The following is a 54,662-nucleotide window of genomic DNA, read 5'->3' on the forward strand; positions in this document are numbered from 1 at the left end:
AGGGAATTCCTGCACGAGCTGCCGCTTCACCCGACACCGGAGGAACATTGGATTGAAGTGGGGCGTCTACGGTATGAAGTCGCGAAGCAGGGATTTGAAATGTCGATCCCTGATGCGCATGTGGCCCAATGCACAAGAGACTTAGAAGGATATCTTTTGACGAGGGATCGGATCTTTCAGACGGTGGCAGGGATTTGTGGATTCAAGTTACTGCCCATTGATTTGGCTTAGAAGTATTGGGCCCTGCCTAAATGGTTCCGTATCAAGGCTGTTTTATTTTCCTTATGTTAACGATCTTAATTTTAAGAAATTGACGTACGAATCGCATCACTCTTTCTGCGAAATATGTATGTGTCTTTTTGTCCGAAACTAACTTAATCTGCCCAATACTTATCTTCGATTTCCCTGCTTTCACTTTCACTTGGCCCTCTTTTCTCATCTCACATTATGGGCATTTCCAGTTCTATTTCTTTATAGGCTTTCCTCTTATTGGATTCCAAGTGTAGCGAAAACGAAATCCAAGACCGATTTCTTGCGCTGCTCCAGGGCCATCTTAGAGATCGCATCCATGCCTAGCAAGAGAGAAACCATGGGCGACATGGCGAAATAAGATAACGTCAGCAACAGGGCTGAAACCAGAAACTGCGGCGCATCCACGCGACGGATCGCCTTCTTCTCCATGTGTTCTTCCAAGAACTCCACGCCCCTCTGAAACAACGGACGGAAGAGGTTCTTGATGCTCGTCTCCAGGTACTTCGCGTCCCCCATCGTCGAGCCGGCGGTCGTGAGCTTGGCGAAGTGCGGGTGGCGGGCGGCGAAGTCGAAGAAGTCGGAGACCAGGGCCTCCACCAGGGCCTTGCCGGTGAGCTTCCGCTTCGCCACGTCCTGGCTGATCCGGATGAGGTCGAACATCATCTCGTCCATCACCGCCTGATAGAGGGAGGACTTGTCCTTGTAGTAATAGTGGATGAGGGCCTTGTTGACCGCCGCCTTGCGGGCGATCTCCTGCGTGCGCGCGCCCGCGAAGCCCTGCTCGGCGAATTCGTCTTCGGCCGCCAGGAGGATTTTTTGTTTCGATGAATGCTCTTTTTTTGTCACAACGTCTCGATCATGCGGGAATGACTTGGAGATTCGGACTGACGCGGTTTTGCAGCATGTTCGAGATGTAATTGAGAGTCGCCCCCGTCGAGCTGGGGCAGCTCCCGCAGGCGCCTTGGTATTCGACGCGCAGGATATTCTCGTCCAGGCCGAGGATCCTGAGATTCCCTCCGTCGCGCGCGAGGCCGGGACGAATCGTCTCATCGATGATCCGGTCGATGTAGGTGAGCTTCTGATCGGAGGGCAGCTTGTCGAACTCGTCGGAGGCCAGTTCCTTGAATTCCGCCCCCTCCCCCACCCGGATCGCCACAATGTCCTTCGCCGCCATCAGGATCTCGTTCGCCTGGAAGAAGATGTAGTCCCAGATGCCGCCGACGGTCTTCGTCACGGTGATGAAGTCGTCCATCAGGAAGACGGATTCCACGCCGTGGACGTCGAAGAGCTTCGCCGCCACCGGCATGTCCCAGCACTCTTCCTTCTTGTTGTACTGCTTGCTGCCTCCGACCGTGACCTTCTGGTCAAGCCGGAGCTTGAAGGCTTGCGGGTTCGGGGTCGGTTCGATCATGATGATGCGGGCCATCGGATGAATCCTCCTGTCCCTTGAAGGGTTTGCCTCTTAGCAATCCATCGGAACGGGGGCAATCGCCATTTTTCGGCTCCACTTCCATCAAAATGGCGCAACTGTTTTTTTGGGAGGGCGATGGTGTTCAGGAACGGAACATCATGAGCTCACTTTACCTCTCCACGGGCCAATCCCAGCTCCTCGCTCACGTCATGGCCTGGGGCAACCTTCGCGTCGCCGAGATCGCGGATGGTCCCTTCGCTTCCCCCCGGCTCAATCCACGCCAGAGCACCCAGTCTTTGATGCTCCCGTCCGCCATGGTGCTTCGTTACTTGGATCGGGTCAAGGGGCATGAATCGCGCCTCCTCACCGACCTCGGAATCGACGTGAAGGACCTGGAGCAGGAGGTCGCAAAGCCGGACGGGCCGTCGTTCAATCACTACATTTGGGTCCGCAATCCCGCCTGGCTGGGCGGCGATTTGATAACCATGGCGCGCATCGCGATGGACGATCTTTGGCAGATCCGCCAGGCCCGGATCAACATCCACGAGAGAATCATGCGATGGAAACGCATTTTCGGCGCCCAGGAAACCATGGATGCCCGGCCGAACGTCACCGGTCTCCAAAACCATCTGACCTGGCTTCAGGAAACCTACTCCGTGCGGCATTCCTATGCGAGCGATCTCATCCGGCACTTCAACCACGGCTGGGATCTCGTCCAGGCCTTTTACGACCCCGCCGCGAGGGCCGCGCAAAACATCCTGGAAGGCGGCCTGGCCCTCCAGCATTATTTGAAGGTTAAGGTCCCCCCCGTTTAGGAAGTCCGATCAAAAACGTGCGCCCGCGTGACGTGCGTATAAACCCTCTTTCCCTCCTCAAACCCGCTCTGGTCGGCGACGCCCTTGGGAACGATCGCGTTCAGAACCGAGCCGTGCTCCAGCCGGATCGCCAGGGCCACGTTCGCGCCCAGGAACTGCACCGATTGAATCACGCCCGGCCAGCCCCCGTCCTCCCGGCGCGAGGCCACGTAGACGTCGCTCGGCCGGAAGAGGACGCTCGCGCGCGTGCCCTCTCTTAAATGAATCGCCTTGAATCGGAAGGGTCCCCACGCCACGGTGCCCTCCTCCACGACCCCTTCCACGTGATTGGTCTCACCCACGAAGGACGCCACGAACGCCGTCGCCGGCCGGTCGAAGATCGCCTGAGGATGGGCCTCCTGCTCGATCTTTCCCTGATTCACCACCAACACCCGGTCGGAAAGTTCGAAGGCTTCGTCTTGATCATGCGTCACCAGGAGAGAGGTCAGCCGGATACGGTCATGCAATTCGCGGAGCCATGCGCGGAGTTCCTTGCGCAAGCGCGCATCGAGGGCGCCGAAGGGTTCGTCGAGAAGCAAAAGCTGCGGTTCAGGCGCCAGCGCGCGGGCCAATGCCACACGCTGTCGCTGGCCGCCGGAGAGCTGCGACGGACGCCGATTCTCCATTCCTGAGAGGCCCACCAAATGAAGCAATTCCCGCGCCTTCTCGTGCCTCTCCTTTTTGCCGGCCCCGCGGACCCGGGGGCCGAAGGCCACGTTGTCCAGAATCGACATGTGCCGGAACAAGGCGTAATGCTGAAAGACGAACCCGATCTGCCGTTCCTGGACGGGCACATGCGTAACGTCTTGGCCGTTGATCTCGATCGATCCCGAGCCGGCTTCTTCGAGACCCGCGATGCAACGGAGGATCGTCGACTTTCCGGAACCCGACGGACCCAGCAGAGTGACGAACGCGCCGTCCGCCACCTGGAAGCTCACGTCGTCCACGGCCTGGAAACCGTTGAACCGCTTTTTCAGATTTTGAACCTTGATGCTCATCATCCCTCCCCGGATTTTCGGGTCCGCCATTGGACATAGGTCTTCACCACGAGGGTCACGACCGCCAGGACCGTCAGGATCGACGCCATCGCGAACGCGCCCACGAATTGATACTCGTTGTAGAGAATCTCCACATGCAGCGGGATCGTGTTCGTCAGCCCCCGGATGTGTCCCGACACCACGGAAACGGCCCCGAACTCGCCCATCGCGCGCGCGTTGAGCAGGATCACGCCGTACAGCAGTCCCCATTTGATGTTCGGCAGCGTCACGTGCCAGAAGGTCCGCCACCCGCCGGCTCCCAAGGTCAGCGCCGCTTCTTCCTGGTCGTTTCCCTGCACCTGCATGAGCGGGATCAGGGATCTTGCCACATAGGGAAACGTCACGAACGTCGTCGCGAGGACGATCCCGGGCACGGCAAACAGGATCTTGATATCGTACCTGGCCAGCAACGGGCCCAGCGCCCCTTGCGCCCCGAAGAGCAGGACAAAAATGAGACCCGAAATGACGGGCGAGACGGTGAAGGGAAGATCGATCAGCGTCGTCAGGAGCTTCTTGCCGGCGAAGTCGAACTTGGCGATGGCCCACGAGGCCGCGATGCCGAACACCAGGTTGAAGGGAACGGAAATCGCCGCCGCGATCGCCGTGAGCTTGACAGCCGCCCGGGCATCGGGCTCGCTGACGGCTGCCCAATAGGCCGCCCAACCCTTGGCGAGGCCGCTCGATACGATCGTCGCCAGGGGAACGACCAGAACGATGCCGAGAAACGCCAACGCGGCCGCGATCAGGAGCATGCGGACCGGCCAGGGTTCCGTGACTTTAGGATTGGCCTGGGTGATCATGAACGCTCCATGCGTTGAAAGAGGCTGATGAGGGACAGCAGGACAAACGAAGCCAGGAGCATCATCACGGCGATCGCCGCGGCCCCCGCGTAGTCGTACTGTTCGAGCTTGGTAATGATGAGCAGGGGCGTGATCTCGGTCTTCATCGGCATGTTGCCCGCGATGAAGACGACCGACCCATATTCTCCCACCGCGCGGGCGAAGGCCGAGGTCATGCCCGTCAGGAGGGCCGGAAGGAGGGCCGGGAGAATCACCTTCGAGAAGGTCTGCCAGCGCGTCGCCCCCAGGCAAACGGCCGCTTCCTCGACATCGGGGTCCAACGCCTGCAGGACCGGCTGAACGGTCCGCACGACGAAGGGCAGTCCGATAAAGATCAGGGCGATCGTCACGCCCAACGGCGTAAACGCGGCCTTGATGCCGAGCGGATCGAGATATTTTCCCAGGAACCCGTTCGGGGAATAGATCGTTGTCAGGGCGATGCCGGCCACGGCCGTGGGAAGGGCAAACGGCAAATCCACCAGCATGTCGATCAGGCCCTTGCCTGGAAACTTGTATCGCACCAGGACCCAGGACACCAAGAGCCCCAAAAGGCCGTTCACCAAGGCCGCGATCAACGACGCTCCGAAGGTGAGGCGGTAGGAGGCCGTCACGCGCGGGGACGCGGCAGCCTCCCAAAACGCCTGCCAGCTCAAGCCCGACGCCTTGAGGAAAAGCATCGTCAAGGGAATCAAGACGAGCAGGCTTAGATAGAAGATCGTGTAGCCCAGGGTCAGACCGAAACCCGGAATCACGCTTTTAGTGCGCATAGATTTGGTCAAAGAGACCTCCGTCGTTGAAAAACTTGGGTTGCGCCTGACTCCATCCGCCGAAGGCTTCGTCGATGGTGACCAAATTGAGTCTTGGAAATTTGGCGGCGTACTTCGCCGCCACCGTGGCTTCGCGCGGTCGATAGTAATGCCTGGCCGCGATCTCCTGTCCTTCCGGCGAATAGAGATAATCGAGGTAGGCCTTGGCGACGTCCTCGGTCTTATGCTTCGCGATGTTTTTTTCGACCACCGCCACCGGCGGCTCGGCCAGGATGGAAATCGACGGGACCACGATCTCGAACTTGTCCTTTCCCAATTCATTCACGGCCAGAAACGCCTCGTTTTCCCAGGCGAGCAGGACGTCTCCGATCCCGCGCTCCACAAAGGTCGTCGTCGAACCGCGGGCGCCGGAATCCAAGACCGGCACGTTCTTATAGAGCGCAGAGAGGAACTCCTTGGCCTTCGCCTCGTTTTCAGGGGCTCGCGTCGCCCCCTCCACCGGCAAAGCCGTTGGAGCCTCCCCCTCAACGCCCCTTCGGGGCTGGTTTGACGGATTTGTAGAGTTTCGTTGCAAGGCGGCGTAGGCCCAGGCGGCGAGGAAGTTCCACCTCGCTCCGCCGGAGGTTTTGGGATTCGGCGTGATCACGGCCATGCCGGGCTTGACCAGATCGTCCCAGTCCTTGATGGCCTTGGGATTTCCTTTGCGGACGAGGAAAACGATCGTGGACGTGTAGGGGGCACTGTTGTTCGGAAGCTTCGCCTGCCAGTCCCTGGGAAGGAGACCCGACTTCTCGGCGATGGCGTCGATATCGTAGGCCAGCGCCAGTGTGACGACGTCGGCCTCAAGCCCGTCGATGACGGCGCGGGCCTGTTTGCCCGAACCGCCGTGCGATTGCTTGACCTCGACCGCCCCTCCGCCCTTCGACTGCCAATACTTGGAAAAGGCGGCATTGTAGTCCTGATAGAGCTCGCGGGTCGGGTCGTACGACACGTTGTAGAGGGTCACCGGGTCCGCAGCCTGCGCCTGCGGCAGGACCGCAATCGCGAGTCCGAAGACCGAACCGAGGATCCAAAGGGCGTTGCGAATGATTGTTTTGATCCGTTTCATTTTCGTATCTCCTTAAAACGCGACTTCCAGCCGCGTTTGAACGACCTTCTCGCTCGGACGGTCGGCCCCCGCGGCCGCGCCGCCGGCGAAAAGGGTGTGCTCGTAGTCGAGCACGGCCTTCACGTTGTCGTTCAGGTACCAGTTGACCCCGCCCGCGAAGGCGCGCGCGCGCCGCGCGGAAGCGTTCGGGTCGGCGAAGTTCGGAAAGACGTCGTCGTCCACCCGAAGCTCGTTGTAACGGGCCGCGATCTCCACCGCGCCCCACCTGCCTTCGGAAGGCTTGATCGGATTCCTCGGCTTCACGCCCTTGTAGGACGCCTTTTCCCCGGTGAGCACGAACGAGACTGCCGTCTGCCAGGCCTGGTGGGTGAAGTCCTCCTGCCCGTTGTTGTTCGTCACTTCCTGCGTGGAACGGACGTATTCCCCCAGAAACCCGAACGGGCCCCAGTAATAGGTGGTCTGTGGCGCCAGTCGGAAGACCTTGCCGGAGGCGACGGTGACGTTGGGTGTCGCCGTGTCGTTGACGTAGCGGAAGAACGTCGACTGGCCCGCGGTCTTGAAATTGGGCAGGTTGGGCGAGGCCGCGCTGCCCTTCTGCTTGCCGAAGGTGCCGGCGAAACCTATGCCGAAACCTTTTATTTGGGCGAAGATCCGTCCCGCCACATCCTTGCCGTCGTTGTTGTCGCCGTCAGTGCTGCCGCCGTCAAAGACGCCGCTGAACGCGCCCAACGCGTACTTCACCACGCCGCCGGAGACATCTCCAAAGAGCTGGAAACCCAGGTCGCGGTTCGGGACCAGGTTGGTCGGAAGCGCGCGCTCCACGAAGAGCAGGTTGTTGGCCGATTGGAGGCGCTCGAGACCGACGGGCTCCTTGAACTTGCCGCCGCGCAGCTTGATCTCAGGGAGGAAGCGGATATCGACGTAGCCGTCCTGAAGGGTCGCCGACCCGCCGCCGAAATCGGGAACGATGCGGATCCCGAACCGGTCGAACACTTGAGCTTCAATGATGGGCCGCAAGCGCCGCGCGACGAACGTGTTGTTGCCCAGGTTCAGCGGCAGGTCGATGAAGAACCGGCCGTCGGCCTGGACGAGGCCGCGGACCTTCAGCCAGAACCTCCCCTCACCGGATTGGATCTTGAATCCGTCCTTGCCGGCGGTGACGAAGGCTGACTCCTCGGCGAAAGAAAAAGATCCGCCGCTAAAAGTGAGCGCGGCGATGAGAATTGCAAAGTAACCTCCGATAAGTTTTCACGGTCATCTCCTTAAGTTTTGATTGTGTGGAAAAAAGAGACTAGGTGTAGGCCGGCGGCCGCGGGACTTAAGGATTTGAGTCTGTTTTCAGGAACTTACGAAGAGACCTTCACCCTTTAGACCCGCGCCGCCGGCCGCATACACATGGGCCGACAACAGCCACAGGGGCTGTTTTCGCAGCGGACAAAGATGTGAAGCTCAAAGGAATGCATGACTAATTTCTTTATCGACGATAACGGCCGCTTAGTTGCGCGTCAAGATTTTTTCATAATTTTTCAGACGAAGGATCAAACGATGCCTTCGTACAGGGCGCTGGAGAGATAGCGCTCGCCGGAATCCGGCAGGATCGTGACGATGGTCTTGCCCGGATTTTCCTTGCCCAGCCGCAAGGCGGCGATGAGGGCGGCCCCGCAGGAAATCCCGCTGACGATCCCCTCTTCCTTCGCCAGCCGCCGCGCCATCTCCATGGATTCGGCGCTCGTGACCTGCTCCACGCGGTCGACGATCGACAGATCGAGATTCTTGGGAACGAAGCCCGCCCCGATGCCCTGAATCTTGTGCGGGCCGGGCTTGACCTCCTGCTTGTTCATCGTCTGCGTGATCACCGGGCTCTCGACCGGCTCGACCGCCACCGACAGGATCTTTTTCTTCATCTGATGCTTGATATACCGGCTCACGCCCGTGATGGTGCCGCCCGTGCCGACGCCCGAGATGAGGATGTCGATGCCCCCGCCCGTATCCTCCCAGATTTCAGGACCCGTCGTCTTTTCATGAATGTCCGGATTGGCGGGATTTTCGAACTGCTGCATCAGGACGTAATGCCCGGGATCGCTCTCGTAGATCTCCTTGGCCTTGGCGATCGCCCCGGGCATGCCCTTGGTGCCTTCGGTCAAAACCAGCTCGGCGCCGAAGATCTTCAGCAATTTACGCCGTTCCAGGCTCATGGTTTCCGGCATCGTCAGCGTCAACGGATAGCCCCGGGAGGCCGCCACGAAGGCCAGCGCGATGCCTGTGTTACCGCTGGTCGGCTCGACGATCCTCACGCCGGGCTTGAGCACGCCCCTCTTCTCCGCGTCCCAAATCATGGCCGCGCCGATGCGGCACTTGACCGAATAGGCGGGATTTCGCCCTTCGATCTTGGCCAGGATCGTCGCCTTCGTGTCGTTGAGCCTGTTGATCCGGACCAACGGCGTCCTCCCGATCGACAGCGAATTGTCTTCATAGATATTTTTCATGTTCGTCCCTTTCGTCAGATGTCCCAATTGGGAATATATTGGATGGGTTTTTGAGTCTTGGTCGTGATCGTTTGGGGTTTCGCCAGAATCACCCTCGAGTCCGGAGGCACGAAATAAGTGATCCAAGAAGAGCCGCCGATGACGGAGCGGGCCCCGATGACCGTCTCTCCGCCGAGGATCGTCGCGTTGGAATACAGCACGACGTCGTCCTCGATCGTCGGATGCCTCTGCTTCGCGTCACCCCTGTTCTTCACCGAAAGGGAACCCAGGGTGACGCCTTGATAGATGGTCACGCGGTCGCCGATGACCGCCGTCTGCCCGATGACGACACCCGTCGCATGATCGATGAAGAGGGCCTCGCCGATGCGGGCGTCCGGGTGGATGTCGCAACCCGTTAGCGAATGCGCATATTCGGTCATCATCCTGGGAATGAGAGGAACGCCGGATCGCGACAACTCATGCGCGAGCCGGTAGGTCATGAGGGCCAGATAGCCGGGATACGTGAGAATGATTTCGTCGACGCCGCTCGCCGCGGGATCGCGTTCGTAGGCCGCGCGGGCGTCTTGAAGCAGCTTTTGCTTGATGACGGGGAGCTTCGCCATGAACTCGCCGGCCAGCGAATCGGCCCGACCCGGCCCATCGTCAACGCCCGCCAGCGCGCGCTGAATCTGCAAAGTCAGCTCCCGGCGGCACGAAACCTCGATTTCCGGGAGGCGTTCGGCCGACGCCCCCTTCAGGAAATCCCGGTCCGAGGGCCGGTGATCCGGAAAAAGCAGGAACCACAATGCCTCCAGGCAGTCGGCGACCTTGTTTCGCTGCGGAAGCGTTGTCCGATGCGACGACTCCAGCATTCATCCCCCGATTGCCGGCCAGACTACGACATCTCCGACGCGCAACGCCAGACCTAAGGTTTCACCCACACCTCGTCGCCTCGGACCTCCACATCAAACTGGCGGATCTTGATGTCCGGGTCACCCTTCAGACACTCGCCGGTCCGCACGTTGAACTGCCAATTGTGGGACGAACAGGATACGACCTCGCCCCGCAAGGTTCCCTTCTCCAGCGGATACTCGGCGTGCGGGCAGGCGTCCTTGATGGCGTGGAACTTTCCGTCCACGTTGAACACGGCCACGCGGTATTTGTCGGTCATGACGGACTTGGCCTTGCCGGGGGGAATGTCCGACATCTTGCCCACGTAGACGGGCTCGCCCTTCTTGGGAATGACGCGTTTGACGTAAGGGACGTAGTCGACGCCAAAGGGTTTCGGTTCGCGAATCTCTTTTTCTCGGTCCTTGTGGTCGGTCATCCGCTCAGTGGACCTTCTTCCGGGGTTTCGAGGCGCCGTTCGAGCGCGAGAGATGCGTGCGATGAACCTCGTTCTGCTTCTTCTTCAGGCTCGCCTTCAAGGTGTCGAGATCGGCGATGATCCGCTCGATCTCCGCGGTCATTTGCAACTTGCCGCCCTTGAGCGACTTGTAGACCGCCTCGCCCAATTCCGCAGTCGTCTTGACGATGCGGTGCTTGAGACCGTACATATCCATCTCAAGTTGGAGGACATGCGCCGTCTGGCCCGCCACGTAACGGGCGCCTTGGCCGCCCTCTTTGAGGACCTTGACCCCCTGATCCACGGCCTTCTTAAGTCTCTTTTTCACCTCGGCCCAGTCGGTATGTTCCATGAAATGCCCCCTTTATTTAGCGGGGGATCCCTCCGGGCATCCCCCGAACCCCCTAGCGTTCGTTCCCGGCAAAGCCGGATCACTCACGCAGGCATGTTACATGGTTCTATTAACCTATCCAAACGGTTTTAATGTTCGTGAATTCGTGGATGCCAACGACCGATAACTCGCGGCCGTACCCGGACCTCTTGATGCCTCCGAACGGGAGTCTCGGGTCGGACTTGACCATGCCGTTCACGAAGACGTTGCCCGCTTCGATCCTTCGCGCCAACGCCTCGGCCTTTGCCGTATCGCGCGTCCAGAGCGAAGCGCCCAGGCCATAGGATGTCATGTTCGCCAAGGCGACGGCCTCGTCCGCCGTTTTGAAACGAATAAGCGACACGACCGGCCCAAAGACCTCCTGGTCAAACGCCGACATTCCCGGCCTCACCTCTTCTAAGACCGTGGGCGCGTAGAAAAAGCCTTTTTCCGTCCGCCGTCCCCCTTCGAGAAGGACCTTCGCACCCTGTCGTTTCGCCTCGCCAACCTGTTTTTCAAGATTCTTCAGCAGGTCCTCGCGCGCCAGGGGACCCAGGTCCGTCTCGGGGTGGGTGGGGTCACCGACCTTGAGCGCCCGGACGGCCGCAAGGATCCGGTCTCGGAACTCAGGGTAGATTTTTTCGGCGACCAGAAAACGCTTCGCCGCGATGCAGCTCTGGCCGGTGTTCAGCATCCGGCCCTTGACCGCCACCGGGATCGTCGCGTCCAGGTCGGCATCCTCGAAGACGATGAAAGGATCCGAACCGCCGAGCTCCAAAACCGTCTTCACAAGATTTTTTCCGGCGACAGAAGCCACCGCGCTTCCCGCCCGGTCGCTGCCGGTGAGAGAAACTCCGGCGACCATCCCCGACTCGATCAGCTTCGCGGCGTCGTCGTTCGTCAGGAACAGGGATTGGAAGACGCCTTCCGAAGCCCCCGCCTCGCGAAAGAGCGACTCGATCTCGAGGGCGCAGGCGGGAACGTTCGGGGCGTGTTTGAGGAGGACGACGTTGCCGGCCATGAGCGCCGGGATCGCGAAGCGGAAGACCTGCCAGAACGGGAAGTTCCACGGCATGATGCCGAAAATCACGCCCAGCGGGTCGTAACGAACGTAGCTCTTGGCGGCCTCCGTCTGGACGGCCTGCGGCTCGAGCGCCTGTCTGGCCGAGGTGGCGTAATAGTCGCAGCCGCGCCCGCACTTGTCGATCTCGACCTCCGCCTGCGCAATGGGCTTGCCCATTTCCAGGGTGATGAGGGCGCCGTAGCGCGCCAAACGGGATCTCAGAAGCGCGGCCAATCGGCGGGCCACCGCCGCCCGCTGGTCGACCGGAACCTCGCGCCACGATCGAAAGGCCTCCCGTGCCTTTTCCGCCGCGGCGCGGGCCTGGTCCCAGGAGTGTTCGGGATATTCGCGAACGAGTTCTTCCGTCGCCGGATTCAAGGTGCGATACATGCGTACCTAAGACCCTTTTTGGAATGACCTGTCAACCGACGGCTCTCCGGGCTCCCGCGAACGGGGTTTCGATCCCGGGGAAGAGGCGCTAGAATGATTTCATGCGCTTCGCCGTCGACGAGATGCTGGGCAAACTCGCCCGCTGGCTCCGGATGATGGGCTTTGACGTCTCCTACCGGAGGCCGGTCGATGATCTCCTGCTCATCGGCGAAGCGCGCGATGAAGAGAGAATCATTCTCACCCGCGACACGCGCCTGATCCGGAAGCTCCGTCCCGAAGAGTATTGCTTCATCTCCCACGATCACCTCGAGGACCAATGCCGGGAGCTCTTTGAGAGATTTCCGGGGCTGCTGAACGAGCGTGCGCCGCTCTCCCGTTGCGTTGAGTGCAACGTCCCCTTGGAAGAGATCGAAAAGAAGAAGGTCAAGGACAAGGTCTGGCCGTTCGTCTTCGAGACCCAAAACCGCTTCACCACCTGCCCCGACTGCGGACGGATCTATTGGGAGGCGACGCACGTGGAAAAAATCAAGCGCCGCCTGAACGCGCTCGCGCCAACGATTCCGAGCCGATCAGGATGAGCCGGATCTCCTTGATCAGCCTCTCGGTCAGTTTCTTGCATTCCCGAGACGGGAGATCCAAGGCCTCGGCCCCCACCGTGAAGACGACGGCGACGATCGCCTCGGCGGCGAGCATGGGGTCCGCCAGCGGCCGGCGGGCCTGCTGGGCCGCCCTTTGGAGATCCTCCGCGAGCTCGTTCACGAACAGGTTCATCTCCCTGCGGAGCGACTTGCGGAAGGCCGGCGAGCTCCCCAAACGTTCCCCCATGAGGATCCGGAACAGATTCGCGTTCCGGCGGATGAAGTCGATGAAGGCCACGGCCGAGGCCTCGACCCGGCTCTCTTGACGTTCCGCCATCCGGCGCGCCTCGCGCATCAGCCTCCGGAGGGAGAGGGCCACCTCGTCCACGAGGGCGAGTCCAAGATCGTCCATGTCCCTGAAATGCCGGTAAAAGGCGGTGGGGGCGAGGCCGGCCTCGCGGCAAACCTCGCGCAGGCTCAATCCCGCAAACCCGTGGCGGGCGCTCAAGCCGATGGCCGCGTCGACCAGGGAGCGGCGGCTGACGGCTTTTTGTCCCGCCCGTGTTTTCCCGTTCAAGTCCCTGCTTTTTAGGAACATTTGTTTCCAATATATCGCCCTGAGGACCATTGCAACATTGATGTTCCTTGACAATGTTCCAAATTGAACTATTTTCGGAGTACAGTTGTGCGCTTAATTCACCATCAACCGTCAAGGAGAGCCTGATGCCACGCAAGAAGACGCCCGCCGCAACCCCCGCATGGACCCCGGAGAGATTCGAGGCCTTCGGCCGCGAGATTTCCGCCGTCGGCGAGGAGGTGCGGGCGAGATTGGGAGACGAGGACGTCGCCTACGTGAAGAAATTGCGGAAGGTCTCACGGGCCGCGGAGGCCGTCGGACGCGCGCTGATCCATTTCAGCCTGGACCCCCTCACATGGTCCGCCGGCGTCTTCTCCCTCTGGCTCCATCACCAGCTCGAGACGGCCGAGATCGGCCATTCCGCTTTGCACGGGTGTTGGGACGGCCTCAAGGGCGCGGAGGCGTTTTATCCCTCCGCCTTCAAATGGACCATGCCCGTCGACGAGAAGGCATGGCAGCACGAGCACAACATCCTTCATCATCAATACACGAATATCGTCGGCAGGGATCCGGACCTCAATTACGGCGGCTTGCGCATCGCGGAACAGACACGGTGGTTGCCGCGCAACCTCGTCCAATTCCTGCAGTTCTTCTGGACCGCGCCCATTTTCGCATGGACGATCGCGATTCACGCGACCGGCCTGACCGACCTGACCCACCCGCGAAACGACGAGACCTACGCCAACGTCCTGCCGGACAAGAAGATCACAACCCTTCTGAAGGCCTTCAAGCAGACGGCCAAGAAGATGATTCCCTATTCCCTTTACGAATTCGGCTTCTGGCCGATGCTGGCCGGACCTCTTTGGTGGAAGGTGCTCGCGGGAAACCTCACCGCTGAAACGATGCGGAATGTCTACACGTGCGCGACGATCTACGCCGGGCATTTCGGCGACGATCTGACGTACTTCGACAAGGACTTCAAGGCCAAGGGGCGCGGCGAGTGGTACAAGGCCCAGATCGAGGCGGCCCACAACTACGACGTCCCGGTCCCGGTGAGCGTCCTGTGCGGGGCCCTCGACTATCAAATCGAGCACCATCTCTTTCCCAAACTGCCGCCCAACCGCCTTCGTGAGGTCGGGCCGAAGATCCAAAAGATCTGCAAAAAATACGGGATCCGGTATCACCGTTCGGATTGGGGCAAGACGCTCAAGGAATCCCTCAAACGCATCTTCAAGATGTCATTTCCGGCCTTGCCTTCCCCCTTGCGCAGCCAGTAGCAACGGGTCGTGCTTCGAAATTCCGAGCATTGGGATGCCGTCATCCTGGGGGCCGGCGGTGCGGGCCTCATGGCCGCCATCGAGGGGGGGAAGCGCGGTCGCAGGGTCGTCGTCCTCGATCATGCCGCGAAGATCGGAGCAAAGATCCTCATCTCCGGGGGCGGACGGTGCAATTTTACGAACCTGCACACGCCGGCCGAGGCCTACGTTTCGGAAAATCCTCACTTCTGCAAGTCCGCTCTCTCCCGCTTTCAGCCGGAGCAGTTCATTTCCTTGGTGAAGGCCCACGGCATCCCCTTTCATGAGAAGAAGCTCGGGCAGCTCTTTTGCGACCGGTCGGCCAAGGACATTGTCCGATTGCTCGTCTCCGAATGCGTCAAGGCGGGCGTGGTCATCCGTCTACAAACGAAAATCGCCGGCGTGCGCAAGGAGGCGGGCGTATTCGTCGTTGAAACCAACCGGGGCGATTTTGAGTCCTCGTCTCTCGTCGTCGCGACCGGCGGCCTCTCCATTCCCAAGATCGGCGCCACGGGGCTGGGTTACGACATCGCCCGCCAGTTCGGGCTGGACGTCGTTCCGACCGCGCCGGCCTTGGACGGTTTCCGTCTCGACCCCGCGTTGCTCGAGCGGCTCCAAGGCCTCTCAGGCGTCTCCCTCGACGCGATCCTCTCCTGCGACGGCGTTTCGTTCCGCGAAAACATCCTCTTCACGCACCGGGGGCTGAGCGGTCCGGCCGCCCTGCAAGCTTCGCTTTATTGGAAGCCGGGCGCCCCGGTCACGATCAACCTCCTGCCCGGAACGGATGCGGCCGAATGGTTGGTCGAAAAAAAGAGGGAAGGGTCGAAGGCCCTCCTCAAGAACGCGCTGACCGGGTTCTTCCCCAAACGTTTCGCGGAGGCGTTTTGCCAAATCCAAGACGCACCCGAGGTGGCCTTGATCCGCGTTTCGGACAAGGACCTGCGCGATTTCGGCGCCATCCTCAACCGATGGACCCTCACGCCTGCCGGCACGGTGGGCTACGACCGGGCGGAGGTGACCCGGGGCGGCGTGGCCACCAAGGAGCTCTCCTCCAAGACGATGGAGTCCAAGAAGGTCCCGGGGCTCTATTTCATCGGCGAGGTGGTGGACGTCACCGGCCGCCTGGGCGGATACAACTTCCAATGGGCCTGGTCCTCGGGCTGGGCCGCGGGACAGGCGGTCTGAACCGGTCTCAAAAGGTCCAGCCCACGTGTTTCGCGCGCGCGGGGTTTTCGGGAATCACGATCCCCCACAGCGGCTTGAATCCCCCCGTCTCGGAGGAGTACCGCATGTCTCCCACAACGTCGCCCCGGCCGCTCAGCGCGACGAACCCTTCGGTGAACCAGAGGAATTTCTCCCAGTCCTTTTTGAGGGCCGGGTTTTCGAGAAAGCCCGGAGGCAGCCCTTCGGGACGAAGGACGGTGACGCTCGCCCCTTCGGCGTAAGTTGCGCCGCTCCCGATCGGGACACGGATCGTGTCGGCCCAAAGCCGCCCGTCCGCCTCGTAGAGGGACCGCCAGACGACCAGGTTCGCCAGGGTCGGCATCACCCGCGCCTTGACGGCCTCGTGACCCCGCGCGTGCAGGATCTCCCTTTGTGCGGCCTCCCCGCGGCGATTCTGGATTTCCCCCAAACCAAGATAGGCGAGACAAAAGAGCAGGGCCAGGACCGCCGCCCGGGGACGTCTCTTCCATTGAGCCCAGACAACGCCCGCGATCAAGGCGCCGCTGAAGACCGGGTCGACGATGGAGACGCAGTCCCAGGAAATCCTCGCCGTGGAGAACGGCCAGAGGAGCATCGTGCCGTAGCTCGTGCAGGCGTCCAAAAGCCCGTGGGTGGCGTAACCCCAAAAACAGGCCCAAGACACGCCGGCCCAGTCCTCCCGGTACGCCCGGAAGACCCTGAGAAAAAGGGCGACGATCAGGGCCCCGGCGGGGATGAACAGGAGGGCGTGCGTGAAGTGCCGGTGAAGCGTCACACCGAGCATGGGATCGGACGGGGAATAGATGAAGACGTCCAGGTCGGCTGCCATCCCGCCCAACGCGCCGGCGAGGAGGGCCTTTTTCCCGATCCTTTTTTGCGTCAGCGCCTGCGCCGCCGCGGCGCCGAGGAGACCCTGTGTCAGCGTGTCCATGTGCTCTCTCCTTGTCGTCGCCCCTGAAATATGGCATGGGAGTCGGAATACACAAACGATCTCGATGCTTTCGTGGGAGGGTATCCATGTATATCGCGATGAACAAGTTCTGGATCAAGCCGGGAAAGGATCAGGACTTCGAAAAGGTCTGGCGCGAGCGCGAAAGCTATCTCAAGGGGGTTCCTGGGTTTAAGGAATTCCACCTCCTGCGGGGAGACGGCGGGGTCTACATCTCGCACTCGGTCTGGGAAAACGAGGACGCCTTCAGCGCTTGGACGGAATCCGAGGCCTTCGCCAGGGCCCACGGCCAAGGCGGGAGCCAGGGGCTCGTGCAAGGGCCTCCCGAATTCAATGGCTACCAGGTCGTTCTCTGACCCGGCCGCATACCGCGGCAAGGTCTATCATCTCAAACCGCTTTTCGATTGGATCAACCGCGATTACTTTTCGGGTTCCGTGAAATGCAAACTCGCCTGGGGCCGCGTCCGCGCCTCCCGGGTCCGGCGCGTCCGCCAGCTCGGGCGCTTCGAGCCGCGCGCCAACCGGATCGTCTTGAATCCGGTCCTCGACCAGGCGGGGGTTCCCGTCTTCGTCGTGGCCTCGGTGCTGCATCACGAGATGTGCCACGCCGTGGTTCCGGCCAAGAGAAGGAGCGGCTATACCGAGTTTCACGGCCCGGAATTCAAGGCCCTCGAAAGGAAATTTCGGGACTACCGCGCCGCGCGCGACTGGATCCGCGCGAACCGGAAGTTTCTCTTCCAACCGGCGCGGAATCACGTGACGGCGGCCGTCCCCGCGGAAGCCCCCGAACAATTATCCCTACGCCTTTTCTAAGTAATCCCCGGTCTCGGTATCGACCACGATCGATTCTCCGGTCTTGATGAAGAGGGGGACCTTCACCTGGAGACCGTTGTCCATCACCGCGTCCTTCGTCGCGCCCGCCATGCCCTTGGTGGGGGGATCGCATTCGGCGACCGTGAACGCCATCTTCTTGGGAACGCTCACGCTGATCGGGCGTTCGTCATGGGTCAGGAGCACGATCGGCGATTCGGGCTTGAGGTAGGGGATCACATCCTCGAGGAGGGACTTGGAGAGCTCGAACTGTTCGTAGTTTTCGGGGTCCATGAAGTGGTACATGTCCCCGTCCTGGTAGAGAAAGTTGACCTTCTTTTCGAAGACGTCCACCTTTTCCACCGAATCGACCGACCGGAAACGCATGTTGTTCTTGATGCCGGTCTTGAGGTTCCGGATGTCCACCTGGACCTGGGCGTTGCCCTTGCCCGGCGTGATGTGCTGGGCCTTGAGCACGCGGTAGAGGACTCCTTCGATATTCAGAATATCCCCGACCCGAATCTGTGTGGCGTTGATCATGCCTTCTTCCCTCCTTTGATGTCTTGTTCGTATGAAATCAGGTTGGTGTAAAAGGTCACCTTGGGATTGTTTTTCTGGACGTAATCCCGTTCCCATTCGCTCTTGAAGAGGACCATCGGGTAGCCGCGCACGTCGTGGACGATATGCGAGCGGTAGTAGTCCCAAAAGTCCTCCAGAACCTTCTTGTCGTCCGCGTGATACCAGCAGGAAAGCTCGTAGGGCAGCGGCGTAAAGACGGCGTCCGCGCCGTACTCGTGCAGGAGGCGGAACTTCACCACCTCGAACTGGAGCTGGCCCACGACGCCGATGATGGTCTCGGAGGTGTTCTTGCGGCGGAAGATCTGGGACGTCCCCTCCTCCGCCAGTTGCTCCAGGCCCTTCTGCAGCTGCTTGCTCTTGATGGGGTTCTTCAGGTCCACGCGCGCGAAAAGGTCCGGGGAAAAATGAGGGACCCCCGTGAACTTGAGGGGTTCTCCCTCCGTGAGGGAGTCGCCGATCATCAGGTTCTTGTCGTGAATGCCGATGATGTCCCCGGCGTACGCGCGGTCGACGTTCTTCCGCTCCTGGCTCAGGAACTGGAGGGCGTTGTTGATCCGGAACTCGCGCCCCTGCCGGACGTGGTAAGCCGTCATCCCCTGCACGAACTCGCCCGAGCAGATGCGGAGGAAGGCGGTGCGGTCGCGATGCTTTGGGTCCATGTTCGCCTGGATCTTGAAGACTAGCCCCGTGAACTTGGGCTCGTCGGGATTGACCTCCCGCGTTTCCGTCGGCCGCGGCCGAGGTCCCGGGGCGAGTCGCAAAAAGGCCTCCAGAAGCTCCTGGATGCCGAAGTTATTGACCGCCGACCCGAAGAAAACCGGGCTTAAGTGCCCCGCCAGGTAGCGGTCATGGTCAAAGTCGTGCCCCGCCCCCGTCAGGAGCTCCAGGTCGTCCCTCAGCCGGTCGATCCGATCCTTTCCCACCTTCTCGTTCAACTCCGGGTCATCCAAGTCCGTGTAAAACTTCTGCTCGAAGCCGCGGGTCTTTTGTCCCGCCTCGAAGAGCCGGATGCGCCTTTCCGTCAGGTCGTAGACGCCTTTGAAGCCCTTCCCCTGCCCGATCGGCCAGGTCATCGTGAAGCACGGCAGTTCCAAGACCTTTTCGACCTCGTCCACGAGCTCGAACGGATCGCGCCCCTCCAAGTCCACCTTGTTCATGAAGGTCATGATGGGGAGATTCCGGTCCCGGCAGACCTGAAAGAGCTTTTTCGTCTGGGTCTCGATACCCTTCGACGAATCGATGATCATGAGCGCGCTGTCGACGGCCGTGAGCACCCGGTAGGTGTCCTCCGAAAAGTCCTGGTGGCCTGGAGTATCGAGCAGGTTGATCTCATTTCCGCCGTACTCGAACTGCATGACGGAGGACGCGACGGAGATGCCGCGCTGTTTTTCGATCTCCATCCAGTCGGAGCGCGCGAACTGCTTGGCCCTTTTCGCCTTGACCACGCCCGCCATGTGAATGGCGTTCCCGAAGAGGAGGAGCTTCTCCGTGACGGTCGTCTTGCCGGCGTCCGGGTGCGAGATGATGGCGAAGGTCTTGCGCGGGGCGCGTTCCATGGAATTCGGTCTTCTATGAGAAATGTCTCAGATTGAAAAGGAGTGAATTTACCGTTAAGTTCCCCGGGAACAGGGCCCGTAGCTCAGGGGATAGAGCATCTGCCTTCTAAGCAGAGGGTCGCGCGTTCGAATCGCGCCGGGCCCACATCTTTCCGCGACACTTTTTCCCTCCCCCGGCCGTCTCAAACTGGGATAGGGAACCTTATGCGCTTGCCGCGAGTCATGATCGTCCTGGTCCTCCTCGCCGCGCCAAACGCCGCCGCAGAGACACTTTCGTGGAGGGAATGCGTCGATGAGGCGGCACAGGCGAATCCCACGATCCGTGCGGCCGAGGCGACGGTCTCCTCGGCGCGTTACCAGACCAAGGCGGCCTATGGGGCCTTCTTTCCGCAGGTTACGGGCAACGCCGATTACTCGAACGGCGGGCGGTCCACGAGCTCCCCGGGCACCTTGACGCCCTCGGCGGGCGGCGTCCTGACCGATAACAACAATTCCTTCCTCTCATTCTCGGTGAACGCCCGGCAGAACGTCTTTTCCGGATTCCGCGACAAGGCCAGGATCGGCCAGGGCAAGGCGAACGAAACCGTCGCGCGATCGGATCTCCATCTGGCCCGCTCCCAAGCCAGCTTCGACCTCAAGTCGGCCTTCGCGGAGCTGAGATACGCCCAGGATTTTCACAGGCTGACGGAGGACATCGTGAAGCGCCGCCGGGACAACTCAAACCTGGTCGCACTGCGCTTCGAAAGCGGGCGCGAGAACAAGGGGTCCCTCCTCCTTTCGCGCGCCTACCTGGACGACGCCGAGTTCGACCGGCAACAGGCGGCGAACGCGATCGAAACCTCGCGCCAGGAACTCGCCCGCGTCCTCGGCCGCGAAAATCTCGATGAGATCCGGGTGGCGGGGACCGTGCCGGTCACGAAACCCCGCCCCTTGAAGAGCTACGCGGACAGCCTGGACGGGCTCATGGACCAGACGCCCGAATTCCGGCGCGCCGCGGGACAAAAAAAACTCGCCCAGGAAACCGTCCGCGAGGCCCGGTCGGCCTTCTTCCCCAGCCTGGACGTCAATGCCGCCGTCGGGCGCCAGGGCGACCAATGGTTTCCGGAGGACAACCGCTGGTCCGTCGGCGTCGGCCTCTCCCTTCCCCTCTTCAGCGGCGGCACCGACTACCACAACTTCAAGAGCGCCAAGGCGCGTGATTTGGCGGCGGCCTATAACAAGACCGGCGCGGAAACCCAGGTGCGGGCGAGGCTCGTCTCGGCGCACAAGGCCTTTGTCGACGCGGTCAAGAGGCTCGAGGCGGACAAGTCCTTTCTGGACGCGGCGAGCGTGCGGGCCGAGATCGCGCGGAGCAAGTATGACAACGGACTGATCTCTTTCGAGGACTGGGATATCATCGAGAACGATCTCATCAACCGCCAAAAGGCCTATCTCGTGAGTCAGCGGGACCGGATCACGGCAGAGGCGGCCTGGGAGAGGGCCTTGGGACGGGGGGTATTCGAATGAAGAAGAAGATCCTGATCGCGGCGGCGGTTGCGTTCCTGCTCGTGATCGCCTTTGTCGTTTGGAACCGAAAGACCGGCGATGCCCCCTTGTACCGCGAAGCCGCCGTCGCGCGGGGAGACCTGACCGTCACCATCACGGCCACCGGCACCGTTGCGCCGGAAAACCGCCTCGAAATCAAGCCTCCCATCTCGGGGCGCGTGGAGGAGATCCTGGTCGACGAGGGCCAGGCGGTCGCGCGCGGTGACCTTTTGGCCTGGATGAGTTCCTCGGAAAGGGCGGCCTTGCTCGACGCCGCCCGGGCGCGCGGCCCTCAGGAACTCAAGCGCTGGGAGGAATTCTACAAGGCGACTCCGATCTTGGCCCCCATCGACGGGATGGTGATCTCGCGGAACGTCGAACCCGGCCAGAGCTTCACGACGGCGGACGCGATCTTCGTCCTTTCCGACCGCCTGACCGTCAAGGCCCAGGTGGACGAAACGGACATCGCGGAGATCAAGCTGAAGCAGCCGGCCCAGGTCATCCTGGACGCCTATCCGAAGGAGGTCTTTTCCGCCCAAGTCGACCAGATCGCCTACGACTCCACGACCGTGAACAACGTGACGATCTACGTGGTGGACGTCCTCCCCGAGAACCCCCCGGAATACTTAAGGAGCGGCATGACGGCGAGCGTGGAGTTTCGCGTCGCATCGAAACCGGGCGCCCTGCTTCTCCCCCTGGAGGCCGTGCGCACGGTGGAAGGCCGCTCCGTCGCGCTCGTGAAAGACCCGAAGGCAAAGGAACCGGCGGAGAAGGCGGTGACCGTGGGATTGAACGACGGGCGCCGTGTCGAGATCCTGACGGGGCTCGCGGAGGGCGAGACCGTCCTCATCCCGCAGCGAAAGGCCGCGAGCCGCCCCGCCGGCGGCACGAACCCTCTTTCACCCATCAGGCGGCCGGGAGGCCGATAGTCGAGGGGTTCGCATGTTGGAGATCCGAGACGTCCATAAAACCTATTCCCTGGGCGCCGCGACCGTCCGCGCCCTTCAAGGCGTCTCTCTGACCATCGAGGACGGCGACTTCGTGGCCATCATGGGCCCGTCGGGCTCGGGGAAGTCCACGCTGATGCACGTCCTGGGCCTTTTGGACCAGCCGGATTCGGGCTCCTACCTCGTGGACGGGGTCGAGACCTCCCGGATGTCAGACCACGTTCTCGCGGCCCTCCGCCGGAACACGACCGGCTTCATCTTCCAGCAGTTCCATCTCCTGCCGCGCCTGACGGCCCGCGAAAACGTCGCCCTCCCCGCCCTCTACGCCAAGGGCGCCTATGACTTCGAGCGGGCCCGGGAGCTCCTCGAGACCGTGGGCTTGAGTGATCGCGCGGAGCATCGCCCCAACGAGCTCTCGGGCGGACAGCAGCAGCGGGTCGCCATCGCCCGCTCGCTCGTCAACGCCCCGAGAATTCTCTTCGCCGACGAACCGACGGGCAACCTCGACTCCAAGAGCGAGGACGAGATCATCAGCATCCTGGAAAAGCTGAACGAGCGGGGCATCACCGTGATCATGGTCACGCACGAGGACGAGATCGGCAACCGGGCGAAACGCGTGATCCGGATGAGAGACGGGAAGGTCCAGTCGGACGAGCGGTTACGTCCCCTCAGGACCCTGACCGCAACGCCGCAAACTCCGTCGATGCCTTCCAAGGAAAGCTACCAGGGGAAACTCCGAGAAATCTGGGAACAGGCACGACAAGGATTCCGGAGCCTCGCCGCCAACAAGGTGCGGAGCTCCCTCTCCATGCTCGGCATCCTGATCGGCGTGGGAGCGGTGGTGGCGATGCTGGCCCTCGGGCACGGGGCCCAGAAGGCGATTGAGGCCCAACTCTCCTCGCTCGGCTCGAACCTGCTGGTCCTGCGGCCGGGCGCCACCCACGCGGGCGGCGTCGTCCTGGAGGCCGGGTCGGTCACGCGTCTCACTCTCGACGATGTCCAGGCCCTGAAGGAGAAGATCCCGGCCATCCGCGACGTTTCGCCCTCGGTTTCGGGCCGCGGCCAGGCCGCGTTCGGGGACCGGAACTGGAGCACGCAGATCTTGGGCGTCTCTTCGTCCTACGCCCAGATACGCGCCTCGGAGCCTCAGAGCGGCCGCTTCTTCACGGAGGAGGAAAACCGGCAGAGAAGCCTGGTGGCCCTCGTGGGCGTGACCGTCGTCCGCGAACTCTTCGGCGAGAAGGATCCCTTGGGTGAAACCATTCGGATCAACCGGGTCGCCCTCCGCGTGATCGGCGTCCTCCCCGAAAAAGGTCTCGCCATGTGGCGTGATCAAGACGACGTCGTCGTCGTGCCGGTCCTGACCGCCATGTACCGGCTGTTGGGCAAGGACTACGTGGACTCGGCGGACATCGAGGTGGCCGACGCCGCCGAGATCGAGGCGACTCAGGAGGAAGTGACCAGCCTCATGATCGCCCGGCACCGCGTACCGCCGGTCCAGCAACAGGACGCCTTTCAGGTACGGAACCTCTCCGAGTTGAAGGACGCGTTGACCGAAAGCAACCGGGTCATGTCGCTCCTCCTCGCGTCCATTGCGGCGATCTCTCTCCTGGTTGGCGGCATCGGCATCATGAACATCATGCTCGTCTCCGTGACCGAGCGCACGCGGGAGATCGGCCTCCGCAAGGCGATCGGAGCGAGCCGCGAGGACATCCTGCTCCAGTTCCTGGTGGAGGCGGTGGTCGTGAGCGTGGTCGGCGGACTTTTGGGGATCGCCTCGGGCTGGATCGTCACCCTCGCCATGTCGCAGTTCGCCGGCTGGACCACCTCCGTCACCCCTGACTCGGTGGCGCTGGCCTTCCTCTTTTCGGCCTTCGTCGGCATCGTCTTCGGCCTCTATCCGGCAAAACGCGCGTCGGAGCTCAACCCCATCGAGGCCTTGCGTTACGAGTGATGCGTCTTTTTGGTTTTTTTTGAGAGCAACCTTCCCGGCCCCCGGCCGAATTCCGTTTCGTGGCCCTCACCACCCCCATCATCGCCTCGGCGGCCCATCAATTCACGGCGTTGACCGCCCCGGAGGCGAACCTTCCGCCGGCGGCCTTCGCGCCGGGGCTTTTTACTCCCTTGTTAGACCCGGCGGAGGATCGCTTTTCGAGCTCCGCGGCGATTCCCCTGTCCCGCCTGACCTCCCGAACGGCCTCGCCCGCCTGGCCCGCCATGGCCGTGCTCGCCGTGGGCCTGGGTCTCGCGGTCTGTTTGGCGGGACACGCATCGATCTCCGGAGACGCCGCCCTGGCCATGGCCTCGGGGCCGCTTCTCGCCCCCGGCCTCATCGAGCGATTGAACCGCTGGCTGCGGCGCATCCAAGCCCGCCTGGAAGAAATCGCGCGCGACGCCGTCTGGTCGATGACCGGCCCCGTGGACCCCATCACCCACGAGTCCTGGCGGATCGGAAAACTCATGGACATGGAGGACATCGCCGGACACCCCACGCAATACGAGCTCATCCGGCACCGCTTCAAACACCTTCCGGCCGAGGAGCGCCTGGTCCGCGCCGAGGGCGTGCTCCGGTGTTTTTCAAAATACCGTTACCGGAGCAACCCCCTCGCGCTGCTCGCCCTCGAGGCATTTACGGGCCACCTCGTTTCGTGGCTGAGCGCCGACGAGCGCCGCACCCTGCTCCTCCATTTCACCGAGTCGGGCGGGATCAAGACCTTTCCGCGTCCCCTCCTGAAGGCGATGACGGCTGGTTTCCCGGCCGCGGAGAGAAAGAGTTACGGCCTTTGAAAGTCGCTTGGAAAATCCTCCCGTTTCCCCTAAACCCCTCCGTCGGAGGATTTCCCCATGTCCGAGACGCCCTCAAAGTTTGACAATGTCATGGTCGACGCCAAGGCCAACGTCTATTTCGACGGCAAGGTCGTCAGCCATTCGGCCTATGACATGAAAGGCAAGAAGTTCACGCTGGGACTGATTTACCCCGGCACCTACAGGTTCAACACGGGCGCCCCGGAGCGGATGGTGATCACCGCCGGCGCCTGCCGGGTGGTCCAGGCCAGCGGCGCGATGACCTCGCACAAAGCCGGCGAGGAGTTCCGGATCCCCGGCAATTCCGCCTTCACGATCACCGCCGAGGGCGGGATCTGCGAATACGTCTGCTATTTCGAGTAAGGCCTCGTCTATAATAGGGGCATGCGCATCCTGATCATCGGGGCCGGGGCCGTGGGCGGGTTCTACGGCACCAAGCTCGCGCTCGCGGGCGAGGACGTGACTTTTTTGACGCGGGGCGCGACGTTCGAGGCGTTGAAGAAGCACGATCTCGTGGTCAAGAGCTTTCGAGGCGATTTCCACGCCCGGGTCCATGTCGTCGATTCCCTCGAAGGCTACGCCCCTCCCGATCTTCTCGTCTTGGCGGTCAAATCCTACGACACCGACCAGATCATCGGGCAGATCCGTCCCGTCGTGGGCGACGGCACACTCCTCCTCTCATTTCAGAACGGGGTCGAGAACGAGATCAAGCTCGCGACGGCCTTCGGCCGGGAGAAGGTGTTGGGCTGCGTCTGCTACATCGGCGCGGAGGTCGTCGAGCCGGGCGTGATCCACCATAGCGCCCGCGGGACGGTGGCGATCGGGGAGATGACCGAGTCCGGGTACCCGCCGCAGGCGGGTGGACGAGGAAATGCCCGTAGCACGAGAAGCGCGGAGGGCGGGATGGCACCTCAAACCAACCGGCTGGACCAAATCGTGGAAACCTTCCGCAAGGCCCGGATCGAAGTCCACGCCTCCGGCGACATCCGAAGAGACCTCTGGATCAAGCTCTGCTGGAACACGGCCTTCAACCAGGTCTGCACCGTCGCCCGCGCCACCGTGGGCGTGGTGCTCGAGTCCGAGGCCATGCACAGGCTCTTAAGGGCGACGATGCGCGAGGTCTTCGCCGTCGCCGCCCGGCACGGCGTGGAGCTCTCGGAGTCCATCATCGACCAGCACCTGACCCTCTCCAGCGAGGAGCTCCGGTCGGTCAAACCCTCCATGCTCCAAGACTTCGAGCGCGGGCGGAGGCTCGAACACGAGACGTTCTCCGGGTTCATCGTCCGGGAGGGGGAGAAGTTCGGACTCCCCGTGCCGATCAACACGACGCTTTACGAATTTCTCAATTTCTTGGATCAGATCTCGGCCAGGGAATTGAATTTGTAGGTTCAGCGAATCAGGGGGGCAAGCACGACAGGATCGAGCCTCAGCATCTGCCCCGCCGGCAGGAGGGCGACGTCCTCGCCGGGGGCCCCGCGGTAGACGTTCTTTTCGCGACGGTAGGAGAAGGCCAGAACGAAACGCTTTTCCAGAAGTTCCTCCCAGACCTCCTCGCAGGTGGGACCGGACGGCGCCGCCGCCCCGACGATCGTCCGGGGAACGTAAGTCGAGAAAATCTTCACGCCGACCTCAAGGGATTTGTAGAACCCGGCGCTGCCCTCGTCGATCACGTTTCCGGAGGGATCGCGGAACAGGAGCGACATCGCGAGCTCATGGGCCTCCAAGGGCTCCCTCTCCCTCGTCTCGGGGTTTCGAACCTCGACGGTCGCACCCACGCCCTCGGGTTGCATGGCCATCCGGTCCTTGAGGGAGACGGGGACCAGGATCTCCGCGGCCAGGCACCCCACGCTGCCCGCCGACGAAGCCGTCCACGAGGGCGTCGCCTCCGCGGTCGCGCCCGGCGGAGGGACGGGGGACGGAGACGGCGCCATCGGAGGCGCGACAGCCGGCTCTTCGGCCGGCGCGGCTTTAAATTCCTCGGAGGTCGCGTTGAATGAGGACGGGGGCGCCAAGGGCGTCGCGGGCGCGGGACCGACCGATGGGGCCGGGCAACCGCCGCCCCAGATCAGGGCGGCCCAAAGGCCCGTCAGGATTGAAAGATGGACCTGTCTCAAAATGTCCTCGCGCCTTCCTCTCTTATCGGCCGGGAGGTCGCACGGGTTCCGATTATACGCCCCCCGGCCTTTTCAATCGATCATAGAGTGTGCGCCTCCCCATCCCGAGCTTCCGCGCCGCCAGCGTCTTGTTCCCCCCCGCCTCGCGGAGCGCCTTCCGGATCGTCTGCGCATTGGCGCGCCCGTGGCGTCCGGAGAGCCCGTGCGTCCGCATCTTTTGATAGAGCGTCACGCGCGAGACACCCAGGGCTTCGGCGGCCTGACGCTTGTTCCCCTTCGCGTCTTCGAGGGCCTTCATCACGAGCCTCTTCTCCAGGGCCTTGAGGTTCCCCTCCAAACCCTGACCTTCCAGGATCAATCCCTTTTCCTGGGGAAGGGAAAGAATCTCCGGCGAGAGGAGTCCCGCGGTCACGTGCCCCTTGCCCAGGGCGAGACACCGGGTGAGCTCGTTTTGAAGCTCGCGGACGTTGCCCGGCCAATCGTAGTCACAGAGGAGCTTGAGCGCGCCGTCGTCGATGGAGACGAACTCGGGCGGAAGACCGAGGGCATTGTTTTTGAGAAAGTGCCGGACCAGGTCGGGGATGTCCTCGCGCCTCTCTCGGAGCGGCGGGAGGTTCATGCGGACGACGACGAGACGGTAGTAGAGGTCTTCCCGAAAACCCCCCTCGCGGACCATTTTTTGCAGATCCTTGTTGCTCGCGCAGACGACGCGCACGCCCACCTTGCGGGACTTGCTCGAACCCACCGGACGGATCTCTCCCTCTTGCAGGACGCGCAGGAGCTTGGCCTGCATCGCGGGGGTCGTTTCCCCGATTTCATCCAGAAAGACCGTCCCGCCGTCCGCCTCCTCGAAGAGGCCCCGCCGGTCGCGGTCGGCGCCGGTAAAGGCCCCGCGCACGTGCCCGAAGAGCTCGCTGTCCAGCAGCTGCTCGGAGAAGGCGGCGCAGTTGATCGCCAGAAAGGGTTTCTCCCGCCGCCTCGAATTCCGGTGGATGGCGCGCGCCACGAGTTCCTTGCCCGTTCCCGACTCGCCGTAAATGGAGACCGACGGCTCCGCGTCCTTGAGTCTTAAGATGGTTTTTTGGATCTCCCGGATCGCCTTCGAGTGCCCGATCATCCCTTCGAAACCCTTCGAGAAGGCGGCCGCCCCGGGCGCCGCGCCGAAACCTTCCAAGGTCTGCCGCGCCTGATCCCTCTCCCCTTCCGTGGCCGCCAGCCGGTCTTGGAGGGCCTCGTTTGCGACCGCCAACTGCCGCTGCAACGCCTCCAACTCCCGCGCGTGGCGTTCGGAGGTCTCCAACGAATCGATCGCGGCCAGCGCGAGCGCGGCCTGGTCCGCAAAGAGCGTGACGAGCCGGACTTGATGTTCCTGAAAGGCCCCCTCGGTGAAACGGTTGTCGAGATACAGGGCGCCCAAAGGGACGCCCGCCTTGAGGATCGGCACGCAGAGGATGGAGCGGAGCTTCATCTTCATGACGCTCTCGGCGGCCTTGAGGCGTGCGTCCTCGGCCGCCTCCATCGAGAGCAGCGGCTCGCCCGTCTCCATCACCCGCTTCAAGACGGTCACGCTGAACTTCTCGTGGGCCTTCTTGAGGTCCTCGCGGTCGAAGCTCCGCGCGGCGGCGATCTCGAAACCGCCGGCCCGGTCCTGAAAAACGACGAAACCGCGCTCGGCCCCGGAGAGCCGGATCGCCTCGTCGAGCGTGAAATCGAGCATCTTTTGCTTTTGGCCCAGGGCGACCAGGGCCTTGTTGGTTTCGAGAAGCTTTAGGAGATCGTCGTTCATCTCAACCTCCCGCCATTCGTTCGAGAATTTTTTCGCGTTTACGGTCCCTCAAAAAGGCCTCGCGGGCCGCGTCCGGCATCCGGAGCGTGAGCGTATCGACGGCCTCCAGCGCCCGCTCGTAGCAGGCGCGGGCCTCCGTCGGGCACCCGCGCGCCTTGAGGAACTCCCCGCACTCGAACTCGCATTCCCAGCCCATCTGAAGGTTCTTTCCGTGCGAGAAGTGCCGGCAGGCGGCCTCGAGGGACTTCCACGCCTCTTCGTCGTTCTTCCGGTCGTGCGCCAGGACCTTCCCCAGGATGAGCCCCGCCTGCTTTTCCAGGTCCTCCGCGCGCGACCGGTGGGCGAGCGCCATCGCCTCGCGGGCATCAGCCTCCGCCTCGGACCACCCCCCCTTTGCTTCCCGAAAATAGGCCCGGTGAATGAGCGCCACGACCCTTTCAAAAGTCTGACCGGCCGCCTCGAGGACGAAGACCGCCTCCGAAAGCCTCTCCCCCTGCCGCCCGACGGCCCCCCGCTCGCCGTCGACCATCGCGAGCAGAAGGAGGGCCCGGCCCTGCGTCGGGAGATACCGGCGCGGCACCGAGAACCTTAAGGCCTCGCGGGCGAACGCCTCCGCCTGAAGGAGCCTCCCCTGATAAAAGGACAGGTTCGCGAGGTTCAGATACGCCTGTGCCGTGACGGAGTCGTGGCGCGTCCTCTTCAAGTGTTCGAGGCACTTTTGATAAAAGGTTTCGGCCGCGGGCCACTGGGCGGCGTCGAAGTTCAAATTCCCGAGATTGAGGAGGGCGGCGCCCGCCAGGAGGTCCCTCGACACGGCCTCGTGCGCCGACGCGAGGGCGTGCCCGTAGAACCCCTCCGCGCCGCGGAAGTCGCCCATCCTCTGCGCGAGGATGCCCAGGTGAAGAAGCGCCCGTGAGAGGACGTCAAAATCCCTTTCGGCCGAGGCCAGCGCGACCGCCCGGGTGAGTTGCTCCCGGTCCTCGGGGCTCCGTCCCTCGAAGAGGGCTGCCTTGCCGAGGGTCTCCAGGGCCGAGGCCTGCCCGCGCGCCGCCAGTCCCGAAATAAAGTCGGACGTGAGCAAGGCGCGAACCTCGGCGTACCGTCCCGCCCCCGCCAAGAGACGGGCCTTGGCCAGGGCCAAGCTCGGGGGAATTTCGCCGCCGTAGTGCCTTTCGAAGACGTCGAGCCCGTCTTCGTAGCGCCCCTCCTCGTCCAGCGTCCGAAAAAAGGCGTCCGGATCGGCCGGCGGGACCTCCGCTTCCCCGCCCTCCTCTTGCACGGAACGGTAGAGGATGCGGCCGCCGGAGAAAAATCTTTCCAGCCGCCTCGCCTGAAGGGCGTCGGCGACGGCCTCCTCCACCTCCGCGACCGACCATCCCGTCCAGACTGCGAGCGTCTCCGCGTCCAGTGACACCTGGGCCTTCCCCAAGAAGGCGAAAAGCCTCTCGGACGGATCGTTGAGGGAGGTGGAGGGCCCCTCTCCCGCCGAAATCCTCCAGCCCAGGCCGTCGCGGACGATCTTTCCGCGGTTCACGAGGCTTCGTCCCTGCCGGACCAGTTTCCCGGGGCTTCCGCCGGCCGCCTCGCTCCAGGCATTGACGAGTGATGGGGGAATCCCGGGCAGGATTTTTTTCAACACCCTTTCGAGGGACGCGGGCTTCAGAGGCGTCAAGGCGACGACATTCCCTTCCAGCGGGGCGTCACGGACGAAGAGAACGACCCGGGCTTGCAACCCCGGGGGCAAGGACAGGCGCCATGCCGCGACGGGACCGGCGTCCGCGTCGTCGATCAACAGGAACGTCTCCGGCGGGACAGCCGACGGCTCGGGCGCTTCCAGGACGATCCTGTCTCCGCGCAGGAAGAGCACGTCTTTCCGGAGCGACCAGAGCTCGCGCTCAAGCCAGCGCGCCAGGAACGTCTTGCCCGAACCCTCCTCTCCCCGGACGGTCCACGTCCCGGGTCCGTCCAAAATCCCATCGAGCAAATCGCGGGCCTCCCGTTCCCTCAAAATCAGTCCGGCGTCCTCAAAGAGCGGAATCGGGACCGCACGGGCCGTCGGAGACGTTCCGCCCAGGGCCCCTCGAAGCCCCTCCAACGCGGCACGCGGCGTCTCCCAACGCTTTTGGGGATCGCGGTCGAGAAGCCTTTGGACGAACGGCGAAAGCTCCCCCGTCACGGGCCGCGGATTCCCCTCCATCTGCCGGTTGAGGATGGCGACGGGGTCGTCGCCCTCGAAGGGCGGCCGGCCGGTCAGGGCTTCCGAGAGCAGGACTCCGACGGAGTAGAGATCGCTCCGCGTGTCGATCCCGCGCCGGAGGGCGAATTCCGGGGCCGTGTAGGGAGGCGTGCCGAGCGCCTCGCCCGCGGGCGACCTCCCCATCACGGAGGCAAGCCCAAAGTCGATTAGCTTCACCTCGCGGCCGCGGGAGGGCGATTCGCGGACGAGGATGTTCTGGGGTTTGAGGTCCAGGTGGACGACGTTCCGGAAGTACAGATAGTCCAGGGCCTCCAAGACCTGAAGAAAGAGCCAGACGATTTGATGGACGTCCAGGCCTCGGATCGCTTGGATCAAATTCTGGCCCTCGACGAATTCGCTCGCCAGGTAAGGCCGGCCGTCCTCCTCTCCAAAATCCTCGACGGAGGCGATGAAGGGATGCGCGAGCCCCGCCAGGGTTTGAAATTCGCGGTCGATGAGATCGGGGCGTTCTCGGGCCCACTCCGGAAAGAAGAGCTTTTGGGCGACCGGTCTCCCGCCGCGATGGAGATCCTTGCAAAGAAAGGTCTCCGCGGTCGCGCCCCGGCCCAACGGTCTCACCCGCTCATAGCGCATCAACAGATTATCTCACACTTCCGCACAAAAAGGGGGCGACTCATTTTTAACATTAATTCAAATAGATAGGTCATATTGTTCTATTTTTTACCTTTCCGCAGATCGTTCGTCCGGCCGGTGTGCGGGGCCTGTCTGGCACCGGGCTTGCTCTAAGCCCCTTCCACAGGAGGTCATTATGACCATGGTTTCCATTAAGAAGGACCCAAGCGCTCCGCAAAACCCGGGCGCCGAGTTCGATCCCACCAACACGTCCGTCGTGCAGTTATCGGAGAACACCCGTCCCTCCGATCTCCCGGCGACCAACCGGCCCGAAGACCGCTACGCGGAGGGCGGCAGCTCCTCGCTTTTGGCGATCACCGGCGGGCTGAAATACCGCCAGTAGCCCCACATCGCGATTGTCTCCCGGGGGCCTTCCGCATACATACGTCAGGAGTGAACGACGATTCCTTCATGCGGGAGGCCCTCCGGGAGGCCGCGAAGGCGGCCAAGAAGAAGGAGGCCCCCATCGGGGCGGTCGCCGTGAAGGACGGCCGGATCCTTGCCCGCGCCCACAACCTGCGCGAATCCAAGAACGACCCCCTCGGCCACGCGGAGCTTTATCTCTTGAGCAAATTGTCGCGGAAGTTGAAGGGCTGGCGGATGATCGGCGTCACCGTCTACGTGACCCTCGAGCCGTGTCTCATGTGCATGGGGGCCCTGATCCAGGCGCGCGTGCCGCGTCTCGTCTTCGGCGCGATGGACCCGAAGGCGGGCGCCTGCGGATCACTCTATGACCTTTCGAAGGATGCGCGGCTCAATCACCGGATCGCGGTCGTCTCGGGCGTCTTGGGCAAGGAATGCGGAGACGTGCTGACGAAATTCTTCAAGGCCCTTCGGCTCGGTCCTCGCGATGCCGGCGGCGCTTCTCCTCGAACCGCTCGAACGTCTCGATCTGCCCGGGCTTGAGCAGGCCGCGGATCTGCGCGCGCGTCGTCTCCCGGATCGCCTCCATGCGGGGCTTGAGCTCGTCGCGGAGTGACTTGATCTGCTCCCTCTGGCCGCGCAGAAGCTCTCCGACCGCGCCCCTCTGCTCGGGCGTCAAATCGAGCTCGCGCGTAAAGAGCTTGAGAATCCTCTCCTCCCGCCTTTCCGACCGGTCCCACCGGCCGTAGCGCCCTCCCGCGTACCAGGCCCCCCACCCGGCGCCCGCCAGGAGGCCGGCCAAGAACCCGACCAGCAAGGTTTTCCAGGACATCATAGATCCTCCAGCACGAAGGCGAGCACCTCGTCTTCAGACGGGGTGCCGGACGCCGTCGCCCATTCGTAAAAGCCGCCTTCGTCACCCGCGGCAAGCAGGTCTTGAGTCGTTGTTGCGGGAGAACTCATGAAATAGAGGCCCGCCGCGAGGGCGAGTACGGCGGCCAGGAGGGAGGCGGGCAGCCACTTCGGGAAACCCGGAGTCCTCGGCGTCCCCTCCGCCTCGACCCGCGACAGGATCCGCGTCACAAAGCGCTCTCCTTCCGGAACCGTCATGGGACTCTGCAGGAGACGCCGCGCCCGGCGGAAGGATTCCAGAGACGTTCGACAATCGCCGCAAGACTTGAGGTGGAGTTCGATCCCCCGGCGCTCGTCCTCTCCGGTTTCCGGATCATCGAGCAGATAGACTTGGAGATGTTCGTCTTGGCGACTTTCATCTGGGCGGCTCATGACCCCTCCTTCAATCGTTTCTCCCAGGTCCGGGCCAGGGCCTGCCGCGCCCGCGCGAGCTTGGAGCGCACCGCCTCGACGGTTTTGTCCAACACGCGAGCGATCTCCGCGTACGAAAGCCCCTCGATCTCCCGCAAGACCAGAATCGCTCGGTCGTCCTCCGGCAACGCCTCGAGCAACTCACGAACCGCGATCCGCGACTCCGCCTCGGCGGCATCCGCCGACGACGCGTAGGCCTCGTAATCGGCCTCCTTGAGGCCCTGTGTTCCCGACGGCTCCGAGAATATTTTCCTAAATCGCGCCCGGCTGCGGAGACGGTCGATGCAGTGCCGGACGGCGATCCGGTAAAGCCACGTCGCCCTGGAACTCTCTCCGCGGAACGTGCCCCACGCCCGGTACGCCTTCACGAAGACCTCCTGCGCCGCGTCTTGGACGTCCGCGGCCTCCGCCGCGTCGGAGAGCATCCCGGCGCAGAGCCGGAGCATGCGCTCCTGCTGGCCGCGGACGAACGCCTCGAATTCGTCTCGATCCGGGATCGCCACGACGCGAGTCTAGTCCGGCTTCCTTCTTTCCTCACGCTGTTTTTCGAATTTCGCCTTCTGTTCCGCCGTGAGCACGGCCAGCACCTTCTTGTGGGTCTCCTCGTGCAGGGCCTTCATCTTGGCATGCTGTTCGTCGAAGATCGCCTTGATCTTCGCCTGCTGGCCCGCGTTCAGATTAAGATTCTCTGTCATGCGCTCCAGACGCCGTTCCCGCATCGTCTTGAACTTGGCCTCCTTTTTTTCGGAGTAACGCGCGATCGCGTCCGGGACGAACGGCGCAACGGCCCCCGCCGCGATCAGGCTCACGGCCAACGCGCCCGTTACGATGGATTTTCTCATGATCCCTCCCTGGCTTCCTCTACGAGCATCGGCGAGTGCCGTGTCGCGGGAAGCGACCTTGTGTGACGGTTAGACGCGCGGGAGGGGGGGGAAGTGTCAGCGAAACTCCGCGCGCAGAGTCAGCCCAAAAGAGCCGGGCCCGATGAACGGAGCGACGGACCCTAGGGCGGGACGGAATCTCCTACGGCCCGCGACGAGGAGCGCCGCGCCGACGGCGATGAGGGCCGCTCCGGCGCCGGCGGCGGACCAACCGACGATCGACGAGATGCGCCCGCGCCGGCAGGCGTCGAAGACGCCCCGGCGCGTCAGCTCGGCCGCGGTGGCGTCCTCGATCGGACCGGGGCCGACGTGGCAGAGAAGATCCCCCTCGTTGACGGGCCCGTCGAGCGGCAAGTCGAGCAGACCGCCGGGCCGGCTCCAGTCCGCAACGCCTTCCCGGTAGACGCGCCGCGCCGCGAACCAGCGGGCGCCCATCCAGACGGCGGTGCCGGCGGCCAACGCCCCGGCGGTGACCAGTCCCGCGCCGGTGAAGCGTAAAAACCTTTTCTTCGTTTCCGCCGGCATCGGCCCCGGCGCCGACGCCGGACCGACGTCGAGGCCTCCCGCTTTTGTCGACTCCGGCATCGAGGCGGGCGGCTCGGCGACCGCCTCCCGCACGACCTCCCGCGCGACGGCGTCGAATCCCTCCGCAAGTCCTTCAAGCGTCGCGGGCACAACGCGATCGATCTCAACCGGCGTCCCGCCGCCCCGATAGACGCGCACTCGCACGCGAACTTCGGCCGCACCCTCCACCGCCTCCAACTTCCCGACGATGATGCGGTCGACGCCCATCCCCGAGGCGATCAACGCCATGCACCCCTCGTCCAATTTGCCGCACCCGTACACCCCCACCATGTCGCGCAAGAACATCGCCGGTGACTCCACCGCGTGACCCGCCTTTTCCAGGAGCCCCCGCACCCGCGCCTCCAGATCCACCGGCGCCATCTCCAGCTCCGGCGGGAGCCCGAACCCTTCGAACGGAAAGACCCCCAGACGGAGCCCGGCCGGCGCAGACGCAGGGGCCCCCAGGGCTGGCAGAGATGCGGGGCGTGTGACCGCGGCGTCCATTTAAGACCCCGGCTTCGCTTCGGGCCTCTGGGGCCCCCGCGGGGCCGGCGGCGTGCAGCCCCTGCGTTTCGAGCATCGTTCGCCCTTGGGCAATCCCGAAACGATGTCGGAAACCGTCGTCTTCGGAGCGGTGACGTAGTCCGACGAGCCGGAAGGCAAGTACGTCGTCGCGCTCGAAGGCCTGCCGGCGGTCTTGAACTCTTCGGTTTCGGTGCCCCTCGCGATCACCCCCGAAGCGCCTGTGACTGATGTGATCCCCATAAATCCCCCCTTCTTTTATATAAGGACGCCGGATCATCCCGGCGCCTGATGCGGGATAACACTGCAACGGCGCGGCCAGTCCGGCCGGCGGCGAAGGGAACCTTGAAAACCTATTAAAATCACACGGGAAACCCTGTCGTTCGCGACGGACCCAAACGGTCCCAATGATGTGCGGAAGCGTATCGTATTTTATTTTCTATAGTTAACTAACTGTTTTTACGTATGTTTATTTAATCCCTATGTCCGTGCGGATTTATGCAGCCAGACCAGGACCCCATCGGCCCCTCCCCTCTGTCTAATCCGGCACGAATCAGCGGCGGGAAGAATTGGATGGAAAAAGCGAAACGAATCGGCGAGAAGCGCGAGTATCCGGTCATATCAAACAAGGAGGAGGTCTCTATGAAAAAGAAGGCTCTCTTAGGATTCTCGTTTTTGACCGCCTTGCTCGGATTTACGGGCATCGTCCCCACGATCTCGCTCGACCTCGCCTTCGCCAAGCCGCCCGACTGGGCCCCGGCGCATGGCTACCGCCGCAAGCACGAAGGCGACGACCGCAAGGATTACCGGGATGATGACCGCGAAGACTGGAAGCAACGGATGGAGAACGAGTTGGAAGAACGGTTCCCCGGCTACAAGGTGTTCGTCCGCCTGGACGAAAACCGCGACGGCCGGATCTCCCGGCAGGAATGGAACGAGGGTAACGACCTTTTTGACAAGCTGGACAAGAACAACGACGGCTACTTGAGTCGAACGGAGTACGCCCGGGTCGAAGAGGAACGCGGCGTGCTCGGCAACCTCCTCGCCAAGGTGAAGGAAAAGGTCGTCGGCTTCTTCGCGAGCCTCTTTTAGTGGACATTTCGGCCGTTCCCCCTCTAAAAATGGCTGGGTCCGGGAGGGGTGGCCGAGCGGTTGAAGGCGCTAGTCTCGAAAACTAGTATACCCGCAAGGGTATCGAGGGTTCGAATCCCTCCCCCTCCGCATTAATAAGACATCGCGCGTGGCGGCCCCTGGTCGCCACGGCAATTTCTCATCAATCGGATCTTCGTCCCTCCTCGATCCTCCCTAATAATCTCAAGAACCCATCAAGGATCGTGAGCGGATGCGGTGGGCAGCCGGGGATGTACAGGTCGACCGGAAGCATCTTGTCGGCCCCGTTGTTGACCTCGGGGCTGCCTTCGAAGGGCCCTCCGTCGATGGCGCAGGCCCCCACGGCGATCACGATCTTGGGACTCGGGACCGCCTCATAGGTCTTCATCAAGGCAAGTTCCATGTTCTTCGTGACGGGTCCTGTGATCACGAGCCCGTCGGCATGCCGGGGCGAGGCGACGAACTGGATACCGAAGCGGGAGAGATCGAAGACGACGTTGTTCAAGGCCTGAAGCTCCAGATCGCATCCGTTACAGCTCCCGGCGCAGACCTCTCGAAGTTTGAGGGAGCGCCCAAAGAGTTTTCTCATCTTCTTGTCAAGCGCCTCCGCCAGTTTGTACTCTTCCCCTTTCAAGATCAAATCTTCCCTTCTGCGGACCGCCATCCGGTAGTCGCGGGAGTAGACGACAGGCTCGTTGGCCCGGTCCCTGTCGGCATCGGACGAGAACAGGCATCTTCCGAGATCAAGCTGTTTCCCCTGGCTGAGGACCGGCCTTCCCCGAAAACGCTCGGGAAGGAGCGCCTCTTCCGGAAATTTCAGCGTGCGATGCCCTTGCTTCCATCGATTCTTGAGAACTTGCCACATAGTCCCCTAGACTCCTCCTTTAAAGGTCATGCCCCGCGTACGAAAGGTTGAAGCTCTTGTTGATCAAAGGAAAATCGGAAATCTGCTGGTCCCGCAGCGATAAGGCCACCGCCGTCCAATTGGAAAACGAAGGATCTTTCACCTTGTACCGGGCGATCTTCCCTTCGCCATCCGTCGTGATCACATGCACGATCTCTCCCCGCCACCCTTCCACGAGAGTCGCGGAGAGGCTGTCCCGGGCCGGCGGGCCGCAGGGAGAACGCGTCTCTCCCGAAGGCATGTGCTCGATGAGAGAGAGGAGGAATTCCATCGATCGTTCCATCTCGATCCGCCGTACGAGGGCCCGCGCATAGACGTCGCCCTCTTCCGCCGTGACGGCCGGCACATGATGGAATCGATAAATTCCATGGGGGTAATCCTTTCGAACGTCGCGATCCTGCCCGCAGGCGCGGGCGGCGGGGCCTACAAGACCCATCGCCTGACAGGTCTTTAGGGAAACCGATCCGATGCCGTCCATGCGTTCAAAGACGGATGGCGCTCCAAAGAAGAGCTCGGCCACGTTCGCGAGATCCTGCTGAAGACGCCGCAGCCGGGCGGAAAAGGACTCGGACATCGCCTGGGGCAAATCAAAGGCCACGCCTCCCGGGCGGACATGGGAACGTCCGAACCGGTTGCCCGTCAGGTCCGTCAAGAGGTTCAGAAAATCGCCCCGCATCCGGCCGAAGAAAGCTGCGGCCGGGACAAAACCGACGTCGCCGGCCAGGGCGCCCAGATCACCGACATGGTTGGCCAGCCGCTCCAATTCCAGGGCGATGGCCCGCAGCGCTTCCGCGCGGGGCGGAACGCGGCTCCCCGCGAGGCCTTCCCAGGCCATCGCCGATGCGATGGCATGACCGACCGCCGTATCGCCCGCGATGGACTCCGCAATCAGGGGAACGCGCCAAGGCGCCGCCGTCTCGAGGAGTTTCTCCACGCCGCGATGCTGATAACCGAGCTGGATCTCCAGATGAAAGACGTTCTCCCCGTGGCATTGAAATCGGAAATGACCCGGTTCGATGATGCCGGCGTGGACCGGACCCACTCCAACCTCATGGATTTCCTCGCCCTGAATTTGGAAGAAGGGCTGACGGCGGGGAATCGGTTCGGAGACGGATGAGGATTCGGGAAATCGAACGGGCTTGAGCCAGGGATGGCCGACGGGCTCGGAACCGAACTGTTCGTAAATTTCCCTCTCGAAGAGGTGCGCCTGGGGATGTTGGGGAGTCAGGGAAGGAAAGCTGTTTGCTCCCTTCGCGGCGCCGATCCAGAGCCGGCCCTGCTTGTCATCGCCGAGGATCCCATAAAGCTTAAGACCTTCCGAAACCTTGCGGCCAAAATAAGCGATCAGCCGGTAACCCTCCTGCAACTTTGCCCCGATGGAGTCGACAAAGAGCGCGGTATCCTGGGTGATTGGAATCTGATTCTCCGCGATGGCCCCACCATTTCTCAGAAGGCGGAACGTCCCCTGGTTTTTCACCGATGACCTCCCACCAGAGCGGCGGCCATCTGAAGAGGCCGGTCAAGCCAAGAGGGGATGTAAATCCCGAGGAGGAAAACGGAGAGGAGCAGGACGCAGGGAGTCAGTGTCGTGAGCCATGGCTCGATCACAGGGGCTCGCGTCGCCCCCTCCGTCGGCAAAGCCGCCGGAGCCTCCCCCTCAACGCCCCGTCGGGGCTGGTTCTCTGCCGGCTCCCCTTGAGTCATCGAGAGGACGATGCGCCCCATCCCGACAAAAATGAGGGCGAGAAATCCCAGAAACAGCGCGACCACCGTCCAGTGGCCGTCATTCACGGCCGATCGCAGAATCGTAAATTCGCTCACGAAAATCCCGAACGGAGGAGAGCCGGTGATCGCGATGAATCCGGCCATGAAGAGGGCTCCGGACAGCGGCAATCGGCGGAAGACCCCCTGAACGGACGAGACGGATTTGCTCCGGTAATGCCGGTGAATATTGCCGGCCGTCAGGAACAGGACGCCTTTCGCCAAACCATTGCTTAACAGATGGAGAAGGGCCCCGTAGATCGCCAATCCCCCGAGGCCCAACGCCAACGTCAAGATCCCCATGTGCTCCACGCTTGAATAGGCCAGCATGCGTTTGTAATCTTCTTGGCCCAGCATGAAGACGGCGGCGACCCCCATGGAGAGAAGTCCGATCATAACGAAAAGAGGCCGCGCAAAATCGGCTTGCTGGGCCGCCTGACAGACCTGGTTGATGCGAAACAACGCCAGGAACGCACAGCTGGTCAAAGCCCCGGCCAGAAGAAAACCCACGAGTCCCGGCGCTTCTCCATAGGCATCCGGCTTCCAGGTGTGCATGGGCGCGAGGCCCATTTTTGTACCGTATCCCACGAGGAGAAAGATAAAGGACGCCCGGAGCCAAGGGACCGAAAACGAGGCGCCATGTTGAAGCATCGTCGGGAGAAAGAGCGGGTTTTCAACCGGGCCGGCGGCCGTCTCGGCCATGGCGAGAAAAAAAGTCCCCAGAAGGGCCAGCGCGATCCCCACCGAACAGATGATGAGATATTTCCAGGTGGCTTCCAGAGACCGCTGGTTGTGATTGAAATAGAGAAGCGGAGCGGAGGCCAGCGTCGTCGCTTCAAGAGCGACCCAGAGGAGGCCGAAATGATGGCTGAGGGTGACGACCGTGACCGCGGAGAGGAAGAAAAGGAGGGAGGCGACGAAGTTCCTGTTATTCCGCTCCAACCGTTGCTTCAAATATCCGACGGCATAAAGAGAGGCCCCCAGGAACAGCAGACTGATGAGGCCCAAGACGATTTTCCCCATGGCATCGAGCAGGAGCCACCGGCCCAACGTGGGGAAGGAACCGGAAACCCAAAGCCAGGAGACCGTGACCGCGTGAACAACAGCGATCGGCACAAGGATCCATGGCCTTTTTCCGTTGTCTTTGATGGCGAAGGCAAGGCCCGCACCCAGGAGCGGAATCGTGATTAAGAGCAGGAGAGCGAGCATGTCATCATCCCTTGAGACTTGAGAGCTTGCGAACGCTCAGGGTGTTGAATTCCTCGTGGATATGCCCCATCAGCGTCCCCATGACGAAGATGCCGGCAAAAATGTCCAGCGACACCCCCATCTCGATCAGCCAAGGCAATTCCTTTGTGAGGATGAGACCGAATGCGAAGATGCCGTTCTCCAGCATCAAATAGCCTAGGGTCTGCGTCAAAATCTTGACCCGGGTGACGATCACCAAGAGACCGATCATCAAGGTCGACAGGGCCACCGGCACAAGGAGCGAGGACTTGATCTCCGCCGGAAGAGGAAGCCCGCTGGACACGGCAAACCCGAGCCCCACCAGTCCGCCTCCCAGGATGAGCGACGCCGTGAACCCGATCAGGGGTTCCTGTTCCTTGCGAACCACCGCCTCACGAATCGCCCGAAACAACAAGATCGGGATGAGGAACCCCTTGAGACCGATGACCATGAACGAGATCAGAAAGGTGTGATAGGACCATTCCCGGCCGTGGAGGAAAAGGGGCAGGACGCCCAAGGCGACTCCTTGCAGCGCTACGGCGCGTATGCAGGTGTTCAGCGGATGGGAACCCAAAACCACCAGGTTGGTCAGGATCACGCCGATCAGTATGATTTGGACAAGATGGTCCATGTTTTACCTCATGCCGAGTATCATTCCGACGATGGCGATCATGCAGGCCGCCGTTAAGAGCCGCGGCACTCGAATCATTCGGAGGCGCGCCATACCCGATTCGACCATCCCGATGACGATCGTCAGAACGGCCACCGTGGCGCCAAAATAAGTCCAGTCCCGGACGGGATCGCCCGAATCCATGGGCAGAATCAGGTGAGCCATCAGGGCCACCAAAAGGAACAACTTGATGGAAGCCCCATAGAGAATAAAGGCCAGATCCGGGCCGCCATGGTCCAAGACCATCACCTCGTGGATCATGGTCAGCTCCAGATGGGTCGCAGGATCGTCCACCGGAATGCGCGAATTTTCCGCGAGACAGACGATGAAGAGGCTGAACACAATCAGCGCCAGGGAGGCGGCAAATTTCATCGGCATCCGTGAGACGGCCTGTCCGAACATCGTGCTCAAGGACATGCTGCCCGTGCATCGAACGAGCACAATGAAAATGATGAACAGGGTCGGTTCCGCCAAGATCGAAAACGTGACTTCCCGGGAGGCTCCCATCCCCTCGAAACTTGATCCGGTATCAAGGGCCGCCAGAACCGTGATGAACCGGGCCATTCCCAAGAGATAGGCAAAGGCGACCACATCCCCCGGAAAGGAGAGCGGAGAATAGGCCCCGGCCAGCGGGACGAAGAGAGAGGCCAGGAGGAGACAGGCCAGGGAGACAATCGGTCCCGCCCGGAAAACCCAGGTCGTGGTCGTGCTGTAGACGGCCCCTTTCTTCAACAACTTGAAAAGGTCAAAATAGAGCTGAAGAACCGGCGGACCTTGACGGCCCGCGAAAACCGCTTTGATCTTGTTGATGAGCCCCGGCAAGAGGGGAGCGAACGCCAGCGTCACCGGAATCGATATCATTTTGATCAACATACCATCATTCCATTCGTCTCAAAGCTTCCAGAGGAAAAGAACCACGAGGAAAAGGAACATATACACCAGGTACAGCTGGACACGTCCATGTTGAAAGCCTCGCACCGTGAGAAACCATGCTTGGCCGCGGCGGATCAACGGGAGAAGAAAGCGGTCCCAGACAAGATCCGGCGTACGGGAGGCAAACCGGGCCTGCGGTTCGGGGAAGTAGCCTCTCGGTCTTGAAATCGCACACAGGGGACGCAGCAGTTTTTGAAACAGAGAAACGGGAAACTGCGCGTAGGACGACGAGGTGTACTGCATCCGGGAATTCACAACGGCATAGCCGCAGCCCCACGTCGTGGACTCTGCCGCGGTCCTTCTCGAAATCAAGGCCTTGCGAACCAGATAAAGAACGAAGACGGCCGCCGCCAGACCCAGCGCCAATTGATTGATTCCAAGAAGAACCGGGGCCTGGGCGACGAGAGGGCCCGGCGAGCCGCCGTTCAAATTCCCGAGGGAGACCGGAACTAGGACGGAGAGCGCCCGCTCCACGGCCGGCAGCACCGCGCCCGGGAAAAAACCGATCAAACAGCAGCCTAACCCCAGAACCGCCATCGCCCCGGTCATGAAGACGTCCGACTCCTTGGCGTCGGCCGCCTCGCGGGATCGGGGCGATCCGAGAAATTGCATGCCAAAAGCCTTCGTGAAACACGCCACCGCGAGCGTTCCGATCAGGGCGAGAATCGGGGCTCCGAACAAAGGAGTGACGTCCTTGCCCTGAATGACATGGAACGCTCCGAGATAAATCAGCCACTCGCTGATGAATCCATTGAGCGGGGGGAGCCCGCAGATCGCGACCGATCCCAGCAGGATGGCGAGACCCGTCAGCGGCATCCTCTTCAAAAGCCCCCCCTGCCGGTCGATGTCCCGGTTTCCCGTCGCATGAAGAACGGATCCCGCCCCCAAAAAAAGCAGACTCTTGAAAAGACCGTGGTTGATCACATGAAAAAGGGCTCCTCCGAACCCGAACAGGATCAGCATGGGATTTCCAAAACTTAAACCCAAATAACCGAGCCCGAGGCCGATCGTGATGATTCCGATATTCTCAATGCTCGAATAGGCCAGGAGTCTCTTGAAATCGGATTGAGCCAGGGCCCAAATAATGCCGAGACAGCCGGAGACCAAGCCGACGGCGCCCAAGGTATAGCCCCACCACGCCGGAGTGATTTGAAAAAAACTCAAGATTCGAAGGATCCCGTAGATCCCCGTCTTGATCATGACTCCCGACATCAAGGCGGAAACGGGGCTGGGCGCCGCCGGGTGCGCCTCCGGGAGCCAGATATGAAGCGGCATGAATCCCGCCTTGCCTCCAAACCCGATCACCGACAGAACGAAAACGGCGGCGCCGGCCGGAACGATCGCCGGGCTTCCCGCGATGCGGTCAAAATCGAACGAACCGGCGTTCATTCCCAGCAGGACAAACGCGACAAAGAGGCAAAGGGTTCCCATGTGGGTCGCCGCCAAATAAAGGAACCCGGCCCTGCGAACCTGCGGGACATGGCCGTCAAAAATGACGAGAAAAAAGGCGCTCATCGCCATCATCTCCCAGGCCACCAGAAACAGGATCCCGTTTTGCGCCGTCAATACGAGCGCGATAAAGACGACAAAGACGCTGAAAAACAAGTGGAGGGACTTGAGCGATCTCTTTCCTTCGTCGTGCCGAAAATAGGAGAATCCAAACACCGCCGACGCCCCGGAAACGGCAAAATGGAGAAACAGAAAAACGGCCGACAAGGGATCGATCGCGAGTGCGATTTGTCCCATGGGAATGGCCCAGGGGATTCGCAGCGACGACAATTCTCCGCCAAGAAGTACCTGCATGACGGGAACGAGGGCCAAGACACAACCCGCCGAGATCGTCCCCGCATGAAGGACCGATTCCTTGCGAGGGCCCCGTCCCGGGACAAGCGTCAGGATGCCTCCGGAAAAGATCACGAAAAGAGCCAACAAGAAGAGCGTCATGGGTGCGGGGCCCCTTCCCAGCGATCCAAAAGAAAAACGTTCCGCCAAAGAAGCTCGATGCCGTTGAATTGCCAGACAAGGAGGGCGACGAGGAAGATCAGGACATACGCCAGGTAGGCGGGAATCCACCCCTGTTGAATACGCCGGATTCGAACCATCCATTCATGACATTGGACATAGATCCAGGGAAAGAACCGGTCCAGAACGGCATCGGGAGTTTGCGATTCAAAATGCCCTTCAACCGGAAAATAACCATGCGCCTTGCGATCATGGACGATCGGATGGAGAACGGCTCGAAAGAGAGTCATCGGAAATTGAGCGAATGAGGACGAGGAATATTGCAGTCGCGGTCCCGTCAACGCGTATCCGCAGCCCCACGTGGACGAGGCTGACACCGTTTTTTTCTTCATGAGCCAACGGCGAAGAAGGGCCAATCCTCCGACCGTCCCCAAGAGTCCCAGGGAGAGCGATCCGATCATGAAAAGCAGCTGCATTTGATTCTTAAGAATTTGATTCGTCGCGGATGCGAGCGGCCCCGAGAGAACGCCGGCGGCCCTGCCAATGGCCGGAAACACCGCACCCGGGAACAGTCCCATCCCCAGGCAAATGGCCGAGAGAAACAACATCGGCGCCACCATAAAGACGTCGGACTCGCGAGCCTCCGCGGCCTGGGCCGTGCGGGGAGACCCAAGGAATTGAATGCCGAAGGCCTTGGTGAAACAGGCGGCTGCGAGCGCCCCGATCAGCGCCAGAGCGGGGATCCCCAAGAAGGGATAGAAGCTCCCGGAGGCGAGACCCAAATGAAAGGACCCTTGGTAGATCAACCACTCGCTCACGAAGCCGTTCAAGGGAGGGAGCCCGCAAATCGCCATCGATCCGACGAGAATGCAGAGACCGGTCCAGGGCATTTTCTTCAAGAGCCCGCCCATGTGATCGATCTCCCGGGACCCTGTGGCATGAAAAACAGATCCCGCTCCCAGAAACAGCAAGCTCTTGAAAAGGCCGTGGTTCAAGACATGCCAAAGTCCTCCCGCGAAGCCCAACAGGGCAATCAGGGGATTTTGGAAGCTCAGGCCGAGGCACCCGACGCCCAAGCCCAGGGAGATGATCCCTATGTTCTCGATGCTGTGGTACGCCAACAGGCGCTTGAAATCATGCTGCGCCATAGCCCACAGAACGCCCAGGATCCCCGACGTCGTTCCGATCATCACCAAGACCACGCCCCACCATGCCGGCGGATTCGGAAAAAAACTGATGACGCGTACCAGGCCATAAATGCCCGTCTTGATCACAACGCCGGACATCAGGGCGGAAACGGGGCTGGGCGCCGCGGGGTGCGCTTCTTGAAGCCAGATATGAAGGGGCATGAACCCTGCTTTGATCCCGAAGGCCACCAGGGAAAGAAGGAAGATCTCCACGCTGAGAGGGAAAATCGCCGGATTCGCCGCCATGCGCTCGAAGCTGAAAGAACCGGCAGCCCCCCCCAGCAGGAGAAAAACACCAAACAGGCAAAGCGTTCCCGTGTGTGTCGCGACCAGGTAGAGAAATCCCGCCTTGCGGACCTGTTTTTTTTCGTGCTCGAAAATGATGAGGAAAAATGCGCTCAGGGCTATGAGTTCCCAGGCAAGAAGGAAGAGAATTCCGTTCCCGGCCGCCAGCAGAAGCGCGATAAATAATATGAGAGTGCTGAGGAAAAAATGAACCGATCGGAGGGATCGGGTTTCCTCGTAAGGGCGAAAATAGGAGATCGCATAGAGGGCCGCCGCCCCTGAGACCAGAAAATGCAACAGTAGAAACAACGCCGACAACGGATCGATGGAAATTTGAATCTCTCCGGCCGGAAGACCCCAGGGCAGCGCCAGGCGCGCCAGCTGCTGCCCCAGAAGCACCTGAACGGCCGGCACGATGCCGACGGCGCAACCGAGCACGATCATCCCGGTCCACACAAGAGTTCGGACGCGTCTGGACGGGCCGGGGAGTAGCGCGACAACCGCGCCGGCAACGAACAGGGAGAGAGCGGTCAAGAAAAGAGTCATGCCTTTTTCTTTTCCGCGGCCAAGGACGGTAACCGCGATTCAATCTTTCTAATCTTGGCCAGCAGTTCCTCTTGCGAGGCCCTTTCCTTGAGCAACCGCTTGAAGATCTGGTTATGCAGGGCGTACGCCAACTGAGAAAGCATACCCAGATGGCTGTTGATGTTGGGACAGATCAGGGCAAAGATCGTGTGCACGGGAAGGCCGTCGATGGCGTCAAAATCGACGGGTTTTTCAAGAAAACACAGCGTGAGCAAGGGGCTGTCGACGTGAAACACGATGGGATTTCTGGCGTGGGGGATGGCGAAACCTTCCCCGATGGCCGTCGACCCCAGGTCTTCCCGTGCAAGGAGCACTTGGGCGGCGAACTCCCGGTCCACATCGGCGGGAAGAGGAAGGCGGTGCACCACGGCCCGCATGACCGAGGCCTTGTCGTGGTTCGGCACATTGTAGTGGACCCCTCCGGCTTCCAAGGCCTTCTCCAAAGAAACGGAAAAAGTTGACGATCCGCCCGAGTCTGATTCTTGGACGAGTTCGGGCCGAAAGGGTTTTTTCTTGGAGGTGGCCCAATCGAGGACGTCCACGTGATTGAAGCGATACCGCTCCTTGATGCGATAGGCGGGGAGATTTTCCTCCTTGATCCATTTGTAAATGACCCGTGGGGTGACGTCCAAGAGGCGGGAGACGTCACGAATCGTTAATTTCATAGGAACCCTTCATCGGACGCCGTCATCGGCTGTCTCTCCAAAATGCTTTTTTAGCATAGGCGTTTCCATCTTGATATTTCAATCAAAAAATGATTATATGAATCTACAGTCATGTAGTAAACGGGAGGAGCCTCCCACGGAGGGTCCCTTATGAAAACGCTGGTGAACGAGACGCTCGTCCAGGTCGCCAAGTTCCTCAGGGCGATGGGAGAACCGAACCGCCTCAAGATCCTGCGCACTCTGCACGACGGGGAGATGACGGCGACGGATATCATCGCGGAGACGGCGGCGACGCAATCCAACGTGTCCAAACACCTGGCCATCCTGACCTCCGAGGGAATCGTCTCGGCGAGGAAGGATGGGACCTCCACCTACTACAAGATCGCCGATCCGAACATCACGTCGATCTGCGACACCGTCTGCCGGAGCATCGCCGACCGGATCCGCCAGTCGAGGAGCACATTGAAGAACATCCAAAAGGGGGTGGCGTTGTAGGCTCATTTTCTCTATAGAAATGTCGATATCGCTTGAAAAAAGAGTGAGCTTCGAACCCTACAACCTCTATTTCGGCTTTCTCTTCGGCCTGGTGGGCTTCGCCGCCTGGAGGTACGGGCGCCACAAGCAGAGCGCGCGGCACTTGATTTTGGCCGTCGCCCTCTTCGGCTTCAGCTATTTCATGCCGAACGTGTGGTGGACGCTCGGCGTGGGCGGGACCTTGACGCTTCTTCTCTTCTGGCCCTGAGGGCGATCTCATTTTTTAAAAAAAGTCTTCGATTGCTATCCCCCCGAAAGTCATCTAGAGTCTTGCGGCATTGTAGCACTGAAGTTGCGGAGATTTGGTAATCCTGCCTCAATCTTTTCGTTTCTCAAAGTACTACAGCAAACAATAAGGAGGACATCATGTCCAAACAAACAGGAACCGTGAAATGGTTCAACGACGCCAAGGGGTTCGGTTTCATCACCCCGTCGGATAGCGGAAAGGACCTCTTCGTCCATCACTCCAACATCCAGGGAGAAGGCTTCAAGTCGCTCTCCGAAGGACAGCAGGTCACGTACAACGTCGGCACGGGCCCCAAGGGCGAGTTCGCGACGGAAGTCACGGCCGCCTAGATTCCGTTGGATCCAAGCGTCAGAGAGGCCCCCGAACCGCAAGGTTCGGGGGCCTTTTCGTTTCAACGTCCCAGAAGCTCCCCAAGCGCCAGCGTTCTTCGCGTCTCCCCGAATATCTTTCCCGCTTCAAAGCCGCCCCAGTCCCCCATGAAGCTCCGGCGGAATTTTTCCACCAGGGTCGCCGGAGTTTCTCCGGCGTCCAGAATCTCCTCCAACGAGGCCCCCGGCGTCCTCTTTTCGAGCCGGTGCCCATCGTCCGCCGTGACGAGAGAGCAGTGAAAAATGGCCGGGACGGGTTTTCCGCTTTTTTCCAAGTGCGCGAGGCGTTCGTGGAGGAACCTCTGCTGTCCCGCCGCTTCCTCGAGGTCCCAGGCGCGCACGAGCAGGGCGTGATCACCGTCGTAATCGTCCACTGCGCAGGCCCAGTGGTACGCGGGAGCGAACGTGTCCTTGTCCGGGACCCCCCGCACATCCAACGCCGTGCCCGTGCGCGCCACCACAAAGTCATCCCGCCCGGTCGCGTCCTCCCGGCGGACCCGCCACGCCAGAGTCGGCAACGTCGTCTTGGGAAAGACATTCAGGTCACGGCATTTCCCCGTGTAGGCGGCCACGGGACCGTGGGGCGCCGAGGCGGCGGCGTCGACGGAGTCGCGGATCATCTTCCGGGAACAGAAGCAGGGGTAGACCAGATCCGCTTCGAGGAACTTGAGGAACGCCGTCCAATGCCGCTCAAAGGAATCGCTCTGGAGAGCCGTCGCATCCGGAACGAGGCCCAGCCGTTTCATTTCCTCCAACTGGCGCTCCCGCGCGCCCGGGACGTTTCGGGGTTTGTCGATGTTCTCGAAACGGACGGACCACGGGAGACTCAAGACCCGCGCCCACTCGCGCGAGATCCAGGCGGTGCGGAGATTGCCCGCGTGAAAGGTCCCGGTCGGCGAGGGGGCAAAGCGGACGGTCATAGACGTCACGGCTAACGTTTTTTTCGGGCCTTGGCTACACCCTCCCGCCGTGGGGCCTGTATACGGAAGTATACGAAAAGACCGGGCTTTGGTGGCACGGGCGCGGACCGCGTGTCTAACGTCTTCAAAAGGACGGCGGCTCTCCACAACTTTCGGACCATGGCGCCGAAAAGGGCCTCGGAGACGATGGTGACACAAATGAATACATTGCCGATTCAAGCGGTGGCGCTCAACCCCCTGGCCCTGCGCGCCTTTCATCCGGACCCCGGATCCGGGACCCTCTACGGCCCGACGATGGATATCACCCAGGGCGATGCCCAGGCGACCCGGCTCATCACCGACGGGGCCGCCGCCGCCGACGTCGAGCTCTGCACGGCCCTGGCGATTGAAGAAGCGCACGCCCTCGCTGCGATTTACCAGGGACGCGGGGTCAAGCCGCCCTGGCCGATCCCCGCAAAAAATCTGGAAGGCACCCCGTGGTTCATGGACTCATGCGCCCAGGGCTCGTCCTGGGGCGCCGCGCATTTTTTCAGCCCCGAACCCCACCGCGCCCTGGAGATCGACCTGCGCTCGCCGGGGCTGTCGATCTACACCTACAAGATCCTCTGCGAGGCCGGAGAAGCCACCCAATCCATCATCGTGTCCGCGTCTGAATCCGTCGAGACGAACTACTATGCCTTCCGGATTCACGCCCAGAATGACGCCAACGCCCTGGAGCTCGCGCTGGGGCTCGCGAGTGCGGTCTACCGGAGCCGTCAATACGACATGGCCAAGGAATTGGGACCTTTGAGATACCGGCAAGGCGACGAGGAGTCCTGGAGGCTCGTGCCGCGGACCCGGGGCGGCTTTCTGCCGCCCAAGCTCGGACCGGAGGCCAGCGGCGGGCTCATGCTGGCGTCGGCCCGTTCCGTCTTCGAGACCGAGGGATTTGCCCAGCCGGTGGCCGCCATCGAGATTCGTCCCTCAAAAGAGGGGGATGGGACCCGCCAGGTCGACCTCTGCCTGCATCGCCCTCCCGAGCGGTCCCGGAGACTCATGCCCTTGGCGCCGAAACTGCAAAAAGTCCTTTGGACCCCCATCTTTCAATCGATCTTCCGGCGGTAAGGGCGGGACTCACAGGAAGCCGCGCTCCTGAAAACACAGATACAACTCGCGGCACACCCAGGCGTCCGTGGCGGCGTAGAGGATTTGTTGCCGCGTGAGTTCCGCGCGGCCCCAGTTGGAGGTGCTTTGTCCCTTCGTGACGCGGAAACCCAAATACAGGGCGGTCAGGTTCCGCACGCTCGGCTGATGCATGCCCTGCCGCTTGGCGACCGTTGATAGCTCCACCGCGCTTTTCTCCTCGAACGCAAACCTCATCCTCAACTTGGCGAAATCATCGCGCAGGCCGATGCCGGCTTTGCGGATCGTTTCGCTTTCCAGCAGTTCCGTGAGGGCCTCGGCGCAGTCCAGGCGCTTGAGCGGAAAGAGATAGACGGCATGAGAGGCGGCCACCTGAACGAGGCTCGGCGGATGGACCTCCCCCTTCCGGAACGCGGGCCGCGTCTCCGTGTCGAGCCCGACGACGCGTTCGTGCCGGATGGCGTGCAGGGCCCGGGAGAGCTCGTGGGGATTCTCGACCAGATGCACCTGGCCTTCGTAACGGCGGATGGGGAGCTGAAGAAGGTCTTCACGTGAAATGGTTATTGGGATAATAGGGGAATCCATGATCTTGAGTCTGCCGCTTCCCATTGTTAGCCGAGCCAAACCGCTGGCGCAATCCGTCAATTGGACCTGAAACCCGGAGGTTCCCATGAACGCCGCCCAACTGCATCTCCTCGTCAACCACATCCCGATCTTCGGGGTGGCCTTCGGCCTGGCGGCCCTGCTCTGGTCCCTCGCGAGGGGATCCAAGGACATGCGGTGGGCCTCCATCGCCCTTTTCCTGGTTTCAGGCGCCTTCGCATGGGTCGCCGTGGAATCCGGGGAACGCGCGGAGGACCTGGTGGAAAATCTTCCCGGCGTCGTCAAGTCCTTGATCCACGACCACGAAGAGGCGGCCGAAACCACGAATGTCTCCATCATCCTATTGGCCGCGCTCTCGCTCGTCATGGCGGCGGCCGCGCGGTTCAAGCCCGCCCTCTTCAAGGGCGTTCAGGTCCTCGTCGTCGTCCTGGCCCTGGTCTCGAGCGTCCTTCTGGCCCGAACCGCACATCGGGGCGGACTCATCCGACATACGGAAATCCGGGGCGCGGCCGCCGGAAACACGCAGGGCGAGGGACGCGCCACAAACGAGGAAGACGACTGACCGTCCGCTCAGGATGGATTCGGCGGATCGAGGGATGGAACCAGCTTCGACCTTTTGAAATGCCCCAGGAGATGGCCATAGATGTAGGCCGACCGGAGGACGCGCTTCACGTAGCCGCGCGTCTCGGTCAAGGGGATCGCTTCGATGAATTCGTCGAGCGGCAGAAAACCCTGGGCGCCCAGCCAACGGTTCACGTTTCCCGGTCCCGCGTTGTAACCCATCACCGCCAACGCCGTCTGCCCGTCGAAACGATCCATCAAGTCGCGCAGAAATGAGGTTCCGAGCTTGATATTGTAGGGGGGGTCCTTCAGATCGCCCGCGGACGGAGGGAGCCCGAGGGCCTTCGCCTTGATGCGCGCGGTCGCCGGCATGAGCTGCATCACACCCACCGCTCCCGCGTGCGACCGCACGCCTCGGATGAAGAGCGATTCCTCGCGCATGATCCCCAAAACCAGCGCCAAGGGCAGACGATTCCCCTCCGCCTCGCGCCTGGCGTCCCGCTCGTAGGCCACGGGATACAGGGCGCGCGTCAACGTCGTGTCCCTGGCCAGGTCGATGTCGAACACCGACTTGTCGAGCGTCTCCGCCGCCAACTCGAGGGCCCGGTTGTAATCGCCCGACTCCGCCCAACGCTCGGCGATCGCTTCTGGACTTTGCGCCGCGGCATCCCGGCGGACGTAGGTGAGGTAGTCCAGGGCGTCCGCCGCGGCCTCGTGGTCCATCCTCCGGTTGAGATCATCGACCACGCGGAGGGCATCCGCCAAGGAGCGGTCCGGCGGCAATGAAGCCCTGGCCTTGGCGAGGGAGGGCGCCGATTCCGAGGAGCCCAAACGCGCCTCCGCCAGGAGGGCGTAGAACGAGAACGGATACGACTTGAGCACCTGGCGGTAGAGGCCGGCCGAAGCCCCTCCCAGTTTCTTCTTCGAACGGATTTCCGCGATGCGGCCCTTCCAATACAGGGCCTGTGGCTGGGCCTCGGTGCCGAGCGGCCGCGTCGCGATGATTTTTTCCAAATTTTCCTCGGCCCTCTCGTAATCCTCGCCTTGAATCGCGGAAAAGGCGTCGTCCCAGAGGTATTTCTCCTTCATGTCGCCCTCGGGGAGCTTCAAGAGGTCTCTCAGGGCTCGTTCCGCCCGGTCCCGCTCGTCCTGGGCCTCGTAAATCTGGGAGAGACGGTAATACGCGTCGTCGGCATAGCGGTTGCCGGCCGATTGAGTGGTCAGCCGGCTGAAGGTGGCCTCCGCCGCCTCATATCGCCTGAGGTCCGACTCGAGGCTCCCCTTCCAAAAGAGGGAACGGGCGACCAATCTCGCCTCGCAGGACCCTTCCGCCACCCGCCCGTAACTTTCCACCGCGTCTTCCCTTTCCCCGTCCTTCTGGAGGGCCCATCCGAGCTCGAAAAAGGCCCGGCACTTGTCCTTGTCCGGCACCTCGGCCGCGGCAATCTCGCTGATCGAGATCATGCCCGGAATCGAGTCGAAGAGGTTTCTCTGATAAAGGAGATGCAAACGGGTGAGACCGTCCATCGCTTCCGGAGACTCGGGGGCGTCGTTTTCGCGATCCGGAAAATACGCCCAGAGCCTCCGACGCCAGCCTTCATCGGGTTCGGAGGCCCGTTTGGCCGCCTCCAGCCCCGTCTCGAGGGCCTTCCGATAGAGCCTCCGGTAGAAGCTCTGGTTCTTGTTGATGATGTCGGAGGGCGGGGCCGGAAGGTCCCTGAGGAGATCCAGGGCCCCCGGGGCGTCGCCCCCCTCCAACCGGTCCCGCGCCAGGAACACGTTTTTCCAAAAATCCCAGACGGGCGACTTGTCCTTGGAGGGGAATTCGCGAACCGGCTCATCGAAATTCACAAACGTCACGATCGGTTTCCATCGGGCCGCCCTGGCGGCCCGCCCGCGGCGCTTGACGGAGCGGTGTTTGACCACGCGGTGCTTCGCGGGGGGACGCCGGACCGTCCGGCGTTGGGCGCAAATCCCGGCCGCGGGAACCATGAGCGCGATCGCGAGAACCAGCGCCCAAGCGAGCTTCGTCCCTTTCTTCATCGCAAGAGGCTCCTGCGAATGCGCAGCCCCTCATCGCGGGGCTTTCTTTCCGCGCAAAACACAAGCTGCCGGCCGACCATGTCCTCCATGACCTCCAGGAGGTTGTCATGGGGACGCGACGGCATCTCCGTCAGGAGGTCGATCGTCTGGTGAATGGCCTCCAGGGTCGTGTAGCAATGCCTGTCGGGCTGATGACGCACGCGAATGCGCGACGGCTCCGCCGGCGTAAAACGGATGCACGGCAGATTTTTCAGATTCCGGCTGCGGAACATCGTCCGGCGCGCGCTGTGCCAGGTTCCGTCGATCACAAAAATGAGCGGACGCTTGCCGGGGCGAAACAGGGCGCGGCGCTCTTCGGGCTCCAAGGCGCTCAGGTCCGTGGATCCTTCGCACGGAAACAAGACGGCGGGGTCATTCTTCGGATCCGCCAGGAGGGCGTTCACTTCGGCGCTGTCCGAGTAGTCGTCCCCCTCGATCAGAAACGAATCCTTCAAACACAGATGCGCCATGCGCCCGGTGGCGATCGGACGCTTCTCTTCGAGCGGATGAATGAGGATGGCGAAACGCAGATCGAGACCGATCGGACGGATTTTCGCGCAGTAGCAGAACCCGCCCGGACGCCAGCAGCGGTAACAGAGATCGCGCGGCGGAATTTGCGCCGCGAGGCGCTGCTGTTTGAGCCTTTGATAGTCGCGAAGCGTCGGGGCCATGTGTAACCCTTTTTGTAGACAGGTCCCCGCCACACTGCAAGACAGAGATTGCCGGAAACCGCCCCGCGCAGTATTCTCCGCACGCCGACCATGCGCCCTTACCGCCTCCTCTTCGGCCTCGCGGCCGCATACAACGCCGCATTCGGGGTCTGGGCGGGGTTTTTCCCCCAATCCTTTTTCACCCTCTTTCGCCTGGAACCCATCAACTACCCGTCGCTCTGGGCCTGTCTGGGGATGGTGGTCGGCGTCTACGCCCTCGCATACGCCTACGCGGCCTGGAAGCCCGAAGAAGGCGACGTCCTCATCTGGATCGGTCTCATCGGGAAGATTCTGGGGCCGCTGGGATGGGTGAAGACCGTCTGGGCGGGCGGCCTGCCTCCGCGCACCTTCCCCCTCATCCTCTGCAACGACCTCGTCTGGTGGTTTCCGTTTCTCCTCTATCTCCTCAGAAACCACAAGGACCGGGCGAAGATTCTCACCTCTCTCGTCGTTGTCGTGCACGTCATCGCCTGCCTCGGAGCCATCGTGGCCCGCGGCGGGACGGAGATCGAGCCCAGCCTCGGCGGCCGTCAGCAATGGGTCCTGGGCCACATCCCCCTCTGGTCGACCGTTTGGATGGCCTGGGTCCTCTCGTCGCTCAGCCTCCTGGCCTTATTCCCGCTCTGGGCGCGGGAGTTGGAGAGCCGTCTCGGCGGACTGATCTATGCCGCCGTCGCCCTCGACCTGGCGGGCGAGCTGCATCATATCGTGCTCGCCACCGACCCCGCGCGCACCCTGGCGCAATTCGCGGACGCCGTCTCCCGCTACAACCTCTTCAGCGTCGTCCTCGCCAACGGCCTGTACTGCCTGCTCGGCCTCGTCTTCAGCGCCCTCAGTTGGCGAAGGTCCTTCCTGAAGGGGGGCGTGGGCGTCTGGGGATTCGCGATGTGGACGGCCGGGCTCGGCCTCTCCCTGGCCGCCCTCCTTGAATCCCGCCCCGGAATCATCGCCGGCGCGGGCGCGGTCATGGCCCTCTTCCTTCCCTGGGTTGGCCTTGTCGGGTGGCGGTTCCGCGGCGCACCCGCCGGGAAGAAGGCATGAGCCGCCGCATCTTCATCGCGGGGGGCTACGGCGTCTTCG

General features: G+C 62.0%; 61 protein-coding genes and 2 tRNA genes (1 of these 63 running past the window's edge). 26 read left to right on the plus strand and 37 right to left on the minus strand.

The genetic code is table 11. The features are described from left to right. A partial coding sequence (locus tag VLJ37_02630; GenBank protein ID HSA58561.1) for a PIN domain nuclease occupies positions 1-231 on the plus strand: 231 nt, incomplete at its 5' end. Between the two features lie 255 nt (positions 232-486). Here the strand turns inward: VLJ37_02630 and VLJ37_02635 are convergent. Next, positions 487-1,098 carry a TetR/AcrR family transcriptional regulator gene (locus tag VLJ37_02635; GenBank protein ID HSA58562.1) on the minus strand — a complete coding sequence of 204 codons (612 nt, stop codon included), beginning with the start codon at positions 1,096-1,098 and terminating at the stop codon, positions 487-489. Positions 1,099-1,108: 10 nt separating this feature from the next. Continuing rightward, positions 1,109-1,678, minus strand: coding sequence for a NifU family protein (locus tag VLJ37_02640; GenBank protein HSA58563.1), 570 nt, complete (start codon positions 1,676-1,678; stop codon positions 1,109-1,111). A 143-nt stretch (positions 1,679-1,821) separates the two neighbouring features. Here VLJ37_02640 and VLJ37_02645 point away from each other — a divergent pair, with 143 nt between their 5' ends. Beyond that, on the plus strand, positions 1,822-2,478 hold the full coding sequence (locus VLJ37_02645; GenBank protein HSA58564.1) for a hypothetical protein: 657 nt from the start codon (positions 1,822-1,824) through the stop codon (positions 2,476-2,478). Here the strand turns inward: VLJ37_02645 and VLJ37_02650 are convergent. From VLJ37_02650 to VLJ37_02670, 5 genes are read right to left on the minus strand one after another with little or no spacing between them, the layout of a single operon-like run. Then, the gene (locus VLJ37_02650; protein ID HSA58565.1) at positions 2,475-3,515 is read right to left on the minus strand and encodes an ABC transporter ATP-binding protein; all 1,041 of its coding nucleotides are present in this window, start codon (positions 3,513-3,515) and stop codon (positions 2,475-2,477) included. The genes VLJ37_02645 and VLJ37_02650 overlap by 4 nt on opposite strands. Further along, positions 3,515-4,354 (minus strand): sulfate ABC transporter permease subunit CysW, encoded by an 840-nt coding sequence (gene cysW / locus VLJ37_02655; protein HSA58566.1) that lies wholly within the window; start codon positions 4,352-4,354, stop codon positions 3,515-3,517. The genes VLJ37_02650 and cysW overlap by 1 nt, the downstream gene beginning before the upstream one ends. Then, entirely contained in the window at positions 4,351-5,160 is an 810-nt protein-coding gene (gene cysT / locus VLJ37_02660; GenBank protein ID HSA58567.1) for a sulfate ABC transporter permease subunit CysT, read from the minus strand. The genes cysW and cysT overlap by 4 nt, the downstream gene beginning before the upstream one ends. After that, positions 5,150-6,268, minus strand: coding sequence for a sulfate ABC transporter substrate-binding protein (locus VLJ37_02665; protein ID HSA58568.1), 1,119 nt, complete (start codon positions 6,266-6,268; stop codon positions 5,150-5,152). The genes cysT and VLJ37_02665 overlap by 11 nt, the downstream gene beginning before the upstream one ends. 12 nt (positions 6,269-6,280) lie before the next feature. Further along, complete coding sequence (locus tag VLJ37_02670; GenBank protein HSA58569.1) at positions 6,281-7,261, minus strand: porin; 981 nt, start codon at positions 7,259-7,261, stop codon at positions 6,281-6,283. Here VLJ37_02670 and VLJ37_02675 point away from each other — a divergent pair, their 5' ends adjacent. Beyond that, positions 7,262-7,438: a hypothetical protein gene (locus VLJ37_02675; GenBank protein ID HSA58570.1), complete on the plus strand. Its 177-nt coding sequence runs from the start codon at positions 7,262-7,264 to the stop codon at positions 7,436-7,438. A gap of 368 nt (positions 7,439-7,806) precedes the next feature. On the opposite strand, the gene cysK is transcribed toward VLJ37_02675, so the two are convergent. The 5 genes from cysK to VLJ37_02700 form a co-directional block, all read right to left on the minus strand. Beyond that, complete coding sequence (cysK, locus tag VLJ37_02680; protein ID HSA58571.1) at positions 7,807-8,754, minus strand: cysteine synthase A; 948 nt, start codon at positions 8,752-8,754, stop codon at positions 7,807-7,809. A gap of 14 nt (positions 8,755-8,768) precedes the next feature. Next, entirely contained in the window at positions 8,769-9,605 is an 837-nt protein-coding gene (epsC, locus tag VLJ37_02685) for a serine O-acetyltransferase EpsC (GenBank protein HSA58572.1), read from the minus strand. A 53-nt stretch (positions 9,606-9,658) separates the two neighbouring features. Next, on the minus strand, positions 9,659-10,060 hold the full coding sequence (locus tag VLJ37_02690) for a Rieske 2Fe-2S domain-containing protein (protein ID HSA58573.1): 402 nt from the start codon (positions 10,058-10,060) through the stop codon (positions 9,659-9,661). Positions 10,061-10,064: 4 nt separating this feature from the next. After that, positions 10,065-10,430: a hypothetical protein gene (locus VLJ37_02695; protein ID HSA58574.1), complete on the minus strand. Its 366-nt coding sequence runs from the start codon at positions 10,428-10,430 to the stop codon at positions 10,065-10,067. A gap of 109 nt (positions 10,431-10,539) precedes the next feature. Then, positions 10,540-11,901 carry an NAD-dependent succinate-semialdehyde dehydrogenase gene (locus VLJ37_02700; GenBank protein HSA58575.1) on the minus strand — a complete coding sequence of 454 codons (1,362 nt, stop codon included), beginning with the start codon at positions 11,899-11,901 and terminating at the stop codon, positions 10,540-10,542. Between the two features lie 101 nt (positions 11,902-12,002). On the opposite strand from VLJ37_02700, the gene VLJ37_02705 reads away from it, so the two are divergent. Then, the gene (locus VLJ37_02705) at positions 12,003-12,479 is read left to right on the plus strand and encodes a Mut7-C RNAse domain-containing protein (GenBank protein ID HSA58576.1); all 477 of its coding nucleotides are present in this window, start codon (positions 12,003-12,005) and stop codon (positions 12,477-12,479) included. Here VLJ37_02705 and fabR read toward each other — a convergent pair. Continuing rightward, a complete protein-coding gene (gene fabR / locus VLJ37_02710) occupies positions 12,427-13,077 on the minus strand; it encodes an HTH-type transcriptional repressor FabR (protein HSA58577.1) in 651 nt (216 codons plus the stop codon). The two genes, VLJ37_02705 and fabR, sit on opposite strands and share 53 nt — an antisense overlap. A gap of 125 nt (positions 13,078-13,202) precedes the next feature. On the opposite strand from fabR, the gene VLJ37_02715 reads away from it, so the two are divergent. Together VLJ37_02715 and VLJ37_02720 are read left to right on the plus strand one after the other, a co-directional pair. Beyond that, positions 13,203-14,333, plus strand: a complete 1,131-nt coding sequence (locus tag VLJ37_02715) for a fatty acid desaturase (GenBank protein ID HSA58578.1) — start codon at positions 13,203-13,205, stop codon at positions 14,331-14,333. 9 nt (positions 14,334-14,342) lie between these two features. Beyond that, entirely contained in the window at positions 14,343-15,536 is a 1,194-nt protein-coding gene (locus tag VLJ37_02720; GenBank protein ID HSA58579.1) for an NAD(P)/FAD-dependent oxidoreductase, read from the plus strand. Between the two features lie 7 nt (positions 15,537-15,543). Here the strand turns inward: VLJ37_02720 and VLJ37_02725 are convergent, their stop codons facing one another. Further along, a complete protein-coding gene (locus tag VLJ37_02725) occupies positions 15,544-16,485 on the minus strand; it encodes a metal-dependent hydrolase (protein ID HSA58580.1) in 942 nt (313 codons plus the stop codon). Positions 16,486-16,571: 86 nt separating this feature from the next. Here VLJ37_02725 and VLJ37_02730 point away from each other — a divergent pair, with 86 nt between their 5' ends. Both VLJ37_02730 and VLJ37_02735 read left to right on the plus strand, forming a co-directional pair. Continuing rightward, entirely contained in the window at positions 16,572-16,859 is a 288-nt protein-coding gene (locus VLJ37_02730; protein HSA58581.1) for an antibiotic biosynthesis monooxygenase, read from the plus strand. Then, positions 16,837-17,316 carry a SprT-like domain-containing protein gene (locus tag VLJ37_02735; GenBank protein ID HSA58582.1) on the plus strand — a complete coding sequence of 160 codons (480 nt, stop codon included), beginning with the start codon at positions 16,837-16,839 and terminating at the stop codon, positions 17,314-17,316. The genes VLJ37_02730 and VLJ37_02735 overlap by 23 nt, the downstream gene beginning before the upstream one ends. On the opposite strand, the gene efp is transcribed toward VLJ37_02735, so the two are convergent. Together efp and VLJ37_02745 are read right to left on the minus strand one after the other, a co-directional pair. Then, entirely contained in the window at positions 17,302-17,853 is a 552-nt protein-coding gene (gene efp, locus VLJ37_02740; protein HSA58583.1) for an elongation factor P, read from the minus strand. The two genes, VLJ37_02735 and efp, sit on opposite strands and share 15 nt — an antisense overlap. Continuing rightward, positions 17,850-19,448 (minus strand): peptide chain release factor 3, encoded by a 1,599-nt coding sequence (locus VLJ37_02745; protein HSA58584.1) that lies wholly within the window; start codon positions 19,446-19,448, stop codon positions 17,850-17,852. The genes efp and VLJ37_02745 overlap by 4 nt, the downstream gene beginning before the upstream one ends. Before the next feature lie 72 nt (positions 19,449-19,520). Here VLJ37_02745 and VLJ37_02750 point away from each other — a divergent pair. From VLJ37_02750 to VLJ37_02780, 7 genes are all read left to right on the plus strand, one after another. Then, a tRNA-Arg gene (locus VLJ37_02750) sits at positions 19,521-19,593 on the plus strand. 59 nt (positions 19,594-19,652) lie between these two features. Then, the gene (locus VLJ37_02755) at positions 19,653-20,954 is read left to right on the plus strand and encodes a TolC family protein (GenBank protein HSA58585.1); all 1,302 of its coding nucleotides are present in this window, start codon (positions 19,653-19,655) and stop codon (positions 20,952-20,954) included. Next, positions 20,951-21,901, plus strand: a complete 951-nt coding sequence (locus VLJ37_02760; GenBank protein ID HSA58586.1) for an efflux RND transporter periplasmic adaptor subunit — start codon at positions 20,951-20,953, stop codon at positions 21,899-21,901. The genes VLJ37_02755 and VLJ37_02760 overlap by 4 nt, the downstream gene beginning before the upstream one ends. Positions 21,902-21,914: 13 nt before the next feature. After that, the gene (locus VLJ37_02765; protein HSA58587.1) at positions 21,915-23,873 is read left to right on the plus strand and encodes an ABC transporter permease; all 1,959 of its coding nucleotides are present in this window, start codon (positions 21,915-21,917) and stop codon (positions 23,871-23,873) included. Positions 23,874-23,932: 59 nt separating this feature from the next. Continuing rightward, the gene (locus tag VLJ37_02770) at positions 23,933-24,706 is read left to right on the plus strand and encodes a hypothetical protein (protein HSA58588.1); all 774 of its coding nucleotides are present in this window, start codon (positions 23,933-23,935) and stop codon (positions 24,704-24,706) included. Between the two features lie 57 nt (positions 24,707-24,763). Next, entirely contained in the window at positions 24,764-25,087 is a 324-nt protein-coding gene (locus tag VLJ37_02775) for a pyrimidine/purine nucleoside phosphorylase (GenBank protein ID HSA58589.1), read from the plus strand. A gap of 21 nt (positions 25,088-25,108) precedes the next feature. Further along, positions 25,109-26,110 carry a 2-dehydropantoate 2-reductase gene (locus VLJ37_02780; protein ID HSA58590.1) on the plus strand — a complete coding sequence of 334 codons (1,002 nt, stop codon included), beginning with the start codon at positions 25,109-25,111 and terminating at the stop codon, positions 26,108-26,110. A 2-nt stretch (positions 26,111-26,112) separates the two neighbouring features. Here VLJ37_02780 and VLJ37_02785 read toward each other — a convergent pair whose 3' ends face one another. The 3 genes from VLJ37_02785 to VLJ37_02795 are packed head-to-tail and all read right to left on the minus strand — an operon-like array spanning position 26,113 to position 31,454. Next, positions 26,113-26,838, minus strand: coding sequence for a hypothetical protein (locus tag VLJ37_02785; protein ID HSA58591.1), 726 nt, complete (start codon positions 26,836-26,838; stop codon positions 26,113-26,115). A gap of 52 nt (positions 26,839-26,890) precedes the next feature. Next, complete coding sequence (locus tag VLJ37_02790) at positions 26,891-28,624, minus strand: sigma 54-interacting transcriptional regulator (GenBank protein ID HSA58592.1); 1,734 nt, start codon at positions 28,622-28,624, stop codon at positions 26,891-26,893. A 1-nt stretch (position 28,625) separates the two neighbouring features. Next, positions 28,626-31,454: a serine/threonine-protein kinase gene (locus VLJ37_02795; protein ID HSA58593.1), complete on the minus strand. Its 2,829-nt coding sequence runs from the start codon at positions 31,452-31,454 to the stop codon at positions 28,626-28,628. Positions 31,455-31,629: 175 nt separating this feature from the next. Between VLJ37_02795 and VLJ37_02800 the strand changes: the two genes are divergently transcribed. After that, a complete protein-coding gene (locus VLJ37_02800; protein ID HSA58594.1) occupies positions 31,630-31,836 on the plus strand; it encodes a hypothetical protein in 207 nt (68 codons plus the stop codon). A 50-nt stretch (positions 31,837-31,886) separates the two neighbouring features. Then, positions 31,887-32,399, plus strand: coding sequence for a tRNA adenosine(34) deaminase TadA (gene tadA, locus VLJ37_02805; protein ID HSA58595.1), 513 nt, complete (start codon positions 31,887-31,889; stop codon positions 32,397-32,399). Here tadA and VLJ37_02810 read toward each other — a convergent pair. From VLJ37_02810 to VLJ37_02835, 6 genes are all read right to left on the minus strand, one after another. Then, positions 32,317-32,691, minus strand: a complete 375-nt coding sequence (locus tag VLJ37_02810; protein HSA58596.1) for a hypothetical protein — start codon at positions 32,689-32,691, stop codon at positions 32,317-32,319. The two genes, tadA and VLJ37_02810, sit on opposite strands and share 83 nt — an antisense overlap. After that, positions 32,688-33,140: a zf-HC2 domain-containing protein gene (locus VLJ37_02815; protein ID HSA58597.1), complete on the minus strand. Its 453-nt coding sequence runs from the start codon at positions 33,138-33,140 to the stop codon at positions 32,688-32,690. The genes VLJ37_02810 and VLJ37_02815 overlap by 4 nt, the downstream gene beginning before the upstream one ends. Beyond that, entirely contained in the window at positions 33,137-33,682 is a 546-nt protein-coding gene (locus VLJ37_02820; GenBank protein HSA58598.1) for an RNA polymerase sigma factor, read from the minus strand. Before VLJ37_02820 ends, VLJ37_02815 begins: the two co-directional genes overlap by 4 nt. Positions 33,683-33,691: 9 nt before the next feature. After that, the gene (locus VLJ37_02825; protein ID HSA58599.1) at positions 33,692-34,021 is read right to left on the minus strand and encodes a hypothetical protein; all 330 of its coding nucleotides are present in this window, start codon (positions 34,019-34,021) and stop codon (positions 33,692-33,694) included. 96 nt (positions 34,022-34,117) lie between these two features. Further along, a complete protein-coding gene (locus VLJ37_02830; protein HSA58600.1) occupies positions 34,118-35,128 on the minus strand; it encodes a hypothetical protein in 1,011 nt (336 codons plus the stop codon). Continuing rightward, positions 35,129-35,389 carry a hypothetical protein gene (locus VLJ37_02835; protein HSA58601.1) on the minus strand — a complete coding sequence of 87 codons (261 nt, stop codon included), beginning with the start codon at positions 35,387-35,389 and terminating at the stop codon, positions 35,129-35,131. It abuts the gene before it with no gap. Positions 35,390-35,788: 399 nt separating this feature from the next. Here VLJ37_02835 and VLJ37_02840 point away from each other — a divergent pair, with 399 nt between their 5' ends. Together VLJ37_02840 and VLJ37_02845 are read left to right on the plus strand one after the other, a co-directional pair. Then, positions 35,789-36,238 (plus strand): EF-hand domain-containing protein, encoded by a 450-nt coding sequence (locus VLJ37_02840; GenBank protein HSA58602.1) that lies wholly within the window; start codon positions 35,789-35,791, stop codon positions 36,236-36,238. Positions 36,239-36,280: 42 nt separating this feature from the next. Beyond that, a tRNA-Ser gene (locus tag VLJ37_02845) sits at positions 36,281-36,367 on the plus strand. A 52-nt stretch (positions 36,368-36,419) separates the two neighbouring features. Here the strand turns inward: VLJ37_02845 and VLJ37_02850 are convergent. The 8 genes from VLJ37_02850 to VLJ37_02885 are packed head-to-tail and all read right to left on the minus strand — an operon-like array spanning position 36,420 to position 46,435. Further along, positions 36,420-37,121 carry an NADH-quinone oxidoreductase subunit B family protein gene (locus VLJ37_02850; GenBank protein ID HSA58603.1) on the minus strand — a complete coding sequence of 234 codons (702 nt, stop codon included), beginning with the start codon at positions 37,119-37,121 and terminating at the stop codon, positions 36,420-36,422. Positions 37,122-37,140: 19 nt separating this feature from the next. Then, positions 37,141-38,637 (minus strand): NADH-quinone oxidoreductase subunit C, encoded by a 1,497-nt coding sequence (locus tag VLJ37_02855; GenBank protein HSA58604.1) that lies wholly within the window; start codon positions 38,635-38,637, stop codon positions 37,141-37,143. Beyond that, on the minus strand, positions 38,634-40,130 hold the full coding sequence (locus VLJ37_02860) for a proton-conducting transporter membrane subunit (protein HSA58605.1): 1,497 nt from the start codon (positions 40,128-40,130) through the stop codon (positions 38,634-38,636). The genes VLJ37_02855 and VLJ37_02860 overlap by 4 nt, the downstream gene beginning before the upstream one ends. Positions 40,131-40,134: 4 nt before the next feature. Further along, entirely contained in the window at positions 40,135-40,779 is a 645-nt protein-coding gene (locus VLJ37_02865) for a hydrogenase (GenBank protein ID HSA58606.1), read from the minus strand. 3 nt (positions 40,780-40,782) lie between these two features. Further along, complete coding sequence (locus VLJ37_02870; GenBank protein HSA58607.1) at positions 40,783-41,691, minus strand: NADH-quinone oxidoreductase subunit H; 909 nt, start codon at positions 41,689-41,691, stop codon at positions 40,783-40,785. Between the two features lie 18 nt (positions 41,692-41,709). Beyond that, positions 41,710-43,695, minus strand: coding sequence for a proton-conducting transporter membrane subunit (locus VLJ37_02875; protein HSA58608.1), 1,986 nt, complete (start codon positions 43,693-43,695; stop codon positions 41,710-41,712). Continuing rightward, positions 43,692-45,731 carry a proton-conducting transporter membrane subunit gene (locus VLJ37_02880; GenBank protein HSA58609.1) on the minus strand — a complete coding sequence of 680 codons (2,040 nt, stop codon included), beginning with the start codon at positions 45,729-45,731 and terminating at the stop codon, positions 43,692-43,694. Before VLJ37_02880 ends, VLJ37_02875 begins: the two co-directional genes overlap by 4 nt. Continuing rightward, on the minus strand, positions 45,728-46,435 hold the full coding sequence (locus VLJ37_02885) for a PTS sugar transporter subunit IIA (protein HSA58610.1): 708 nt from the start codon (positions 46,433-46,435) through the stop codon (positions 45,728-45,730). The genes VLJ37_02880 and VLJ37_02885 overlap by 4 nt, the downstream gene beginning before the upstream one ends. 150 nt (positions 46,436-46,585) lie before the next feature. Here VLJ37_02885 and VLJ37_02890 point away from each other — a divergent pair, with 150 nt between their 5' ends. The 3 genes from VLJ37_02890 to VLJ37_02900 all read left to right on the plus strand — a co-directional run bounded on the left by VLJ37_02890 (position 46,586) and on the right by VLJ37_02900 (position 47,545). Beyond that, positions 46,586-46,930: a metalloregulator ArsR/SmtB family transcription factor gene (locus VLJ37_02890; GenBank protein HSA58611.1), complete on the plus strand. Its 345-nt coding sequence runs from the start codon at positions 46,586-46,588 to the stop codon at positions 46,928-46,930. 43 nt (positions 46,931-46,973) lie between these two features. Next, positions 46,974-47,177, plus strand: coding sequence for a hypothetical protein (locus VLJ37_02895; GenBank protein HSA58612.1), 204 nt, complete (start codon positions 46,974-46,976; stop codon positions 47,175-47,177). A 158-nt stretch (positions 47,178-47,335) separates the two neighbouring features. Then, a complete protein-coding gene (locus VLJ37_02900) occupies positions 47,336-47,545 on the plus strand; it encodes a cold-shock protein (GenBank protein ID HSA58613.1) in 210 nt (69 codons plus the stop codon). A gap of 62 nt (positions 47,546-47,607) precedes the next feature. Here VLJ37_02900 and VLJ37_02905 read toward each other — a convergent pair whose 3' ends face one another. Beyond that, entirely contained in the window at positions 47,608-48,504 is an 897-nt protein-coding gene (locus VLJ37_02905) for a glutamate--tRNA ligase family protein (GenBank protein HSA58614.1), read from the minus strand. Between the two features lie 159 nt (positions 48,505-48,663). Here VLJ37_02905 and VLJ37_02910 point away from each other — a divergent pair, with 159 nt between their 5' ends. Beyond that, positions 48,664-49,608, plus strand: coding sequence for a hypothetical protein (locus tag VLJ37_02910; protein ID HSA58615.1), 945 nt, complete (start codon positions 48,664-48,666; stop codon positions 49,606-49,608). Between the two features lie 9 nt (positions 49,609-49,617). On the opposite strand, the gene VLJ37_02915 is transcribed toward VLJ37_02910, so the two are convergent. Beyond that, complete coding sequence (locus VLJ37_02915; protein ID HSA58616.1) at positions 49,618-50,211, minus strand: 3'-5' exonuclease; 594 nt, start codon at positions 50,209-50,211, stop codon at positions 49,618-49,620. An 85-nt stretch (positions 50,212-50,296) separates the two neighbouring features. Here VLJ37_02915 and VLJ37_02920 point away from each other — a divergent pair, with 85 nt between their 5' ends. Then, a complete protein-coding gene (locus VLJ37_02920) occupies positions 50,297-50,791 on the plus strand; it encodes a hypothetical protein (GenBank protein ID HSA58617.1) in 495 nt (164 codons plus the stop codon). A gap of 8 nt (positions 50,792-50,799) precedes the next feature. On the opposite strand, the gene VLJ37_02925 is transcribed toward VLJ37_02920, so the two are convergent. Continuing rightward, the gene (locus VLJ37_02925) at positions 50,800-52,833 is read right to left on the minus strand and encodes a transglycosylase SLT domain-containing protein (GenBank protein HSA58618.1); all 2,034 of its coding nucleotides are present in this window, start codon (positions 52,831-52,833) and stop codon (positions 50,800-50,802) included. Further along, positions 52,830-53,543: a tRNA-uridine aminocarboxypropyltransferase gene (locus VLJ37_02930; GenBank protein HSA58619.1), complete on the minus strand. Its 714-nt coding sequence runs from the start codon at positions 53,541-53,543 to the stop codon at positions 52,830-52,832. The genes VLJ37_02925 and VLJ37_02930 overlap by 4 nt, the downstream gene beginning before the upstream one ends. Positions 53,544-53,633: 90 nt before the next feature. On the opposite strand from VLJ37_02930, the gene VLJ37_02935 reads away from it, so the two are divergent. Together VLJ37_02935 and VLJ37_02940 are read left to right on the plus strand one after the other, a co-directional pair. Further along, positions 53,634-54,623 carry a hypothetical protein gene (locus VLJ37_02935; GenBank protein HSA58620.1) on the plus strand — a complete coding sequence of 330 codons (990 nt, stop codon included), beginning with the start codon at positions 53,634-53,636 and terminating at the stop codon, positions 54,621-54,623. Further along, positions 54,620-54,662, plus strand: partial view of a saccharopine dehydrogenase NADP-binding domain-containing protein gene (locus tag VLJ37_02940; GenBank protein ID HSA58621.1) — the start only. The gene runs 1,007 nt beyond the window's last position; 43 of the gene's 1,050 nt are visible here — the first part of the coding sequence; its start codon is at positions 54,620-54,622; its stop codon lies beyond the right edge, outside the window. Before VLJ37_02935 ends, VLJ37_02940 begins: the two co-directional genes overlap by 4 nt.

Source organism: bacterium (genome assembly GCA_035454885.1).
Classification (GTDB): domain Bacteria; phylum UBA10199; class UBA10199; order JACPAL01.

Excerpts from the sequence above, each read along its gene's own strand:
- VLJ37_02790 (HSA58592.1), bottom strand. The coding sequence starts at position 28,624 with ATGAACGACGATCTCCTAAAGCTTCTCGAAACCAACAAGGCCCTGGTC.
- VLJ37_02830 (HSA58600.1), bottom strand. The coding sequence starts at position 35,128 with ATGGACGCCGCGGTCACACGCCCCGCATCTCTGCCAGCCCTGGGGGCC.
- VLJ37_02800 (HSA58594.1), top strand. The coding sequence starts at position 31,630 with ATGACCATGGTTTCCATTAAGAAGGACCCAAGCGCTCCGCAAAACCCG.
- VLJ37_02645 (HSA58564.1), top strand. The coding sequence starts at position 1,822 with ATGAGCTCACTTTACCTCTCCACGGGCCAATCCCAGCTCCTCGCTCAC.
- VLJ37_02900 (HSA58613.1), top strand. The coding sequence starts at position 47,336 with ATGTCCAAACAAACAGGAACCGTGAAATGGTTCAACGACGCCAAGGGG.
- VLJ37_02875 (HSA58608.1), bottom strand. The coding sequence starts at position 43,695 with ATGACGCTCTTCTTGTTGGCTCTTTTCGTGATCTTTTCCGGAGGCATC.
- VLJ37_02760 (HSA58586.1), top strand. The coding sequence starts at position 20,951 with ATGAAGAAGAAGATCCTGATCGCGGCGGCGGTTGCGTTCCTGCTCGTG.
- VLJ37_02885 (HSA58610.1), bottom strand. The coding sequence starts at position 46,435 with ATGAAATTAACGATTCGTGACGTCTCCCGCCTCTTGGACGTCACCCCA.
- VLJ37_02835 (HSA58601.1), bottom strand. The coding sequence starts at position 35,389 with ATGGGGATCACATCAGTCACAGGCGCTTCGGGGGTGATCGCGAGGGGC.
- VLJ37_02880 (HSA58609.1), bottom strand. The coding sequence starts at position 45,731 with ATGACTCTTTTCTTGACCGCTCTCTCCCTGTTCGTTGCCGGCGCGGTT.
- cysK (HSA58571.1), bottom strand. The coding sequence starts at position 8,754 with ATGAAAAATATCTATGAAGACAATTCGCTGTCGATCGGGAGGACGCCG.
- VLJ37_02650 (HSA58565.1), bottom strand. The coding sequence starts at position 3,515 with ATGAGCATCAAGGTTCAAAATCTGAAAAAGCGGTTCAACGGTTTCCAG.
- VLJ37_02850 (HSA58603.1), bottom strand. The coding sequence starts at position 37,121 with ATGTGGCAAGTTCTCAAGAATCGATGGAAGCAAGGGCATCGCACGCTG.
- VLJ37_02825 (HSA58599.1), bottom strand. The coding sequence starts at position 34,021 with ATGAGAAAATCCATCGTAACGGGCGCGTTGGCCGTGAGCCTGATCGCG.
- VLJ37_02930 (HSA58619.1), bottom strand. The coding sequence starts at position 53,543 with ATGGCCCCGACGCTTCGCGACTATCAAAGGCTCAAACAGCAGCGCCTC.
- VLJ37_02775 (HSA58589.1), top strand. The coding sequence starts at position 24,764 with ATGTCCGAGACGCCCTCAAAGTTTGACAATGTCATGGTCGACGCCAAG.
- VLJ37_02690 (HSA58573.1), bottom strand. The coding sequence starts at position 10,060 with ATGACCGACCACAAGGACCGAGAAAAAGAGATTCGCGAACCGAAACCC.
- VLJ37_02795 (HSA58593.1), bottom strand. The coding sequence starts at position 31,454 with ATGCGCTATGAGCGGGTGAGACCGTTGGGCCGGGGCGCGACCGCGGAG.
- epsC (HSA58572.1), bottom strand. The coding sequence starts at position 9,605 with ATGCTGGAGTCGTCGCATCGGACAACGCTTCCGCAGCGAAACAAGGTC.
- VLJ37_02870 (HSA58607.1), bottom strand. The coding sequence starts at position 41,691 with ATGTTGATCAAAATGATATCGATTCCGGTGACGCTGGCGTTCGCTCCC.
- VLJ37_02755 (HSA58585.1), top strand. The coding sequence starts at position 19,653 with ATGCGCTTGCCGCGAGTCATGATCGTCCTGGTCCTCCTCGCCGCGCCA.
- VLJ37_02725 (HSA58580.1), bottom strand. The coding sequence starts at position 16,485 with ATGGACACGCTGACACAGGGTCTCCTCGGCGCCGCGGCGGCGCAGGCG.
- VLJ37_02925 (HSA58618.1), bottom strand. The coding sequence starts at position 52,833 with ATGAAGAAAGGGACGAAGCTCGCTTGGGCGCTGGTTCTCGCGATCGCG.
- VLJ37_02860 (HSA58605.1), bottom strand. The coding sequence starts at position 40,130 with ATGCTCGCTCTCCTGCTCTTAATCACGATTCCGCTCCTGGGTGCGGGC.
- VLJ37_02865 (HSA58606.1), bottom strand. The coding sequence starts at position 40,779 with ATGGACCATCTTGTCCAAATCATACTGATCGGCGTGATCCTGACCAAC.
- VLJ37_02915 (HSA58616.1), bottom strand. The coding sequence starts at position 50,211 with ATGGATTCCCCTATTATCCCAATAACCATTTCACGTGAAGACCTTCTT.
- VLJ37_02735 (HSA58582.1), top strand. The coding sequence starts at position 16,837 with ATGGCTACCAGGTCGTTCTCTGACCCGGCCGCATACCGCGGCAAGGTC.
- VLJ37_02640 (HSA58563.1), bottom strand. The coding sequence starts at position 1,678 with ATGGCCCGCATCATCATGATCGAACCGACCCCGAACCCGCAAGCCTTC.
- VLJ37_02730 (HSA58581.1), top strand. The coding sequence starts at position 16,572 with ATGTATATCGCGATGAACAAGTTCTGGATCAAGCCGGGAAAGGATCAG.
- VLJ37_02715 (HSA58578.1), top strand. The coding sequence starts at position 13,203 with ATGCCACGCAAGAAGACGCCCGCCGCAACCCCCGCATGGACCCCGGAG.
- VLJ37_02765 (HSA58587.1), top strand. The coding sequence starts at position 21,915 with ATGTTGGAGATCCGAGACGTCCATAAAACCTATTCCCTGGGCGCCGCG.
- VLJ37_02815 (HSA58597.1), bottom strand. The coding sequence starts at position 33,140 with ATGAGCCGCCCAGATGAAAGTCGCCAAGACGAACATCTCCAAGTCTAT.
- VLJ37_02700 (HSA58575.1), bottom strand. The coding sequence starts at position 11,901 with ATGTATCGCACCTTGAATCCGGCGACGGAAGAACTCGTTCGCGAATAT.
- cysW (HSA58566.1), bottom strand. The coding sequence starts at position 4,354 with ATGATCACCCAGGCCAATCCTAAAGTCACGGAACCCTGGCCGGTCCGC.
- cysT (HSA58567.1), bottom strand. The coding sequence starts at position 5,160 with ATGCGCACTAAAAGCGTGATTCCGGGTTTCGGTCTGACCCTGGGCTAC.
- VLJ37_02780 (HSA58590.1), top strand. The coding sequence starts at position 25,109 with ATGCGCATCCTGATCATCGGGGCCGGGGCCGTGGGCGGGTTCTACGGC.
- VLJ37_02910 (HSA58615.1), top strand. The coding sequence starts at position 48,664 with ATGGCGCCGAAAAGGGCCTCGGAGACGATGGTGACACAAATGAATACA.
- VLJ37_02665 (HSA58568.1), bottom strand. The coding sequence starts at position 6,268 with ATGAAACGGATCAAAACAATCATTCGCAACGCCCTTTGGATCCTCGGT.
- VLJ37_02920 (HSA58617.1), top strand. The coding sequence starts at position 50,297 with ATGAACGCCGCCCAACTGCATCTCCTCGTCAACCACATCCCGATCTTC.
- VLJ37_02840 (HSA58602.1), top strand. The coding sequence starts at position 35,789 with ATGAAAAAGAAGGCTCTCTTAGGATTCTCGTTTTTGACCGCCTTGCTC.
- efp (HSA58583.1), bottom strand. The coding sequence starts at position 17,853 with ATGATCAACGCCACACAGATTCGGGTCGGGGATATTCTGAATATCGAA.
- VLJ37_02705 (HSA58576.1), top strand. The coding sequence starts at position 12,003 with ATGCGCTTCGCCGTCGACGAGATGCTGGGCAAACTCGCCCGCTGGCTC.
- VLJ37_02890 (HSA58611.1), top strand. The coding sequence starts at position 46,586 with ATGAAAACGCTGGTGAACGAGACGCTCGTCCAGGTCGCCAAGTTCCTC.
- VLJ37_02745 (HSA58584.1), bottom strand. The coding sequence starts at position 19,448 with ATGGAACGCGCCCCGCGCAAGACCTTCGCCATCATCTCGCACCCGGAC.
- VLJ37_02905 (HSA58614.1), bottom strand. The coding sequence starts at position 48,504 with ATGACCGTCCGCTTTGCCCCCTCGCCGACCGGGACCTTTCACGCGGGC.
- VLJ37_02695 (HSA58574.1), bottom strand. The coding sequence starts at position 10,430 with ATGGAACATACCGACTGGGCCGAGGTGAAAAAGAGACTTAAGAAGGCC.
- VLJ37_02935 (HSA58620.1), top strand. The coding sequence starts at position 53,634 with ATGCGCCCTTACCGCCTCCTCTTCGGCCTCGCGGCCGCATACAACGCC.
- VLJ37_02810 (HSA58596.1), bottom strand. The coding sequence starts at position 32,691 with ATGATGTCCTGGAAAACCTTGCTGGTCGGGTTCTTGGCCGGCCTCCTG.
- fabR (HSA58577.1), bottom strand. The coding sequence starts at position 13,077 with ATGTTCCTAAAAAGCAGGGACTTGAACGGGAAAACACGGGCGGGACAA.